Below are 57671 nucleotides of genomic sequence, written 5' to 3'. Positions count from 1 at the left end.
TTTTACCGAGTAGATTCTTGAACTTACCCTATAGATTCTTGAACTTGGCCCCCAACATAACCAAAAGCCAAACCACAACCCCCGCACCGATACTAATCAACAATACGAAGGCAAAAGAATTAATTCCCACCTTCAGGAAAGGCAAAGGCAAAGCAACTATTTGATTCGGCGGGTCTTGTTTAATCAAATAAGGAGAACTGCCAGCCACTACCCCGGCTACTCCCAAACCAAAGCCGACAGCTTGAATCGTTACCTCTAGTTTCGCATTCCGATAAGCTTCTTCGATCGCCACAATAGCTCTAATTGCCTCGGTTGCTTGGTCTAGCAAGCCGGAACCGTGTGTGAAGTAGCCTAAGTCGGCTTTGATTTGCTCTTGAAACTGGGGCGAGGTTTCTTTGCTGAATAATTCTAAAAAGCTTAAATCGCAATCACTATCATTGTAGTTGTTTCTTGCTTTTAAGTCAAAACTTATTTGATTTAATTTATCTTGGTAATTTTTGGCGTTAATGGCGATCGTATTTTGGCGAAATTCCAAATCCATCAGCAACCGGGCATAATTCACAGCCCGTGGTGGCATCTCGATAGTCTTGCGTTCCAGATATTCCAATTCCTCTGGCTTTAAGCCAGTACCTTTCAATTGGCGCTGCGGCGCTGTATCGCGCTGCAAATAGCGAAAAGTCTCGTTGATATCCTCGGTAATTTTTTCGTATTCTTGACGGATTTGATAATAGTAGGCGCGGCTTTCCTGATAAGCCTGAATAGTTTTATTGCGGTACAAGAACAAGTCCAAAAAATCGCTGTACCGCGAATCCCAAATTTCACCAGTTGTCGCACTACTGAAAAACCAAATCAGAATGTGATCGCCAGCATTGGGATAACTGGGATTGCCATATTCTAAAATCGGACTGCCAAATAATTCGCCTTCACGGTAAAATTCTGGCAAGTCTTGACCGGAAATGAAGTTTTTCAAACACTTTTGGGCTAAACTTTGCAAATACTGCGAATCTTCCTCGGCTTTCTGTTTTTGTTCTGGACTCAGCCAAGCTGTCAGCAGCAGAGTTTGACCGAAATAACTATTAACCGAATCCCGCAGTAAGCAGTTATCGGGATTCAAATCCTGGAAGATGCTAAGGTCAACATCAGGTGTTTTAGTACCATTAGTTTTTTCGGGAACGCGGATGTTTAATCCCAAAGCATAACTGTCACCAATTCGCAGCATTTGAGCAAATCCTGCGAGGGAAATCTGCTGGTTGTGATGCTGAATCTCCTTATCAAAGGGTAGAGATTCCCGGTTGTTGACCTCAGCTTTCACAATCAGGTTGACACGCCTTCCTTTCGGTTGATTTGTTTGGTTTTTGTATAAATTGCGATCGTTAAATTCCGCAGGGACTCTGAGTTTTTCTTGGAGGATTTCGTTGCACTTGTACCAGAGGTGTTCGGGATCGATCGCAGGATTTGAGGTTGGTGGTAGGGCTGTTTGTGGGGAATTGGCAGGGGGATTTGAGGTTGGTGGTAGGGCTTGTTGTGGGGAATTGGCAAGAGGATTTGAGCTTGATGCTAGGATATCCCAGACATGGAAAGCAAATAAATGAACATTGGGAGCATATACTGTACTAATTGGATTCATTACTGGTATCTGCACTATTTTCCTGGTCTTGTTTCAGTCTTTCTTTGTAAGCATTCATAATGCTTGCAGGTACGGCTTTAGTGAGATTTTCCAGGGGTTCTTGGGTAGTTGACAGGGGTTGAGGCGGATCGGAGATTTCTCGCCGACTAGCCATGATTAATTCGTCTCCCAATTCGCGTTGTATACACCAAGTTTTGATAGTATCGTTAATGGTAGATTCTTTGCCTGCTAACTTGGTTATTTCGGCGGCTAAATTCGGTAAATCTTCCCATGCTTCCGGTGAAAAGATTTCGGGAATTTCTCTCAGCAAATAGATAAAACTAGCGATATCTTTGTAATCTTTGTCAATTTCCACAGGACAATTCTCCGTTAATAAAATGTCAGTTATAGCAACCGCCAAGGTGGTTAGGATGGTTCCGGTCACTGACCGAAATATCCTAGTATCCCGTAGCGCAGAATGCAGCCCAAAATTTGGGATTGATGAAAGGTGGTTTATCTTCTGGCCAGTAGCTTGACCGTTTGTTGAATGCTGTCATCCATGTTTCATCTAATTTTAAGGATTCAACCCAAATTTTCAAATCCTGTTTGCTGACGGCGCGCATCCAGTTTTGGGCAGCATTGACAGCAACTGCAACTGACCTTTCATGGTGCAACTCCTGATAAAATTTTATCATAAAAATTGCCGTTGCCAAGTCATCGACGCTCCATAAGGTGCTGACAACATTCAAACTCCCAGCGTACAAGAAGCCGCTGGGTAAACCAATGTACTCATCGGTGATGGCGATGGAGTTGGTTAACCCGGTTTCGCAGGCGGAGAGTGTCACCAGCCTGCACTGCGATAGGTTTAATTCTGCGAAGATTTCTTGCAAAGTTAGGCATTTTTCGGGGATGGCTTTTCGGCCGTCGCGCATGATGACAGCGCGGTCATCTGCATTTTGATTGTTGGTTTGTTCGATGGAATCGGCTAGGGCGAGAAGGGATAGCAGTGGATTGTCAAAGTTAAATAGTCCGTGGCAGGCAAAATGGATGTAGCTGGCATTTGAGATGGTTTCTCGGTTTTTGGTGAAGGCGATTTTTGTGGCTTGTTTGTTGATCAGAATGTCGTGGGATGTGAATCTGGTTTTGATGGTTGCTACTTCCATATCCGCGTTGGATAAATCTTCGGTGGGATTCTGGATGGCAAATAATGGCTGGTGTTCGGGTGGGGGAGATGTGCGGGTTTTGATGCGGGTTTGTACGAGTTTCAGGAGTTGCAAACTGGGTGCGTATTTCACACCGTTGGGGAAGCAGTCTAACAAGTACCTCGTAGGGGCGGTGCCCCCGTGCCCGCCCTCTGATGTGAATTCTAAGGCGTGGAGGGGGAATAGGTGCAGGTAGCGGTGGGGAACTAAGATTAGTTGTTGGCAATCAGGGGGGATGTGGGCGATTATCTCGTTTAGCTGCAAGATTTCGGAGAGTTTTTGGAGTTTTGTGGATAGGGTGTGTTGCCAGATTCGGTTTTGTTTTTCGTCGCCTCGGTATTGTTCGAGATATTGTTTTTGCCAGGTTTCTAATTGGGCTATTTGAGTTGTGGTGTAGGTGACTAATTCTATGTTGTCGCGGGTGATGATGAATGCAGAACCTGCCCAGCTATCATCGGAGTTGGAGTTGTTTGTGGTGATGCTGGGATCTGATCCCCCCCGGCCCCCCTTCTTAAGGGGGGAGTTAGAGTTGGAGTTGGAGTTGTTGCCGATGTACCATTCTATGATGGCTGTTTTTGGATCTAATGTTTTCTGGAATTCGGCGATGTCTATGGGTTGGACTTTTTGAGTTAGTTTGAATTCTGGTTCTCGCTGTTTGAATGTTTCGAGGAATTGTTTTAGTTGCTGTAATGCTGTTGCTAAATTAGTTTGTTGTTGTTGAGATGATTCGGGACTCTGACTGCGGGTTTGTGTTGTCCGTTTTCCGCTGGAATTTCCGGTTTCTCCACCGTTTTCGGGGGGAAGAGATGGGGTTTGTGTTTCTAGGAGTTGTTGGGAGGCGGCGATTTGACGGCGCAGGTTTTGGAGTTGCTGTTTCTCGGTTTCGGTGGCGGTTTTGGGGTAGATTTCGCTGTTGGTGAAGAGTTCGACTAGGTAGCGGGATTTGCTGCGTTCGATTGTTTGCAGGGCTTTGTCATATTGTTGGTGATTGATGCAGGATTGCATCATTTTTTCGTAGACATCGAGATTTTCTTCGATGATTTCTCGTTTGCGGTTGTCGGAGGTTATCCACTCGCGGCTTTGTTCGACTGCTTCGATGGCTTTTTCGTAGCCGAATATGGCGGTTTCCCACAAGCTTTCTGCAAATCCTAAATTGCCTAGATTTCTGCCTGTTTCCCGACAGTCAATTGGCAAAGCGGTGGGAGTGCGAACTCCTAAAGCAGCTTGATAAAATGCGATCGCCTTTTCGATATTCTCACCCCGTTCTCCTTTGATTCTGTCACTGTAAGCAACTGCCAAATTATTTTGAGTGCTTGCCCAATCTTGGGGGAAAGTATCGCGGGTGAGAACTTGTAAAGCAGCTAGATAACAGGCGATCGCCTTTTCGATATTCTCACCCCGTTCTCCTTTGATTCTGCTGTAAGCAATTGCCAAATTATTTTGAGTCTTAGCCCAATCTTGGGGGAAAGTATCGCGGGTGAGAACTTGTAAAGCAGCTTCATAAAATACGATCGCACTTTCTATATTCTCTCCCCTGTCTCCCTGAATTCTGAAATAGTAAGCATTTGCCAAATTATTTTGAGTCCCAGCCCAATCTTGGGGAAAAGCTGCGCGGGTGCGAACTTGTAAAGCAGCTTCATAAAATGCGATCCCCCTTTCTATATTCTCACCCCTGTCTCCCTTGATTCTGTTTCTGTAAGCTTCTCCCAAATTATTTTGAGTCATTGCCCAATATTCTGGAAAAGCTGGGCGGGTGTAAACTTGTAAAGCAGCTTCATAAAATGTGATCGCCATTTCTATATTCTCACCCCTGTCTCCCTTGATTCTGTCACTGTAAGCATTTGCCAAATTATTTTTAGTATCTGCCCAATATTCTGGAAAAGCGGTGGGAGTGCGAACTTGTAAAGCAGCTAGATAACAGGCGATCGCCTTTTCGAGATTCTCGGCTCTGTCTTCCTTGATTCTCTGGCTGTAAGCAATTGCTAAATTATTTTGAGCCATTGCCCAATCTTGGGGCAAAGCTTCGCGGGTGTAAACTTGTAAAGCAGCTAGATAACAGGCGATCGCCTTTTCGAGATTCTCGGCTCTGTCTTCCTTGATTCTGTAACTGTAAGCTGCTGCTAAATTATTTTGAGTCGTTGCCCAATTTTGGGCATAAGTCTCTCTGTTAAAAACTTGCAGTGCCATCTCATAGCCTACAATGGCAATTTCCATGTTACTGCTTTTGCTACCCAGAGGAAACTGTTGAATTAAGTTACTGAAGTTAAAAATAGGAATAATAATATTTTCGGCTTGGCTTGACTCCATTTCTGCGAGAGTTTGAGTTGCCCACTCTCGCAAATATTGGGCAAATTCATCGTCTAATAATTCTAGATAGGCTTGCAAGATGGCGGTTTGTTCTTCGCTGTCCCAGGTGAGGAGAGATTCAATCAGGGTGAGATAGGCTTGGCGGCGTGGTTGGTTCATTTTTGACTACCCATGTTTGTATGATTTTACATTTTTTGCGGGGAAATCAAGGGTGTTTTTAACCGCAGATGTTGGCGGATGGACGCGGATAAACGCAGATGTAAGGGCCAATATATGCGGTAGCAGCCTGCGGAGATTCTGGCAGACGGAAGCGATCGAACTGACGATTAGGCCCCGATCCCCCCTAGCCCCCCTTAAAGAAGGGGGGGACAAGATTCCGATCGAAGTCCCCCTTCTTAAGGGGGATTTAGGGGGATCTAGCCTCCGCTATAAACGAGAGATAAAAAGAGTTTTAGTCTCCTACAAAAAACCCAGATTAACCCAACCCTTCAACTAACAGATTGCGAGCACTTTCCAACGCTGACTGCAACTTACTTGCATCGCGTCCCCCAGCTTGCGCCAAATTAGGCCGCCCGCCGCCTTTTCCGCCGCAAATTTGAGCAATTCCCCCGATAAACTTGCCAGCTTGCAATCCTTTTTTATTGACTTCTGGACTAAAAGCTGCCACCAAACTTACCTTGTCCGGTTCAGGAATTGATGCCAAAACAACCGCAGCATTTCCTAATTTTTGCTGCAATCTTTCCGCCGCAGTTTTCAGCGCTTCTGCATCCACATCACCCAATTGAGCTACAATGATTTTGAATTCACCTAGATCCTCAGCCGCACTCAGCAACTGGTCGGATTTTGCGATCGCCAATTCCGACTTCACAGCAGCCAAATGTTTCTGAGTATCCTTCAACTCATTCTGCAAATTAGTAATCCGGTTCGGCAATTCTTCAGGCTTCGCCTTAAATCGATCGCCCAAATCGCGCACCACCTTATCCCGCACGTTCAAATAGTCCAAAACAGCTTGACCGGAAACCGCTTCAATCCGGCGAGTTCCCGCCGCTACCCCGGCTTCGGAAACAATCTTAAACAGCCCGATTTCTGCGGTATTGCTGACGTGAGTCCCGCCGCACAATTCCATCGAAACGCCGGGAAAATCGATCACCCGCACTACGTCGCCGTACTTCTCGCCAAACATCGCAGTAGCGCCTTTTTCCCTCGCTTGGGCGATCGGCATTTCTGCAACCACCGCAGCGTGCGCTTCAGCAATCCAACTATTAACTAAATCCTCAATTTTCTGCAACTCTTCTGCTGTGACAGCGCGCGGAGAATTGAAATCAAACCGCAATCTCTCTGACGATACCAGCGAACCAGCTTGCGAAATCGAATCGTCCACAATTTTCCGCAAAGCTGATTGTAATAAGTGAGTTGCTGTGTGGTTTGCCTGAATTCGGCGGCGGCTGCTGTTGTCAATTTTCGCCGTAATACTATCGCCAACTCTCAGCGTTCCCCGTTCCACCAAGCCGAAATGCACGAAGAAATCCGATTCCTTCTTCACATCCTCAACTCTCACCAACAAACCATCACCATTATCTCCGCTTTTCAAATAACCTTTATCCCCAATTTGTCCGCCGGATTCTGCATAAAACGGCGTTTGGTTCAACACAACTTGTACCTCGGTACCCGCCGCAGCTTCTTCCACAGATTTGCCGTCAACCAAGATAACTTCCACCTCTGCTAAACTCGACAATTCAGCATAACCGACAAACTCAGTTCCTTGGATTGTTTCAGCCAACTTGTCCAAAGAACCCTGCACCGTCAAATCGATTGTTTGGCGAGCATCTTTAGCGCGAGTTTGCTGTTCCTTCATCGCCTTTTCAAATCCGTCCAAATCTACAGTAATTCCCTCTTCCTCAGCAATTTCTTGAGTCAGTTCTAAGGGGAAACCGTAGGTATCGTAAAGAGTGAAAGCATCTTGGCCGCTGATTTGTTGGTTTGCTTGCTGTTTTGTGCGATCGACAATTTCCTCCAGCAGCTTCTCTCCGCGTTCCAAAGTCTTGAGAAACTGCGCCTCTTCCCTTGCCAATTCCGCCTTAATTTGAGCTTCCCGCCGCCGCACGTTCGGATAAGCAGCTTCCGAAAGCGCGATCGCACTTTGGGCCACCCGCACCGTAAATTCGCCCTGAATTCCAATCAGCCGCCCGTGGCGCACCACCCGGCGAATCAACCGGCGCAAAATGTAACCCCGACCAACATTCGACGCGCGAATTTCGTCCGCAATCATGTGTACCACAGCCCGAACGTGATCGCCAATTACTTTCAGCGAAACCTTGACTTTTTCATCGCTATTGTGGTAATCAATCCCGGCAATTTCCGCCGCCGATTGAACGATCGGAAAAATCAAATCTGTTTCGTAATTATTGGGGACATTCTGGAGGATTTGCGCCATCCGTTCCAGTCCCATGCCAGTATCAATATTTTGATTTTGCAGCGGTGTTAAATTGCCCTCTGCATCTTTATTGTACTGCATGAAAACCAGGTTGTAGAATTCAATAAACCTGCTATCATCTTCGAGGTCAATATTGTCGCCTCTCTCTGGGTAGAAATCATAGTAAATCTCCGAACAAGGGCCGCAGGGGCCAGTCGGACCGGATTGCCAGAAATTGTCATCTTCTCCCATGCGCTGAATCCGATCGCCCGGAATGCCAATTTCATCGCGCCAAATCGCAAAAGCTTCGTCATCTTCACGGAAAACACTAACAACCAAATTCGACGCCGGTAAACCGAAAACTTCCGTGGAAAGTTCCCACGCCCAGGCGATCGCCTGTTTCTTGAAATAATCCCCGAAACTGAAATTGCCCAACATCTCAAAAAACGTGTGGTGGCGGGCGGTGCGGCCGACGTTTTCGATGTCGTTGGTGCGGATGCACTTTTGAGAAGTCGTCGCCCGCGGTGATTCGGCCGTGCGCTGTCCGAGAAATATCGGCTTGAATTGTAGCATTCCCGCGATCGTCAGCAACACCGTCGGATCTTCGGGCACCAAAGAAGCACTCGGCAAGATCTTATGTCCCCGCTGAGCATAAAAGTCGAGGAAGGTTTGGCGGATTTGGCTACCGCCGAGATACTTAGGAGAAATAGACATGACAAGAACTGTTAAGTATGTAAAGATGTAGCAACAATAGAATTTATAGGACTTACGCACGGCTGTCCAGAAACCCGGTTTTTAAACCCAAATACTTGCTTAAAATCCTCAATTTCCGTAGAAAAACCCGGTTTCTTTGTTCGGAGTGCGTGAGTCCTAACTGACATCTATGTGGATATTCATATCATTATACTTAGTAATGTAAAGACCTATCAAGTTTTGCAAATAGTGCTTTACTCCTCGGAAAGCTCGTGCTAACTTAATAATAGACACCGGGACAGGAAGAGAAAGGAGGTCGCTATATTTAGAAAGAAAATTCGAGGATATAGACATGGTGTCTCCGGTCTAGATTCCCAGGCGCAGCAGAAATTAACCGAACACAACTTGGAATAGTGGCGAACTGCCGATCGAGCAGTCAAGCCAAACCGCAGTCGAGTCAGACTTATTGTAGTTGCGGATTAAAAGTAAAGCTGCACAAGTTGTAAACCCTAGTAAGTCACAGTTCTCCACCGGAAACACATCTCGTTTGTTAGAAAAAACACAGTTCTCATATTATTGGGTCCGATCGCTGTCGATCGGACCCAACGCTTTTTTATAGGGCGATCGCAGGAGGACAGGTCCAAGGGGGAGATAGGGGCAGAGTTTGACTGTATAAGTGCTTTCTGCTCAAAGGCAACATCCCTCGGAGTCGATCGGCAAGCGAGCCGTGCAGCTTTTGACTTATATATTATATATAATGGGATGTGGACCAAGCCCGCCCGCTTTTTGCCCGGACTCAAGCGCTGTGGTATGAGGCAATGTCAAGATGCGATATCCTTGAGGATGTCAGTACAAGACATTAAAATCTAGCCCGCTGTGCTGTATAGCAGCAAAGTCTACGCTTCTGTGAGCTTGCTGCAAGGCAAGGATAGCAAACCGCCATTTTTGGTGACAAGACAAGGCTCAAAAATTTGAATCTCAGGATATTTAGAGTCTTGACTCTAAAAAATCCCATCCCCGACGCAGGGGTGAGAGATCAAAAAATAAAAGCCTGCCCACTCAAAAAAGCTAGTACCACCAACAAAGGTAGTAAATCACTAGCACAGTTCTTAAACTCACAATGTCCGGAGATTCTAGGTACAAGCATGGCCGAAATAACAAAAGAAGAAATGCGCGAACGGCTGGGAAATATCGACCAGATCCGGGATATAATTTTTGGAGCGCAGCTTAGAGAATACGACGATCGCTTTGATAAAATAGATTCCGACTTATCCATGATGCAGCAAGATATGCAAGCTCGCATCGAACAAGTTAAGACAGTTCTTTCAGGAGAAATGAGGGCTGCAGTTGATTCGTTAGAAAAGAAAGTTAAATCGCTCACCTCAAACACCCAAGAAGAAAGCGCAGACATCCGTCAGCAAGTCGATCGCATTAACCGCAAATTCTCCAGCAGCATGGAAGCCCTCGACGAGGCTATAGACAATCAAACCAGTGCGCTTCGCGACGAACTCTCCCAAACCAGAGAGCGACTATCTGAAGAAACGCGCACTTTGAAAACACAGGTTTTTGAAGAACTAGATCGTCGCTTTTCCATGCTCAGAGACGTTAAAGTTTCTAGAGACGACATGGCAGAAATTCTGTTTGAACTCGGCATGAGGCTCAAAGGAACAGAATTTGTCCCCGAACTTAAAGGCGTTGCTGATAATAAGTTAAATACCGAATTTCTGTTGCCGGAGCGCCACCATCACGGATAATAACGCATGGCTTTACCGAAAGAAAATCCGGCTGACGAAAATGAGTTAGAGGGTTTTGTTTCTCAACCTGACGAGTCTGCTGCCGATGCAGCAACCCAGCTAGAACCCTTGCTGAATCTGTTAGTAGATCTCAAAATTTTGGCGGCTTCCAACCAGCCAAATGCAGAGCCCGAAGATGACAGCAGCGGCCAAAATAATCAAGCTGGGGCCCTCGGCGGGTTGATGGATTTGTTAGGTATTTCTGAGCAAGCGCCAGAGGAAGTTGCAGCCAGTGTACCCCAAACTGGCGATCGACAACCGCAGTCTGGCGAGTCCCCCCCTGTTGCAGACGAGTTCAAAAGCTGGCTATTCCCTACTCACAAACTCAACACTTCAGAACAGGAAAAAGACTATTCCTCAGCTAAAACTATAGATGTTTCCGCGATCGCCCAGCCGGATTTGGAGGAGGAATCAAAGCCTGTCGAAGAATTGTCTAACTCGACAATGAAAGATTCTCTACAGTACGTACAGGCTCAAGAATCCCACAAGTTCGATCGGCATTTACAGGATGTTTCCGTTTCCGAAAGCGAGTCAAAATCAGCGGAAATTCCCCATAACCCCATAATTTCCACAGTCTCAGAGCCACCAGAAACTGGATATTTAGATGCTGCGGTGGCTTCGGCTATAGAAATCCCAAGCTTACTAGAACAGCCGACAGAAATATTAGGCGAAATTAAACAGGATTTAAATGAAGCCGACAGCGCGATGGAAACGCTGCAAAATCTGATTTTCGGCTCAAAAATATCAGATATCGAGCAAGTGAAAAATCTCCTGGCAGAAAATGACTTGCCGGGGGTGCGCCACCTGATGGCAAGCATCAACGAGAAATTAGGAAAATTGGAGCACCAAATCTACGAGCCCCAAGAGTTGATTGAGTTGATGTTGCCTTGGATCGCAGAAATTCTCAGCCGCAAAGTTGCCGATTCCAGAGAAGAAGTTGTTAAGGCGATCGTCCCAATTATTGACGAAGTGATTAGGGCAAAAACTCAGGAAAACAAGTCGGCAATGAGTGCGGCAATAGCTGAGCTGCTTCCCGACGCACTTGCTCAACAAATAGTGAATTCGCCAGCGGATATTGCTAAGGCGATCGCCCCAGAAATCGGTCTGGCAATTAAAGAGCAAATTCGCCTCGACCAAGAGTCGATCGCTCAAGCCCTCGCCCCGGAAATGGGCAAAGCGATTACAGCCCAAATTGAACTCGAACGCGACGCAATGGTGGATGCCCTCTATCCCGTAATTGGCAATACTATTGCCAGATACATGGCAGAAGCTATCAAGACAATCAATGAAAAAGTGTCAAATGCCCTCAGCGTCGAAGGAGTTCAGCGCAAAATTCGCTCCAAAGTACAAGGAGTCTCCGAAGCCGAATTAATCCTCAAAGAATCAGTACCCTTTACCATCCAAGCAGCATTCTTAATTCACAAAGCATCAGGCTTGGTTATTTCCGAAGCTCAAAACTCAGAAAGCTACCAGTTAGAATCAGAAATGGTAGCAGGAATGCTCACAGCTATTCGCAGCTTTGTTAACGAGTGCATCGTGCAGCCCGGAGAAGTTTCCGAACTCAACGAAATTGAATACGGCGACTCAAAAATTATGCTAGAAGTAGCGGGATATTGCTACATGGCAGTGGTGATCAAAGGAGAACCGTCACACTCGTTCATCAACAAACTGCGCCAAACAGTTACTAATCTCATCCTTCATTACGCTAAAGTAATTCACGAGTTTAACGGCGATCCCGGTACTATACCAGAGTCGCTGCACCCGTTGATACAAAGTTTATTCGAGCCGCTGCAAAGGGAAAAATCAACAAAACCCCCGATCGCCCTAGCGGGTATCGGTTTACTCGCCCTGAGCTTAATCTTAGTACCTTGGGGAATTTATCAGTACCGCCACAGCGTTGACCGCAGCCTTGCAGTAAATACCGCTTTAGCTTTAGCATCGACTCCTGAATTAGCGGTTTACCTCTTAAACGTCGAGGTTGAGGGCAACACTCTCAAGTTAACCGGAAAGTTGCCAAATCCACAATTGCGGGCAAAAGCTGCAAAAATAGCTGCATCAACTGCACCCAATCTGAAATTAGACAATAAAATTGTCGCTCTAGATGTACCTCCCGATCCAGTTTTGGCAGCGGCCGAGGTGCAGCGGATTACCGCTGTTTTGAACCGCTTGTCGGGCGTTTCTATTTCTAGTCGGTATGGCGATCGCAAAGTTACAGTAGAAGGCACAGTCATGGAGGGTGCAGACATCGAGAAAATAGCTCAGTCCCTGAAGCAAATTCCCGGCGTTGAGTCCGTCGTCAGCACTGTTAAACTAGATCCGCTCAAGATTGCAACCCGCATCTACTTCGGCCAAGGAAAGGCAACATTAGACTCAACATCTGGAGAAATCATCGCCAGTGTTAAAACTTTCATGGATCAATATCCTCAAAAACATATTAAGATAATTGGACACAGCGATCGAACTGGGGAACTTGTCACAAATCAACGGTTGTCGCTGCAGCGTGCCGCAGCAGTGCGAGATGCTTTAGTGCGACAAGGTGCTGACCCGAAACGCCTTCAAACGGTCGGCAGCCTCAATCCTCCAGCAGGCGTGGAACCCAATCAACCGCTACTTTTAAGCAGATGCGTGGTATTTGAACCAATAAATAAAACCATAAACAGCAAATAATTATGTCAGTTACTATATCTAAAAAAATGTGCATGATCGGGGACTTTGGCGTCGGCAAAACCAGCCTGATCCGCCGTTTTGTCGATCGGCAATTCAGCGACCAGTACCTCTCCACTGTGGGAGTAAAAATTTCCCGAAAAAGCGTAGAATTAGAAAGCGTAAAAGAGCGGAAAAATGTGACTGCACAGTTGCTAATTTGGGACTTAGAAGGGCATACAAAATTTAAAGGAATAGCACCGACTTACTTGCAGGGAGCTAGCGGCGTTTTAATCGTTGCCGATGTCACCCGCTCCGAAACAGTTGAGCGAACCTCCGAACACATTCAGCTTTTTTCTTCAGTCAATCCTAAAGGGTCAATTATCGTCGCTTTGAACAAAGTAGACTTGATTGACGAGGAAAAATTGGCGCTGCTAGTGGAAATATCCCATTCGATATGTCAAGACAAAGTAATAGCAGTTTGCACGACATCTGCTAAAACAGGCAAAGACGTTGACGAAATATTCTACAAACTAGCTTACACAATGGTAGAACAAGTATGAACCTCCTTTTGAGAAAGCTTTTGCTCCCGCGACAAACACAGTATTTGGTAGTAAATCACCATTTCATCATTCAGGAAACCTCCGCCAAAGTGCAGCATTATGCCGATACTCCCGACCACGCGATACCCGGTGCAGATGCTCGCATAAGTTTTCCCGAACTGATTGGGATTGAAAATACCCTCATGTTTATCATTATGGGACGGCTGCCGGGTTTTGAACTCAAAGGTATAGCTCGGTTTGCCGACCCGAACCGCCCTTTATACTTTGATATGTTGGCTATCAAATATGAAGAGGAACAAGAAGATGTGCCCAATAAATTGCTAATTTTGATTGAAGATACCACCGAAAAAATGGTGATGGAGCAATCGTTAATTCAGAGGGCAAATGAAGCTAATCTTTTGGTGAGCGCCTTAGCCGCTTCTAAAGATTATATAGATAAAGTTATTCGTTCGATGGGCGATGCTTTGTTGGTGACAACAACATTAGGAATTATCAAAACAGTCAATCAATCAGCCCAAGGGTTATTTGGGTACAGCGAAGCAGAATTGCTCGGCAACCCCCTCTCCATAATAGTAGTCGAAGAAAAGTTGCTTTACCAAGCTCGCCACCGCTATATTTTGTCTCAAAGAGAGCTGCTCAGAGAATTACAAATAGTCTGCACTACTAAAACAGGAGAAGAAATTTGGGTAGAATTTTCCTGTTCGGCAATTCAGACAGAATTACAGGGACTTTACGATTTCATCTATATCGGCAGGGACATCACAGAACGCAAACAACAAGAAATAGAAATTCGCCGCTCTTTGGCAAAAGAGCAAGAACTCAGACAGGTAAAATCTCGTTTTTTCTCAATGCTCGCTCACGAATTCGGCAATCCTTTACATACAATATTATTTGCTACTAAAATCCTCCAAGACTACGGCGACGAAATCACCCACGAGGAAACAAAACACTACCTCGAACACGTTAAATCAGCATCTAAACACATGGCTCAGCTATTAGATGACGTGCGGTTGCTCAGCAGCGTCGAAGCCGGAAAACTCGAATTCAATCCCGCACCAGTTGACTTACATAAACTTTGCAGCGAGTTAGTAGAATCAATTAAAATTAGTTACGGCAAAAATCATATAATTAACTTTATTTATAAAAAATTAAGTGTTTCCGCGAAAAAAACCGATCGCGAGTCGGAGGAAACGCAAGACTTGCCAGCACTCGATGCAAAATTGCTGCGGCACATCTTGACAAATTTGCTGTCAAATGCTATTAAGTATTCGCCGATCGGCAGCCATATTTATTTTGAATTAAATTGTCAGAATAATGAAGAAGCTATATTTAAAATTAAAGACGCAGGCATTGGCATTCCTCTCGAAGACCAAGAACAACTCTTTGAATCTTATTATCGAGCCAAAAATGTCGAAAAAATACCCGGTACAGGACTGGGTTTATCCATAGTCAAGCACTGTGTAGATTTGCACGGAGGTCAAATCGAATTTTCCAGCAAGATCGGGTTAGACACTACCTTTATAGTCAGAATTCCCTTTGAGAAACAGAGATAAATAGATAGATTTTAGATAATTCGATTCACAGGGCGCGTTCACTACAAAAAAACTCACATGGAAACCTTGTTGAAAAAACTGTTAGTTCCCCACCACTTGGAGTACCTAGCACTGGATAAAAACTTTTTAATCCAAGAAATCTCTCTGCAAGTGCAGCGATTTGCAGACTGTCCCGAAGAAGTAGTCGCCGGCAACGATGTCCGCATTCCCTTTCCAGAATTGGTGGGAACTGAAGAAATTTTAATCGAGATTTTTGAAAAACGCTTGCCAAACTTTGAATTAAAAGCGATGACGCGACTATTAGAAAATGGTTCGCGACTTTATTTTGATATGTATATCGTGGACTTCATTAATGACGAGAATTATCAGAGATTAATTATATTTTTTCAAGACGTAACCGACAGGATGGCTTTAGAACAAACTCTAGTGCAAGCTACCAATGAAATGGATATTTTATTGAGTACCTTAGCGGCCACTAATAATTATGTTGAAAAAATTATTACTTCAATGGCTGAAATTTTGTTGGTAACAACAGCCTCGGGAAAGATTAAAAAAGTCAATCAAGCGGCTCAAGATTTGTTCGGTTACAGCGAATCAGAATTAGTAGGCCAGCAAATAGACGCTCTTGCTGCTTTTGGCTCCTCTTTGCAAGCAGTTAGCCAAGAGGATCCTCAACAATTGCAAACTAACGCCGAAGTAATTTGCACGGCCAAAACCGGAGAAAAGCTAACAGTTGCCTTTTCCTGTACGGCGATTCCGACTGACATTAAAGGCATTTCTGGATCTTTGGCCACCGTTCAAGATTTCCTGTACATCGGCCGCGATGTGACAGACAAACAGCGCGCCCGCAAGCGAAAAACAGCTCAGTACCTCACCACTCGCATCCTGTCGGCATCCGAAACAATCAAAAAAGCTATAGCAGCAATTCTCCCCGTAATTTGCGACAGCTTGGGATGGGATACCGCCGAACTTTGGATGCCTGAATCTGCTGAAAAACTGCTGTCAGGAACTAAGAGAATAACTGAGGTTTCCGACCCCAATTTGCTGCGGTGCGTCGCCAGTTGGACAAAACGCTCAGCTTCTATCCCCAAATTTGTCGAATTTACCGAACAAATGACTTGTGCGTTTGGCGAAGGATTGCCCGGTTTCGTTTGGGCCAGCGGTTCCTCTCAGTGGATTGCAGATGTCACAAAAAGCGACAGTTGTCTGCGCCGAGAAATTGCTGCTGAAGAAGGACTGCACGGAGCTTTTGGTTTCCCAATTTTGGGCGGCTACGAGCCGGAAAATTCGGCAAAGTCTGTTTTGGGGGTGATAGTTTTATTCAGTCGCGAAGTGGAGTATTTTGATGAAGAATTGCTCCAGACAATGGCAACAATCGGTAGCCAAATCGGTCAATTTATCAAACGCAAGCAAGCTGAAATAGCTTTGCGGGAAAGCGAAGAACAACTGCGAGACTTATTTGAAAATGCTACTGACTTAATTCAAAGTATTGGAGCGGACGGTCATTTTTTGTATGTAAATCGGGCTTGGCGGGAAACTCTGGGCTACAGCGAAGCAGAAATTGCTCAAATGAGTGTTTTTGATATCATTCATCCGAACAGTTCCCGAGAGTTTCTGAATATATTGTCTCAAGCTATTACCCAAAAAACCGTAAATGAAAAGACATTGTATCCCGACTATATTCAAGCAATATTTATCACTAAACATTACGAACAAATTTGGCTGGAAGGCAGCATAAGCTGTAAGTTTGCGGCAGGTTCGCTAGTAGCGATTCGTGCTATCTTGCGAGACATTACTGCTCGAAAAATGGCGGAAGATGCCCTGGCAAAATCTGTGTCCCTGCTGCAAGCAACCTTTGATTCTACTGCTGACGGTATTTTAGCTACTGACAGAAGCGGAAAAATAGTCACTTTCAATCGAGAATTTGTGGAAATGTGGGGTATACCTAACGAAGTGATGGCACTGCGAGACGAGACCAGAATGAACGCTTTTGTTCTGAAGCAACTCAAAGACCCCCAAGCATTCCAAGAGAGAATTGAATCGCTTTACGAGCAGCCAGAAGCCGAAAGTTACGATTTGTTGGAATTTCAAGACGGCCGATTTTTTGAACGCTATTCGGAACCGCAGCGGCTTGGAGAGCAAATTATCGGCAGAGTCTGGAGTTACCACGATATTACGGAACGCAAGCAAGCAGAAGATGCCCTGCGGGAAGAGCAAGAAAAATCTGAAAAGCTGCTGTTAAATATCTTGCCTAAGGCAATAGCACAACGGCTCAAACAAAACGAAACTACTATTGCCGAATACTTTCCGGACGTGACTGTTTTGTTCGCCGACATTGTGGGGTTTACTGCTTTGTCTGCTGTCATGAATCCGATCGACCTCGTGGAGATCATGAATCTGATTTTTTCAGGATTCGACCTTTTGTGCGAACGGCACGGCTTAGAGAAAATCAAGACTATCGGTGACGCATACATGGCGGTTGGAGGGCTGCCTGAACCCAGGGCAGACCACGCAGAGGCGATCGCCCAAATGGCGCTAGATATGCAAGCAGAAATAGCCAGATTTAATGCTAGCCATAATAAATATTATAGCATCCGCATCGGGATTCACAGCGGCCCGGTTGTTGCCGGAGTAATTGGCATAAAAAAGTTTATTTACGATTTGTGGGGCGACACAGTAAATATTGCTTCCCGCATGGAATCTCACGGTTTGCCTTGGCGGATTCAAGCCAGCGAAACTACTTATAAATTGTTGGAAAATAAATATTTGTTTCAGGAGCGGGGAATTATTGAAGTTAAAGGTAAAGGGAAAATGAAAACTTATCTGCTCATGGGTAAAAAATAAGACCGATCGTCAGTCAATCGATTTTAGATTTTCGATTTTCGATTTTCGATTGACCCCACGGATAAATGGGGGGGGTTGAGGATTTTCGATTTTAGATTTTAGATTTTAGATTTTAGATTTTCGATTTTCGATTGACCCCACGGATAAATGGGGGGGGTTGAGGATTTTCGATTTTCGAAAAGGGATTGATTCCACGGATAAATCCCGGGGCTTGTACCACCTTTGAAATTCGCTTGTCAGCAGTCATCAGTCATCTGGCTGAGGGCTAAAAGTGTTGCTAAAGTAAATTTGCCATACTTTTTCGCCAAGACTGATGGAACTTGCTAATTTGTCGGCAAATTTACTATCGCCCTTAAAAGCTGTCGATCGCCACCCTGTGACGGTTGCGCCCTCGGCTTGCCTCGGCGATGCGATCGCCCTAATGCGTGGGGCGATCGACCCTTGTCCGCTGCCTAATTCACCCCATCACTCAAACGAAACGGTAAAAACATCGATTAGTTGCGTCTTAGTTGTCGATGAAAATCAGCTAGTGGGACTGCTAAGCCCGGAAGATGTGCTGAACTGGGCCACCGAATCCGGATGGCAAGGCATGAAAGTTGCCGACGCAATGACGCGGAATTTAATTGTCTTAAAAGAATCAGAATTTACAGATATTTTTACCGCATTTAAGCTATTTTCTCAACACTCGATCGATTGCTTGCCAATTGTGGATAAACGGGGTCAGGTCGTAGGTTTAGTTAGCGAAAAAAGGATTCGCCCAGCAATGTATAGCTTGATAGAGGCACTGCAGCAAGAAGCGGGAAAACTCCAGGAACAATGCGAATTGTTAGACGGCAATTGTGAACTAGAAAAACGAGTCAGCGATCGCAAAAATGCCGAAAATGCCCTGCGGCAGAGCGAGGCGCGCTACCGGGCAATTGTGGAAGACCAAAGCGAACTGATTTGCCGCTACCTCCCCGACGGTAAAATCACTTTTGTCAATCAAGCTTACTGCCGCTATTTCGGCGTGCAACCAGAAGACTTGCTCGGCAATAGCTTTATGCTGCCGAGCCCAGAACCCGATCGAGAAATTTTTCAAGATCAATATACTTCTGCGTCTCCCGACAAGCCTATTTTTACTGGCGAATACCGAGTAATTTTGCCGAGCGGGGAAATTGGCTGGCAGCAGTGGATCGATCGCGCTATATTCGACGAGAGCGGACAAATCGTCGAGTATCAAGCGGAGGGTCGGGATGTAACGCAGCTCAAACAAGCAGAAATCGCTTTGCGGCAGCTCAATGCAGAATTAGAACGGAGAGTCCAGCAGCGGACACAATGGTACGAACTGGCAGTATCGGCGGGCAAAGTGGGGGTTTGGGACTGGAATTTGGAAACCGACGAAATCTATATTGCTCCGTCTTTGAAAGCTTTGTTGGGCTATCAGGATCCAGAGATTCCCAACCGCATGGAAAATTGGGCGTCTCACGTTCATCCCGACGATCGAGTTGCCGTCTGGGAAGCAGTAAATGCTTATCTAGAGGGTGTGACAGAAAGTTATGAAGTTGAACACCGGATGCTGCGCAAAGACGGCAGTACCTGCTGGATACTTGCCCGCGGCAGCGCGATCCGATCGCCCGACGGCAAGGCTTGCCGGCTGAGTGGGACTGACACCGACATTACCGAGCGCAAATTGACCGAAGAAAAGCTCCAAAACTCCGAAGCCGAACTGCTGGCGCTGTTTAATGCCATGACGGATATCGTGCTGGTTTTCGACGCAGGGGGCCGCTACCTCAAAATTGCCCCCACTGCTCCCGAACTGCTGTACAAACCTGCTCCTGAAGTGCTGGGCAAAACCCTCGCCGAAATCTTCCCAGAAGCGGAAGCTAATTTTGCCCTGGGCCACATTCGCCAAACATTGGCATCCCGGCAAACCCACAGAGTTGAATACATGATGGAAATTGGCTGCAAGTTATTCTGGTTTGATGCCAGTATTTCGCCCCTGGACCTCGATCGGGTGATGTGGGTCGCCCGAGACATTACCGCTCGCAAACACGCAGAAGCTGCACTGCTTCGGAGCGAGGAAAAGTTTCGCAACTTATTTGACGATGCTCCGATCGCGATCGGTTTGACAAGCGTGCGCGACTACCGCACGATCGAGGTGAATGAAGCTCACCGCCAGATGTTGGGCTACAGCGATGCGGAGTTGGCGACGATGACTTTTACTGAACTCACGCATCCAGAAGATGTACAAGCAGATGTGGAGCAAGTCAAGCAGCTTGTAGAGGGCAATATTTCTCGCTTCCAAATGGAAAAACGCTTGATTAAGAAGAATGGCGAGCTGATGTGGGCTAACTTGACGGTGACGCTGATCCGCGACCGCGAGGGAATTCCTCTCTACAGCATGGCGGCGATCGAAGATATCAGCTATCGCAAGCGGGCAGAAATGGAATTGCAGCAGTTAAAAGAACGCCTGCAATTTTTACTGGCTTCTAATCCGGCGGTTATTTTTACTGCCGCACCTACGGGAGATTTTTGTACTACTTACATTAGCGACAACGTTAAGGCAATTGTTGGCTACGAACCCCAAGAAATGTTAGCTGATTCTAACTTTTGGCAGAGCCGGATTCACCCTGAAGATCTGCCACAATTTATAGTAAACGTTTCTGATTTGTCCGAGGGCAAAAATTGCATTTGCGAGTACCGCTTTCTGCACCGAGACGGACTTTACCGCTGGCTGCGGACAGAACTGAAACTATTGGTTGACAGCAGGGGCCTTCCGATCGAAATTATTGGTTACGCCGCCGATATCAGCAATTCTAAATACGCCGAAATCGCCCTGCAGCAGCAGTGCGAGCGAGAACGCCTCGTGGAGGCGATCGCCCGCCGCGTCCGCCAGTCTTTGCAATTAGAGGAAATTCTCAACACCACGGTTGCCGAACTCCAGCAAGTATTGTTAGCCGATCGAGTTTTGGTTTATCAACTTTTACCCAAAAACGGTGGGCGAGTCATTGCTGAAGCCGCGGCAGAAGGATGCAGCCAACTCGTGGATAGATGTTTTGGCGAAGAGGTTTTTCCGCCCCAAAGTTATCAGCTTTATTTGCAAGGGCGAATTTGTGCGATATCCGAACTAGATGACCCCTCCCTTACACCTTGTGTGGTGGAGTTTATGAAACAAATTCAAGTTAGGGCCAAGTTAGTTGTGCCGATTATTCAGCACAGCCAACTTTGGGGATTGCTGATGGCCCACCAATGCGAGAGCCCTCGTGAGTGGCTAGAATGGGAAATCAATTTATTTCAGCAGTTGGTGAATCAATTAGCGATCGCCATTCAGCAATCTCTACTCTACCAGCAACTGCAAGCTGAACTGAGCGAACGCAAACAAGCGGAAGCAAATTTGAAAAACTCCCTCAAAGAAAAAGAAATTTTGCTCAAAGAAATTCACCACCGCGTCAAAAACAACCTCTGCGTAGTTGCCAGTCTGTTAGAATTGCAATCTCACACAGTTGCCGACCCCCAATTAGCCAAAATGTTTGAAGAAAGTCAGAATCGCCTTTACTCTATGGGTCTGATTCACGAGAAACTGTACCGCTCGATTAACCTGGCGCAAATTAATTTTGGCGAATATCTCGAAGATTTGGTAAGTAACTTGTTTCACTCTTACAATATTAGCGACAACCGCATTCAGTTACAGGTATTAACTGAACCAATTTACCTGAACCTTGAAACTGCGACTCCCTGCGGTTTAATTGCCAATGAATTGGTTTCAAATACCCTCAAACACGCTTTTCCTGATGGCAGGACTGGTACAGTTAGTGTAGAATGCTATCAAACTGGCGATCGGGAAATCCACCTCTTCATTAAGGACAACGGCATTGGCTTTCCTCAAAACTTAGATTTTCGGAAAACTAACTCGATGGGATTTCAAGTTGTCTGCACTTTAACCGACCAGTTAGAAGGAACCATCGAACTGTCAAGACAAACCGGGACGGTCTTTCACTTGAAATTGAACGAGTTAAGCTACGCTCAAAGGTTTTAAACTTATGAATTTTGCCGCCAAAGCAATTAATATTTTGATTGTAGAAGACGAACTATTAATTGCTAAAAATTTATCCCACAAATTAGAAAGTTTGGGATATCAAATCGTGGGCATCGTTTCTTGCGGAGCCGATGCTATCCAGCGCGCAGGCGAAATGAAACCCGATGTAATTTTAATGGATATAGTCATCAAAGGCGACATGGACGGCATAGAAACAGCAGTAATAATTAATCAAGAATTCGATATCCCAATTATCTATACAACTGCCTATGCCGACGACGAAACTTTGCAGCGAGCGGAAAATACTGGTTCTTACGGCTACCTCCTCAAACCGTTTAAACAAAGAGAACTGCACGCCACCATCAAGATAGCGCTGAGCAAACATCAAGAAGCAGTAAAAATGCAAAAACTAATTGCCCTAGCATCAGCGAAAAGCGAAAACCGCTCGCGATTCTTTTCAATGGCATACCACGATTTAAACACTCCTTTAACTACTATACAGCTATCGGCTGAAATGCTAGAAGATAGCGAATTGCAGAGGGTTTCAGTAACTAATAAAAATGTCGCCCGCATTAAAAAAGCTGTCAGCAATATGAGTGGATTGCTGGAGGATATTTTAATGCTTAGCAAAGCAGAAAACGGAAAAATTTCCTTGGATTTAAATCGGATTAATGCGACGAATTTATGCACCTCTATTTTAGAAGAACTGCAACCTCTCGTCACCGACAAACACGTCATAACTTTCCGCACTAACACAGATCCGGTGTACGCTAATCTCGATGCAAAACTCTTGCACCACCTTCTGACTAATTTGCTTTCAAATGCTATTAAATATTCTCCAAACGGCGGCAATGTCAGTTTAGAATTAAGCTGCGAAAACCAGCAAATAATTTTTTGCGTTCGTGATGAGGGAATTGGAATCACAGCGGAAGATCGAGAAAAACTATTTCAGCAGTTTGAACGGGGTGCTAATGTAGGCAAGATTAAAGGCTCGGGTTTGGGACTCTGCATTGTCAAACAGATAGTTGACCTGCACGGCGGTACAATAAGTGTGGAAAGTGCGATCGGCAAAGGTACTACATTTATTGTCACGCTGCCTTTTTTAGCAATTAGTCATTAGTCAGTAGTCTGTAATCATCTTTCCTTCTTCCTTCTTCCTTCTTCCTTCTTCCTTCTGCGATAATCGATCTGGAGACAAAAGCTCGATCGCCCAATCTTTTTCTCCCGTCGCCCAATTTGCAAATCGCTCAGCCACAGCAGGTACAATAGCCAAAGGATTGCTGAGACCTGAAAAAACGTACAATCCAGGGCGAGAGCCAATGGGCCCCACTACGGGCAACTTATCAGCGCTAAAGGCCACAATACAATCGTGCCAAGTTGCAGGTAAATCAGCCAAAGCAGGCAAAACCTTGCCGATTCCTGCACGAATTGCTTTTTCGCTGGTTTCGCGCTCGACTTTAGCATTCAAATCGCTCAAAGTGCGAGACAATTGCCCGATCCGCAAACTCCCATCCTTAAATTGAATGGCACCCGAATCTAAAATCGGCGACAGCAACTCTTTACCCGGTTCATCCCAAAGAAAATCCACCTCAATCCTACTCGATTCAGCTTCCAATTCAAAACGTTTTAATAGCGCAGGCATTACCAAAGTCCTGAGTTTCAAATCCACAGGTGGAGTTGCCAAAATTTCCGCGCGAGTAAAATAAACTCCCACAGAAACACCAGCCAGCTTCAGCAAACTCCGACTCCAACCTCCAGCACAAACAACAGCATTTTCACAACGATAAATTCCCTGGGCAGTCTTGACTCCCGAAATCCGATTTCCCTCTTCTATAAACCCAATTACTTCCGCAAATTCTATCGTTCCTCCCAACCGCAGAAACCCTTGACAATAAGCTTTATTTGTGGATGTCGGCGAAATGTGACCGTGACGCACAGTCAGAGCTCCGGCGATCGCGCTTTTATTCAGCAAAGGTTCCAACTCGCCAGCTTCTGCAACACTCAAAAGCTGCGGAGCGATCGCAAAATGCGCGTAATTAGCCGCCGCTTTTTCGGCATCGGAACCCGCATCAATTGTTAGCAACAAATCCAACTCGCGAAACTCAGTATCAGCATCTAATTGGGCCGATAAATTGCGGTGGCGTTCGATACCTTCCCGACACAATAGACGAGTTAAATCAGTCGTGCCCGACCAATAAGCCAAGCCGCCGTAACTAAAACGAGTAGCATTTTGCAGGGTAGCATCTCGTTCCAAAAGCAGCACCGCAAAACCTTTTTTTGCCAGTTCGTAACCCAGTGACGCACCCGTAATGCCGCCGCCGACAACAATCCAATCGTAACTTTTCATGGGCAACTCAAAGGGAAGGAAAATATTATGCTTAGATTTTAGCTTAGGTTTTTTCGGAACCAGCCGAAAAGCCTCTACCTACAGGAAGAGGGTGCCTGCGATCGCCCTAACTGAAACTTCCACCCCTCGGGAGATGTTGGTGCAGGGAGATTTTTCGTTCAATAGTAGGAATTAGAGCCAGCAAAAAATTAGAAATACCAGAGAGGTTTTTATGAGTATCGACAAACCAGGCAAAGATATGGAGCGCACTGTTAATCCGGGCGATCGCATTGCCGACGAACCGCAAACCCTCGACGAAAAAGCCCAGCAACTGGCGGTAGACCACGTGCCAGACATCACGGGAGATGTTGTTACAGTTCCAACTTATGTGATGGTAGAAGAACCCGATGGGGAAAAGAAAGCCCTGCACCACGTCAAAGACGCCGACAAAATTTCTGACGTAATTCGGCAGGCCCGGGTTGACGAAAATGGCGAGCGGATTTGGGATTAAGTTCAATCCAATAAAAACGGCTTTGTTGTACAAAAGTTATCGGTAGAAATCATGGAAACAAATCCCAGAAATAGTACGCCCTATCCCAATCTTCCGCCGATACTCGAAAGTCACGATACAGAGTATCGCGACGCCGGCATTACGAGTTCAGTTGCAATTGCAGGCCATCCGCTCCACCCCGCGATCGTACTGTTTCCGATCGCCTTTTTAGTAGGAGCCGCCGGCACAGACATCGGTTATTGGCTGACAAGGGATCCGTTTTGGGCGAGAGCTTCGGTTTGGCTGATCGGTGTCGGTTTTGCTGCGGGGATTTTGGCCGCAATCACGGGCTTTTCAGAGTTTTTCAAAGTTAAAAGAGTGCGCGAGCGCAGTGCCGGTTGGTTGCACATGGGCGGGAATGTGGCGGTTATGGTACTTTCCCTGATTAACCTGGTGTTGCGACAAGGAAATCCGGCTGAGCCGATCGTCTATACAGGTTTAGCAATTTCGGTCGTCGTGGCCACCTTGCTGGGCATTACAGGCTGGTACGGCGGCGAACTAAGTTTTCGCCACAAAATCGGCGTCATCGGCCCTACCAGTCATAATTCCTAGGTTTCTGACCATTTGTAGTAGGGACTTGGGTCCCTATGAGCGTGGATAATTTAGGACTAAAGTCTTGACTACAAACTTAAAGATTGTCCCAGGCAATTCCGATAAGCATCCCTGCCAGCGATAATAGGAATAGCAATAATTTCGGGAACTTCATAGGAATGGAGTTCCTGAACTTTTGTTTTTAAAGCCTCAAATTTAGCCAAATCAGTTTTAATCAGCAACTGCTACTCTGACTCGGCCTGAATCTCGCCTTGCCAAGTATAAATAGAGCGAATTGGCGACAAACTCACACAAGCAGCCAGCTTGTGTTCAACTAGAGATTTAGCGAGATTCACCGCCTCCGCCTCCGATGCAGCAGTTACCAGCACCACCCCAAAATTAACAGTCATAACGATTTTAGATTGGAGATTAAATAATTGACTTCAACAGAAAACCTTGAGATTAGTCACTTGTAGGGAAACGGCCCAGGCTAAGTCCGGCGGGGATATCTGCCACTTTTAATAATTTTAGGACTTACGCACCGATGCCGAGAAACCGGGTTTTTTTAGCAAAATACTTGGTTCAAGCCCTAAATCTCGGTAAAAAAACCCGGTTTCTTTGTGTGCGAGTGCGTCCATTGATTTTAAAGCAGTGCGATCGCGACGCTGGCACTCGCCTATAATTCCGTAGTTACCCGATTTAATCGCCAAAAATTTCCCATTCCCCATTCGCCATTACCCATTTTAAATCTCCTTAACTTCCCAAGAATTGACTTGGCCGGGCCGAGCTAAGGAAAAGTAGCGCCTAGTAGATTCCGGCAAAATAGCTCCCGCCAACAAAGCATTATCTAAATTAGCTCCTATTAACGTCGCCTCGCTCAAATCTGCTGACATCAAATCAGCTTGACACAGCTTAGTCCAATTCAGATTTGCCCCTCTCAAACAACTTCCCCTCAACTTAGCCCCGGTTAAGTTTGCTCCCGCTAACTTCACCTCCCGCAACTGAGCCGCGCTGAAATTCGCCCCCGCCAAATTCGAGCCTTCCAAATTCGCTCCCATTAGTTTAGCTTCGCTCACATTGACGCCGCTCAAATCTGCACCGCAGAGATTCACCCCTGTCAACTGCGCTCGCCGCAGACTGACTCCGGTTAATTGAGCTCCAAAAAGTTTTGCACAATTGAGCTTTGCACCGTAAAGGTTTGCCCACTTAAAATTAGCTCCCGTCAGATTCGCGCCCAGCAAGTTAACTAATTGCAAGTCGGCGCTGCACAAATTGGCATTCCACAACACAGCACCGCGCAGGTTGGCGCCGGTTAAAGTTGCGCCGCTTAACTTTACTCTCGGCAATTTTGCTTTTACCAAAAAAGCCCCGCTCAAATTAGCTTTTGTCAAATCTGCGCCGGGGAGTTTGGCTTCGCCCATTTTGGCAAAACTCAGATTTGTTCTTTGCATCTGTGCGCCTTTGAGTGTTGCTTTGGTGAGAAACGCTCTGCTGAGGTTCGCCCCGGAAAGATTAGCTCGCGAAAGGTTGACTCCAATTAAGATTGCTCCGCTGAGGTTGGCCCCGCTGAGGTCGGCTCCAGTAAAGTCTCTTTGTCCTTTTTCGTAATTGTTGAGCAGTTCGCTAACTTCCATAGGGCGTGATACCTTTTCTGATTGGGGGGTGTCGATCGAGAAATCTTTACTATTAAGGTTTTTTCAGAAATTAGACTGTTTTAGAAATTAGACTGTTTCAGCGTTTGCCTCAAACGGTAGAAATCCCATTAACATCACTTTCTGTTTAAAGGCCATCTCTTAATAAAGATTTTATATCTTCCTCAGGGTAGCGATCGCGCTTTCGGTATTTTTGAATTAAAAGTTAATGTTTTTTGACATAGATAGTCATTCCTTAACGATCGACAATAATTAGCAACTTCAGGCGCAGCGTGCCCTTGAATCCTGCGGGAGGTTGCCAGGAACTCAAGGCCTTCTTGAGAGTCTCTACGGCGTCTGTTGCTTGCAGCGTCGAGGTTTGAGTGTCGATCGCCACTCGGGCAACGCGGCCGTCTTGTACCGACAACTCCCACAGCGCCTCGCCACTAACCCCTGTCGGGAGATTAACAGATTGCAGGTATTGACTCAAAGCGGCGATCGCCCCGGCATCCAACCCTTCGGCGCTAACTACTTGCAAGCGAGGAACCAAAGGCTTCTGGAGTGGCAACGGACTGTAACCTGCCTGCCGCACCCCAGCAGAAGCTGGCACCGGTGCCGGGCCGCGACTCGAGGTAAGGCTGTGAGTGCCGCCCCTAGTTCCCTCGCCCCCGGTCGAGGAGAAAATACCTTCATAGCTGACACCCTGCGGCAATTCTACAGGCACTTGCACGATCCGGCGAGATCCATCCGGTTCGACTCGCACTTCTTCGCTCACAGCCACAAAAGCCGTGTATTCCGACAGCAAGCGATAAGTCAGAGCAGTATTAGTCACAGCTTCCACCAGAGATTTAGTCTCGCCACCAAACATTTGATTCATTAAATCTTTAATGCGCGATCGACCCCAAAGTTGAGCTACCGCCGGATTGCCAAAATCCGTAGCGGTTGCGGAGACTGAAGTTGATTCCCGCTGCCGCCCGCCGCCGGATTGAGCAAAATTGACAGGTAAAATCTGCTCGTAAGCTGTGCCGCCGGCAAGAGTGCCGCGGATGCGAAGTTGACCGGGGGCTCGATCGGTCTTTTTGCCAAACAAAACCAGCGGCTCACTCGCAAACAAATCCGGCGCAGCGATCGGATAAATCTCCGGTTTTTCCCCCATTCCTTCCCAACTAATTTGAATATTCGTCAATACCGGACTATTAATTTGAGTAAAAAACTTTTCTACCGCAGATGCCGACGGTTCATCTTGACGAATTACTTGAGACGTGCCTCTTCCCACTTCTGCCAAACGGTTGAGCAAAAACCGATTCACCGAACTGCCGACACCAAAACTATAAAGTCGATTGCCCGGTTTTAGACTCCGCTGAACTAGAGCCAGCACTTCATTTTCATTACCAATGTAACCGTCAGTAATTAGTACCGTACTCCGCAGCCTTCCCCTTGCCGCTGCCGGAAAATTCATCACTGCTTGAATGCCGTTAAGCAGTTCAGTGCCACCGTTAGCCTGTAACTTGTCGATATAATTAATTGCCCTTTGTCGATTTTCTGCCGTATTCGCTAAAGGAGTTCTTGAAAGCGCTTGGGCAGTGTTGGCAAAATCAATAATAGTAAAAGTATCGTTGGGATTGAGCCCTTGAATGAAGCGGCGCATCAACTCCTGAGATTTTGCCAGCGGTTCGCCCTGCTGAGAGCCGGAAGTATCCATCAGAAACACGACATCTTTAGGTACAATTTGATTGGTTTTGTAATTTAATGCGGGAATCAGATAAGTAGCAAAATGACCGCCCCGCTTGTCGGATTGAGTCAAAATAGTTGCCCGAGTATTTTCGCCCGCCACTCGATAGCGCAGAATTAAATCTTTATTGGGAATTGTGTCAGAGTTAGCTAATTGGACTCGCACAATATTGCCGCTGCGGTCAGTTGTAATTTGATGGGAAGTAGAGCGGACATCGCCGATCGCCACTCCGGCATCTATTTCTACCGAAACAGCGATATTGTGACCCGAGATCGTTCCTGGAGGCAAAACAGGCGGGTTAATGCGATCGGCATCGGTATTAACCCCCCCCTGCTCCCCCCTTGCTAAGGAGTTGCCCTCGATGGCCTCCCTCGGCTCAGAACTATCGCCCCCCCTTGAATTGGGGGAGGTCAGATTTCCCGAAATATAGCGCGGCCCAACCACCATTGGAAACACAAATTCGTAATCGCCACCGGCAAACTTGAGACTTTCGGTGTAGCGAATCGTAACTTCAATTTTTTCTCCCGGTTTGATATTCGCCAGAGACTGAGTAAAAATATTGGATCGTTCTTGTTCCAACAAACCCGCACTCCGGCCTTGCTGTCTGGCTTGTTCGTAAATTTCCAAAGCTTCCTCCCGGAGTTTGATATCAGCTTTAATAGTGCGCTCGCCTATTTTAATTTCCATATCATCCACCGCCGCTTCGTCGGGCAAAGGAAATACATAAACAGCTTCTAAAGATTCCGGAAAAGGATTTTCAAACTTCTGAACAACTTCGACGCGGGAGATATTGCCAGCAATTTTGGCTTTAACTTCAGTCTGCTTGAGAGGAAAGACTTGTTCTCGGGCCGTATTTTGAGTTTTGACGAACAAACCGCCGACTGGACACCGATTTTGTGGCGATCGCGCCCCATTGCACTTAACATCGTTACTAGCGAGGATTTTTGGCGACAGAGACGAATAATTTTCCCCAGGAGCTTTTGCCTGCGCCGCATTTGGAGCCAGCCAGGCGCCACACTCGATCGCAGCGAGCAATGCGATACCAGCAGAAAGCAACCGTTGGGGGGATAGAACGCAGACAAACTTCATAGCTGTTTTTTTAGCAGACTTCAGGTGCTTTTTCTACCATGACTTTACCGTTGGCGAAACGTTCCTGAGTTAGCTTTTTGGGAAAAATGACAGAGCGCCTAGGGTCGATTTTAGATTTTAGATTTTAGATTTTAGATTTTAGATTAACTATAGCCATGCTAAATCATTTGTGAATTTCTTACTCCCGGACCGAACTCGCGGGGAGGGCTGGGGTGGGGTAAAAAATTTACAACTCCTGCAAGGATTGCTATAGCCGTTGCGGGCTGAGTCGATTTTAGATTTTAGCTTTTAGATTTTAGCTTTTAGATTTTAGATTGACTAGCCGTTGCGGGCTCATGGGGGACTCTGGAACTGTCGATTTGAGATTTGAGATTTGAGATTTGAGATGGGGGGCTGGAACTTTTGTCTAAGCCATGATTGCGAGCGGGCGATTGCTGTCGGCTTGCATCCGTATTGGGGTGAGGTCGGTTGGGGCGATCGTCCGCAAACCAAACCTAGAAGATTGTATGATAGTTAAATAATTAAATAACTCTAACCTCAACCTCTCAACTTCTAATAAATTGAAAAAGCCATGAATTTTATTAACCCCAAAACCGACTTTGCCTTTAAAAAAATATTCGGCTCTGCTGACAGCAAAGACATTTTGATTAGTTTCTTGAATGCCCTTCTCTACGAAGCACAGCCTGTTATCGAAGATTTAGAAATTATTGACCCTTATTTAGCTCCCAAAATCAAAGGAGTCAAAGATACTTACTTGGATGTCAAAGCTAAAATTAGTGGCAGCAAAACTGTAATCATTGAAATGCAGGTGTTGAATGTAGAATCATTTGAAAAGCGGATATTATACAATGCTACCAAAGCTTACTCAGTGCAATTGAAAAGCGGCGAAAACTACAACCTCTTAAATCCCGTGATTGCCTTGACGATTACAGATTTTCAAATGTTTGAGCATCTGGAAACAGTAATTTCGCGGTTTTGTATCAAAGAAAAAAACAACTTGGTCGATTATTTGGCGGACGAATTAGAATTTGTGTTTGTTGAATTGCCCAAATTTAACAAAACTTTACCAGAATTAGAGACTCTGACTGATAAGTGGATATATTTCATGAAAACCGCTCGGACGTTAAGGTCTGTGCCGGAAGAGTTGGGAAATGTACCGGAACTCCGCAAAGCTTTTACAATTGCCAATGAAGCAAATCTCGATCCGGGTGAATTGGACGATTTAGAAAGGCGAGAAATTTTTATTCAAGACCAGCGCGGTGCAATTACCAAAGCTACCAGAATCGGGATAGAACAAGGAATCAGACAAGGCATCGAACAAGGAAAGTTGGAGTTAGTGGTGCGGCTGTTGGAGCGCCGTGTCGGCCCCTTGTCGCCGGAGATTCAAACTCGCATCCGTCAGTTATCCGCTCAGCAATTAGAGAATCTAGGAGAGGCACTATTAGACTTTGCCAGTGTGTCAGATTTGACAACTTGGTTGCAAGCACATAACAATCGTCAATGATAGGCCAAATGGGTGTAGGGGCAATCCCCCGTGGTTGCCCTTCTGGATTACCTATGTCACATTTGAGTCTGACCTGACATTGAAGCATCTAAAGTCGAAAATCCTATGAGCAAATTTGTGTTTGTGACCGGCGGCGTGGTTTCCAGTATCGGCAAGGGAATTGTCGCTGCTTCCTTGGGTCGCCTATTGAAGTCGCGGGATTATTCGGTCTCGATTTTGAAGCTAGACCCCTATATTAACGTTGACCCCGGCACTCTCAGCCCGTTTCAGCACGGAGAAGTCTTCGTGACGCAAGACGGTGCCGAAACAGACCTGGATTTGGGACACTACGAGCGTTTTACCGATACTTCCATGTCTCGCCTCAACAGCGTCACCACGGGTTCCATTTATCAAGCGGTGATCAACAAAGAACGCCGCGGCGAGTATCAGGGCAGCACGGTGCAGGTGATTCCGCACATCACTAACGAGATTAAAGAGCGAATTCACCGAGTAGCAAAAAATACTAATCCCGATGTGGTAATTACGGAAATCGGCGGAACGGTGGGAGATATTGAATCTTTGCCGTTTTTGGAGGCAATTCGCCAGTTTCGCAAGGATGTCGGGCGGCAAAATGTTGTGTATATGCACGTGACGCTGATACCTTGGATTCCGGCGGCTGGGGAGATGAAAACTAAACCGACTCAGCATTCAGTGAAGGAATTGCGGTCGATCGGCATTCAACCAGATATTTTAGTCTGTCGGTGCGATCGTCCGCTGTCTTTTGGCATGAAACAAAAATTGTCGGAATTCTGCAACGTACCCGAAGAATGTGTCATCACCGCTCAAGATGCTAAAAGTATCTACGAAGTGCCGCTGATGATGGAACAGGAAGGTTTAGCGGAACAAAGCATCAATTTGCTGCAACTCGAACAGCGGCAACCCGATTTGACTCAGTGGCAAACCTTAGTCAAGCGGCTTTACAGTCCCAACCACAAGATTGATATTGCTTTGGTGGGCAAATACGTGCGGTTGAACGATGCTTATCTTTCGGTGGTCGAAGCTTTGCGGCACGCAGCAATCTCTATCGGCGGCGACCTCAATTTGCACTGGATTAACTCAGAAGATTTAGAATCGGGAAACCTCGAAAATTATCTCAAAAATATCAACGGCATTCTTGTACCCGGGGGTTTTGGGATTCGGGGAGTTGACGGCAAAATAGCAGCCATCGAATATGCCAAACACCATAAAATACCCTTTTTGGGATTGTGTTTGGGGATGCAGTGTGCTGTCATTGAATGGGCGCGCCACACCGCCCAACTAGCGGATGCTAACAGCGCTGAATTTGACCCAGATACCACAAATCCGGTAATTAATTTATTGCCAGAACAGCAAGATGTAGTCGATTTGGGCGGTACAATGCGACTGGGTTTGTATCCGTGCCGTGTCAACCCAGACACCCTCGCTTTCAAACTTTATCAGAAAGAAGTGATTTACGAGCGACACCGCCACCGGTACGAATTTAACAACGCCTACCGCAATCTTTTCTTAGAATCAGGTTATGCAGTCTCCGGGACATCTCCCGACGGCCGATTGGTAGAAATGATCGAATTGCCCAACCATCCATTTTTCATAGCCAGTCAATTTCACCCCGAATTCCAATCTCGACCTAGCACCCCCCACCCCTTGTTTCAGGGGTTTATCCAGGCGGCGAGCATCCAGGGAAAGCAAGATTTTTTAGAATCTGAGGGTCGCGACTTGGTGGCCGGGAAACTTGCAGGAAACTGATCTAATATTATGTCCGATCGATTAGTTCTGATATATTAGATGTCTGTAGGGGCGGGTGAGAGTACACAATATTCAAATCGGGCAGATAATCGATCGTACTCTCCCCCGCCCAACCCAACAATCCGATTTGATTCGGGCCGCACTTACCCGACTAGATATCGGGCAGCATTCTCAACGAGTGAAAAACCTCACCCCCTAGCTTTAGCATAGGGGTACGGGGGCTAGTACCCGAGGGCAAAAGGCAAAAGGCAGAAGGCAGAAGGTAAAAATGCTGATTTTTTTACTTAACTTTTTAGCTGGGATTTCAAGGGTGATACCAGTTAAAAAAAAAATGCAACTTTAGGCAAGTTCCAAACCCCGATAGTCATCAGTCATGCCCAATCTAAAATCTCAAATCTCAAATCTCAAATGCTATAAGTTGTCAAACTATCCTAAAATACCAGGAAACACAGGTTTGAGGAGGCTTTGTGGCTTATTGGAGCAAATTTACTTATGAGAAAAGTACATATATAATTGACCTTGACACGATTAGTGCTTTTTCTAGCGAACTCGATAACAAGCGTCTCACCTTTTGGCTGCCTAATAGCAGTCAGCCGATTATCCTCAATCCCCAAGGCAATTATGACGCTTACAACCAAGTTCTCGAGTACATCAAAAAAACCATAGATCGCAATTCTAGAGGCTGGTGGATTAAAATTAATTATGACCGCAAAGAATTTGCGATCGATATGAGTCGAATTAGCTCATTTGCTTGCGAAGGGAACGGCCGGCTAAGCTTTTTCTTGCCTGACAGCGCAACTAATATTATTATCCTCCGCCAACGCAACCCGGAAACTTATCACGAAATTCAGGAATACATTAAAAATACGACTGGACAATCTTTGGAATGAAGAAGTCATTAGTCATTAGTCATTAGTCATTAGTCATTAGTCATTAGTTTAGTCCTGGGCGCACCGAGGCTCAGAAACCGGGTTTTTTTCCGAAAAAACTTGGTTCGTACTCGAAGACTAGTAAAAAACCCGGTTTCTTTGGTATGTGTGCGTCCAGGACTGTAGTTAGAAAAATGAACAATGAAGGATGAAGGGAGACTATTTTTATTTTTAGTAACTCCTAACATTCATTTTAATTTTTTTTGTGGTAAGGTGCTGAGGTGGCGACCTAAGTTTAGATACAGCATTTTTTAGGTAAGTGATGTACATAGCTTTCGATAGAGGACACGGCAGTGCCGTTTCCCTACAGCTTGCGCTTGACGGGTGTACTTCATAAACGTGGAATCTGCTGTATGAAAAAAGCGCAGTCAAATGCGCTGCCTTTTAAAAATTTAACTATTTAGCAAGCTGCCAAGCTAATTTTGCGGCGCCTACCATGCCTGCTTGATTGCCCAATTCAGCAACCAATAACTGCAAATCTTCGCGAGAACTTGGCAGTACCCGCCGCTCAATTTCTTCTCGAACCTGCGGTAAGAAAAATTCTGCACCTGCACTAATTCCACCGCCGATAATAATAGCTTCCGGCGTCAAAATATAAATTATGCTTGCCAAACCGATACCGAGATAGCGCCCGTATTTTTGCCAGAATTCTAAAGCTTTGGCATCTCCAGACTTAGCTAGATTTGCTAATTCTAGCGGTTCCAAACCCGTTTCTCGGCGAATTGCTTGCACCGAAACATACTGTTCTAAAGAACCGCGATTGCCGCTGTTGCACTCGGGGCCGTCTGGATTTATAGCAATCAATCCTAGTTCTCCGGCCGCGCCTCGATGGCCTGTAAATAGTTTGCCGTCTAGGATAACTGCACCGCCGACTCCTGTACCTAAAGTTAGTAAGATTAGGTCTTTAAAGTGCCTTCCTGCGCCCAACCAAGCTTCTCCCAATCCGGCACAGTTGGCATCATTTGCTAATATGGTCGGCAGTCCGGTTTTAGCTTCCAACCAGTCAGCGAGGGGGACATTTTGCCAGTTTTTGAGGTTAATTGCTACTCTGGCTATGCGGCCGGGGGCGTCTGCGGGGCCTGGAGTGCCGATGCCGATCGCACTTACAGCATTTTCGACCGGATTCAGTTGTAAAATAGCATCCGCCATTGTGCCTAAAACGGCTTCTGGCGTTGCGGGTTGAGGGGTTGGGACTGTTAAGGATTGGTGACAAATGCCGTCTTCGCTAAATCTGCCGAGTTTAATTGCGGTTCCGCCTAAGTCGATGCCGATTACTTGTGTCATGCGAGGTGGGTTTTGGATGCCAGGATTTGGGATTAATCTTAATAGTATAAACATATTGTAGGGTGTCCATGGCGCACCTTACCAATTAAGTTTGTAGTGAGGACTTCAGTCCTAAAATTCCTCTTTTAACTGTATGATAATTAGCGAGGTAAACTGCGCTTAATTCTTAATATTATCATAGCCATCGCCATACCTAGCCCAAAGGCTGGATAGAAGCAAGTTCACCTATTCAATTTCTCCTAACTTACGTTGCGCTAGGTCTCGGTTGTGCAAAGCATCGCGGTAGTCTGGTTTGAGAGCAATTGCCTGGTTATAAGATGCGATCGCCTCGGAAAATCGTCCTAAATTATACTCCTGATTCCCTCTCTCGCACCAGGCTTTCGCCTCTACAGCATTAACTTCAGATTCTTCCTCCGCACCCTCAGCGCCGCTGCGGTTTTCTTCCCCAGAAAAACCCAAACCATCCCCAACAAACACCGCCTCAATTACCCTCCCCTTCCCAGCATCATCCTCAACCTCCGCCAGCGGAAACCGTGTCAATATCTCCCGCCCAATTTCCCCCGCCACCTCTGACAATTCCCCGCTGCCAATCCTACCTAACAATACCAGCCGCTGCGCCAATTCTTGAAGCGATGCCACCGCATCCGTAGCAGGGGTGTCATCATGTTCGCCCTCTAACAATCTTTTCCCAAACCGTCGCAACCAAGCCGCCAATTCACCATCTTTAAGGCGTTTTGCGATTAAGAATCCCGCTACATCCCCTCGACTCCAACCGACATTCACCCCTTCCAGGATTTCCATGAATTTCGACTCGTATTCCGCGTCAGTTAGGGTGGGGCGGATGGCGGTATTTGCCGGCGGCGGGGTGGGTGGGGTTGGGTATCCGAATATTCGCTGAAATAGTCGTTTGAAGAATTGCCAAATTTTGTTTAGCATTTGTGAGATTAAAAGGGTGGGGTATTTTCTATTTTATAGCAATTATCAAAAGTAGGATTACATATGGATTGTCCGCGATATCTGTAGGAACCCGGCACTGCCGTGTCCGGGCTTGCGACGCACAGCGAACAATCATTAATCTACTTTAAAAGCGGATAATACAGTTCTCCAGTTGAGTTGATATAACCGGCCCTATCGCCCGCTAAATTCCCCGTTCCCATAAATACGTCAACTCTCCCCGCACCTTTGATTGCACCGCCAGTATCCTGATCCAAAACGTACCGATTCACGGCATTTTGTTCGAGTTGTCCCGCCGCATTCGGATAAGGGAGTTTTGTACTAATTAATGCTAGTGCGCCGGGGGGCATTAAGGCTTTATCGGTGGCGATCGACCTTTCGGCAGTTACTGGCACTCCAATGCTGCCCGTGGGCAGTGCTCCGTTGGTTTCCCGGAAGAATACAAAGCTTTGATTTTTCGGCAAATACTTGTCCATATCTGCGGGAAATTTGGTGAAATATTCCGTTAGTTTCGGCAAATTTAACTCTTCTAAAGTAAACTTTCCGTCTTTAACTAATTCTCGCCCGACCCCTGTATAACTGTGACTGGTTTTGCCGGCGAAACCGACTGTCATGACGCCGCCATCTGTTAGCTGCAATCTTGCAGAACCTTGGACGTGCACGAGAAATGCTTGGAATCGATCGCGCAACCAAACTAATTCTAATCCTCGCAGCAATCCTTTGCTTCCCTGCAAAGCATTTGCGCCTTCCAAATCTAATCTTGTCGGGTGAGGTTTCGGCCAAGATGCCAGGTTTGGCGGCATCCGGTACAGGGGATAACGGTATTCGGAATTAGGCGTGCGAGATGCTGGGTAAGTCGGCTCGAAATAACCCGTAAATGCTACTGTTCCTTTGCCGTCTTTACCCGTGGATTTGTAAAATACAAACTCGCGCTTGACAGATTCCTGAAGCTGTGCGGGGGTTGTGGAACTGACAACTAATTGGCGGAATCGATCGAGGGAACGGCGGACTCGATCGCGCGTAACTTCTGCTACTGGATAGCGGCTGTAAGCAGTGGCGGCGGCGGATGTATCGAGATAGCGGAGGCTGTTGTCGATCGACTTTAACAGCAATTGGCGATCGCCCGGTTTGCCATTTTCGCCCCAGATTTGAGCGTCAAAGGCGAGATTCTCCGACTCGCCAGCTTGCAATTGATTTAGACTAATTGGTTCCAGCGGCGCCACTGCAACGGCGGGCACCGAAAAAGCGATCGCCAAAACGCAACAGGCGATCGCTAATAGCTGATAGCGAAAAATCTTGCTCAATTTCCAATCTTCCCTACTCAATTGATAATTTTCTTTATTCATCGTATCGTTCGACGCTAGAAGTAAATATCGGTTCTACGCGAATTGCAATCACGCTGGTAGGCCGAACTACCATGTATTCGCCTTGAATATTTTTGATCGGGACGTTAAGAAATTCTCTTGAATCTTGTTTCGGCACCAGTGTACTGCTGTACCACTTTTGAAAATCTGCCAGGGTTGCGAAACGTACTTCTTCGCGATGGCCGCCATCAAGCAGCAGGTGCACGGAATATTCGCTTGGTGTTCTAGGCATATCTGTATTTTAGATTTTTGATTTTAAGCTTTTGGAACGATTCCATATTTTACCTCTTCCTCGCCCCATTTCCTCATCGAGTAGGTTGGGTTGAGCCAGAGGGGGAGGGGGAGAGTGGGAGAGTAGGAGACGGGGGAGGGGGGAGAGTGGGAGAGGGGGAGACGGGCGAGACGGGCGAGGGTGAAAATCTCAATCTCAAATCTAAAATCTAAAATCTAAAATCGATTGACGGCGACCCCCATCTGTGGCTACGGTGTGAAAATAAGGCTGCTTTCCTCAAAGAGGAAGCAGCCCACGTCGCTCAAAAACCTAGTTGCACTGCCCATTGCTGCGCCAACAGAAATAGACAGCTACCGCCAAACTGAGTAAGCAGTATGGAGGCTAATTGAGAATTTTAACATTCTCTGTAGCCGCCCTGCTCTGTGTTAACGTGCGGGGCGGCTGGGTTTTTGGGTTTTCTTGGAAAACCAAAAACCAGGAGACCATAATTATGTCACAGGAATTCGTGCCTGACGATAACTTTTCCGTTAGCGAAGCTCTCGAAGAGGATCGTCCAAATGACGCCTCAGCAGTATCGGAACAGGAAGTCGTGCCGATAACGGTCGTCGGTTCCCGCGCCGCCGTGTTAGAAACCATCCACACCTTGTACCGACTGGGATTTGCCTCTGTCGGGGATTGGAGTCCGCCGCAGCGGGGTGCAAAGCCGGGACCAGTGATTAGCGTCCTCATTCGCCGTCACCGAAAAGCTTAAGAATTCGCCTGTTACATCCACGTCGGGCGCGGAAGGCACTTTGAGCCGTGGGAACCTTAATTTGTAAGGCTTGTGCAGAAACTCGGTTTCTGCACAAGGCCTATCAACTGGCGATAGGCCTTGATTTTAAAAAAAATCATGCTATGTATATTTTATAGAAACTTTCATCTATCTGTGGAATGAACTTATCCATTATTGGCGATCACAATTACATTTTGGGGATAGCAGCCCTGCTGAAATCCATAGAACTCAATGTTACTGAAGATCCGAAGTTGCCTGTCAAGGTTACTGTGGTGTCAACAGGTATTAATACGCAGCAAAGGGAAAAATTGCAAAAGTGCTGCAAATACGAGATAGAATGGGAAGAAGTTAAGCCGAATTACGGGGGATTGCTGTCTTTGTCGGGTTCTAAGCTGACTTACGCGAGATTGGAACCGGAAAAATACACAAAGGCTAAAGACAGACTGATTTGGCTCGACAGCGACATGATAGTTCTGGGCAGCTTAGATCCTCTGTGGAACTTAGACTTTGAAGGAATGCCCCTAGCTGCAGCGCTCAATATTTGGGGAAATCCCAACAACCCGGCCGATAAAAAGCCTTATTTCAATGCAGGTCTCTTAGTTTTTAATCTGAAGCTTTGGGAGGAGGAAAAACTGTCTGAAAAAATGATCGAAAACGCTCGGATCAACCTTTGGTGCGATTGCGACCAAGGGACATCAAATTCGGTTTTAGGGGGAAGGTGGAAGCTATTAGAGCAGATATGGAACAACCCCAATACGGACGAGGATATGTCAACTAGAGTGATGCACTTTATATCCCATCCGAAACCTTGGGACAGCCCCCAACCTCATAAATTATGGCTGGAGATGTTGTCTCAGACACCGTTTAAGGACGACCTGTCCCTAATTAAAAATAAGGCCGATTGGCTTGTGAAGGTAAAGACACAATACAAACGATGGGAACCGTGGGTGAGGGAACCGATAACAAAAGTTAAGAGCTATCTCAAAAATAAACAAAGGTAATACCTTTTGAGGTTTGAGATTAAAAAATAGGGAAAGACTGATAATTAATTACGGGTGCATCTCAGTTTGGCAAATACATCAAGTGGAAAGTTGACCATTAAGATAAGCACAGCGCCGAGAAAGGAATTAGGCAACACTCTCGATATTCCACTGCCCTCCCGATAATTTCACGCTGAAGCCAATTCGTTTAATCGTTGATTCCACTGTTCCAGAACCGATCGAACTTAAAGATTCTTCTTTATCGTATCGGTAGTTAACTATTCGGTTGCGATGGAAATCTAAATAATTGCAAAAGGTTTTAAATCCTTTTCTTGTCAACTCCTTAAATAAATCGCTCGCTTGATTAACTTGACCTGACCACAACAAATTTTCTGATTGCTTTAATCGTTTTGCTGAACCTCCTGCTTGGTAGAGATTTTCTTTCAGATGATACCAATCTAAGATTTCTTGCCTTTGTTCAGGCACTCCTATTTCTTGAAATAAGTTCCAAATTCCGGGATTAGCATCTCAATTGCAATACAGATGATGTAGCAATTTTTGGCTATTACTCCAATCAATTAAATCTTGATTATTTTGAAAAAAGGCTCCGCAATAAACATTATCTAAACACAGGGCTTTATAATCTTTCCAATAACATGGCTCACCCTTTTTTTCGTTGCGTAGCCTGACTTTACCTCCATCTAAAGTAATTTTTTGGACTCCTTTTTTAGATGTAGGCAATTCAAATTCTTGTCGTTTTACTAATCTCTGTAACGTACTATGAGCAACTGGGATTCCTGTGAATGTTTCTAAATCTTGTTCTCCTTTTTGATAAGACTCATTGGCACTGATTATCAGAGCACACTTTTCCATCAGGGGACTAAGTTGACTATAAGGTTTTAACCAGAAATATTCCGCCTGATTATTTGTAATCCTGAGCGACCCAACTACAAATTTTACTGTTCGCGTTCTTCCGGTTTTAATTCCTGATGCTGTTGAAAAAAAAAGCTACCTAGTTCTGGCAACACTTCGGATAATAATTTTTGAAGGAGAATTTTTCGATACTTTCAAAATTTGACAGTTCGGTTGAATCTGTATTTCTGTAAAGAATTTTTGCTACCTCTTTTAAGTGTGCTTTTAGGCGCTTTTGGTCTGAGGGTGTCATTTTTTTCAATCATTTTTTTTCACAGTTTTACTAGCTTTTTCATTTTCGCCCTTTTTTCAGAGATTTGCTTTCATTGAGATGCACCCTTAATTACTATCGGGTTTGGGATCGCGGGCCTGCCGTTGCATTATTTTTTGAAACAGGTGTAACTTGAGGCAGGAGGCCTATTTCCCGATCATTGCTTGAGTGGCAACGACTGATGCCTCTCAACCACATTCATCTTTGGTGGAACAGGCATCCTGCCTGTTTCCGAAGTATTTTGGTGAAAAAACCAGATTTCTGCCTAATTCCTGCTGTGGTGGAACAGACATTCTGCGCGTTTGCCCATAAAAAGATTTATCTGGGGTAGAAGAGGCTGTGCGATCGCCTCACAAGCCTTGTACATCGGGTTAAGCCAGCAGCGACGGAACGCTGATAGCATTTTACCAGAGGATTTGTATTATACAACACCATCTTACCAACAACAATTAAAATAGTTTGGACTTGATGATATCTTCCACCATTTTTCGCTCGAACTCTTCGCGGGGGGGCTTCCCCTAGCTGCGAAAGTTGAGAGGTTTCAGCCTCCGACTTGTGGGAATTGGTGCAAAATATCAAATTAATCCTCAACCTTGTCCAATTACCAATTACGAACCTATGCCCCGTCGCCAAGACTTAAAAAAGATTCTTCTCATTGGTTCCGGCCCAATTGTTATCGGTCAAGCGTGCGAATTTGACTATTCAGGGACACAAGCTTGCAAAGCTTTGCGAGAAGAAGGTTTTGAAGTAGTGTTGGTGAATTCCAACCCGGCAACGATTATGACCGATCCGGAAACTGCCGATCGCATTTACATCGAACCTCTAACGCCGGCCATCCTCGAACAAATCATCGCTAAAGAAAGACCTCAAGCAATTTTACCGACTATGGGCGGCCAAACGGCGCTAAATTTAGCAGTGGCAGTCGCTAAAAATGGCGTTTTAGAAAAGTATAACGTCGAGTTGATTGGCGCTAAGTTGCCAGCAATTGAAATGGCAGAAGACAGGCTATTATTTAAGGAAGCGATGGCGCGAATTGGCGTCGCCGTTTGCCCTTCTGGAATTGCCAACACTCTCGACGAAGCCAAAGCAATTGGCCACCAAATCGGCAGTTATCCGTTAATTATTCGTCCTGCTTTTACAATGGGTGGAACGGGAGGCGGCATTTCTTACAATCAAGAAGAGTTTGAAGAGATGGCACAAAGCGGGATTGACGCCAGTCCGGTATCGCAAATTTTGATCGAACAATCTTTGATTGGTTGGAAAGAGTACGAACTGGAAGTGATGCGGGATTTGGCAGATAATGTGGTGATTATTTGTTCGATCGAGAATCTCGACCCGATGGGCGTCCACACAGGCGATTCTATCACCGTCGCCCCGGCGCAAACTCTCACAGATAAAGAATATCAGCGCCTGCGGGATGCTTCGATTAAAATTATCCGCGAAATCGGAGTTGAAACCGGCGGTTCCAACATTCAATTTGCTGTCAATCCAGTCAACGGAGATTTTATCGTTATTGAAATGAACCCTCGGGTTTCCCGTTCCTCCGCCTTGGCCTCGAAAGCAACTGGTTTCCCCATTGCAAAAATGGCGGCAAAATTAGCCGTAGGTTACAGCCTAGACGAAATTTCCAACGATATCACCAAGAAAACTCCGGCGTCTTTTGAGCCGACAATTGACTACGTGGTGACGAAGATTCCGCGATTTGCCTTTGAAAAGTTCCCCGGTTCCGAACCGACTCTGACAACGCAAATGAAGTCAGTTGGCGAGGTAATGGCGATCGGGCGCAGCTTCAACGAATCTTTCCAAAAAGCGCTGCGGGGATTGGAAACCGGCCGCGCGGGTTTCGGGTGCGACAAACCGGAAAAGTTGCCGAGTTTGGAACAAATTCGCGCCGGATTGCGGACGCCAAATCCCGAACGCATTTTTACAGTCCGCCACGCGATGATGATGGGAATGTCGGTGGAAGATATCTTTGAGTTTACAGCAATTGACCCTTGGTTTTTGGATAAAATGCAGGAATTGCTGGAAACTGAGAAGTTCTTGAAACGAACCAAGTTGCAAGACTTGACAAAAGACACGATGTTTGAAGTAAAGCAGTTGGGATTTAGCGATCGCCAAATTGCTTACGCCACCAAAACATCCGAAGATCAAGTCCGCGCTTACCGCAAACAGTTAGGCGTAGTGCCGATTTACAAAACAGTCGATACCTGTGCCGCTGAATTTGAAGCGTTTACACCGTATTATTATTCCACCTACGAAGTGGGAGCGGCAATTTGGGACTTGGGCGATGAAGAAAAGAAGGTTTCGCCTGTGAGCCACAGTCTCGCGCCGGAGTCGGAAGTTTTGCCTTCTACCAAGCGAAAAGTGATGATTTTAGGCGGCGGGCCGAACCGGATCGGACAGGGTATTGAGTTTGATTACTGCTGCTGTCACGCTTCCTATTCTCTAGGAGAAGACGGGTTTGAGACAATTATGGTCAACTCGAACCCGGAGACGGTTTCGACAGATTACGATACGAGCGATCGCCTGTATTTTGAACCGCTGACAAAAGAAGATGTTCTCAACATCATCGAAGCCGAAAATCCCGAGGGAATAATCATTCAGTTTGGCGGACAAACGCCGCTTAAATTGGCGGTTCCTTTACAAAAGGCTCTCTTAAATCACCCCGACGTACAAACAAAAATCTGGGGAACTTCGCCGGATTCCATTGATACTGCTGAAGACAGGGAGCGATTTGAAAAGATTCTGCGGGAGTTGGATATTCAGCAAGCTGTTAACGGGTTGGCGCGCAGTTTTGAGGATGCTTTAATAGTAGCTCAACGGATCGGTTATCCGGTCGTGGTGCGACCGAGTTACGTGTTGGGCGGGCGAGCAATGGAAATTGTTTATTCCGATACGGAATTGGAACGTTACATGACCTATGCGGTCCTGGTAGAACCAGAGCATCCGATTTTAATTGATAAGTTTTTGGAGAATGCGATCGAGGTGGATGTAGATGCGATCGCCGATGTTACTGGGAATGTGACGATCGGCGGTATTATGGAACACATCGAGGAAGCGGGAATCCACTCCGGCGACTCTGCTTGTTCTATCCCTTACCAAACGCTTTCTGCCTCCGCTTTGGCAACAATCCGCCGCTGGACTGTAGACTTAGCAAAATCTCTGAAAGTGATCGGGTTGATGAACATTCAATTTGCCGTTCAAGGGGAAGAAGTTTTCATTTTGGAAGCTAACCCGCGCGCTTCTCGGACAGTACCTTTCGTGTCCAAGGCGATCGGAGTTCCCTTAGCAAAAATGGCGTCGCGAGTCATGGCCGGCAAAACTCTAAAAGCTTTGGGTTTTACTGAAGAGATTATACCCACTCATGTTTCGGTGAAAGAGGCAGTATTGCCCTTTGCTAAGTTCCCGGGCGCTGATACCTTGTTAGGGCCAGAAATGCGATCGACTGGCGAAGTAATGGGAATTGACACCGATTTTGGCAAAGCATTTGCCAAAGCTCAACTCGGCGCCGGACAACTGATGCCGCTGTCGGGAACCCTGCTGGTTTCGATGCGCGATCGGGACAAACTAGCAGTTGTACCAGTTGTCAAGGAATTCTTAGAAATGGGTTTCAAAGTAGTCGCAACCCACGGGACACGCAAAGTTTTGCGAGAGCAAGGTTTAGAGGTAGATTTGGAATTGAAACTGCACGAAGGGCGGCCGAATTTGTTGGATTCGATCAAGAATGAGAAAATTCAACTAATTATCACCACACCTTCTGGCGAAGAATCCCGAGCCGACGGCATCTTTATCCGCCGCACAGCTTTGACTTACAAAATCCCGATTATTACGACAATAGCCGGTGCCAAAGCGACAGCAGCGGGAATTCGATCGCTCAAATCCCACCCGATGGAAGTAAAAGCAATTCAAGACTATTACCCGCAAACGTAGACTGGGAAACACCCTATAGCAATCCTAAATGATTCAGATAAATTTGTAGGGGTAGTGCCCCCGTGCCTACCCCCTATCTATCGGGCAACCACGGGGGGATTGCCCCTACAATAATTATGCAAATGATTTAGGATTGCTATATGTTTAGGGTGTGCAGGGCGCACTATTAGTGTCAACTTAAGTTTTAGTCGGCCAGTCCTCTCGCTCACCCGCCAGTCAGCCAGGGAATTAATTCCCTGTCTTAAAGCTAAAGTCCTCTCAAAGAGGACTGAAGAACTCATTAGTCCTCATAGCGAGGACTTTCGCTTGGAGGTTCTTGTTTCAGCCCCTGCTGGAAAGAGGGTTTAACGTGTTTGTTGACACCAATGACCAAGAATTTCAAAGGTGGTACCAGCCCCCGGATTTATCCGTGGAATCAATCCCTTTTCGAAAATCGAAAATCCTCAAGAAAGAGCATTTATCCGTGGGGTCAATCTAAAATCTAAAATCTAAAATCTAAAATCGATTGACCGCGCACCTTATCCTCAACATAAGGTGCGCGCCACCAAAACCTAATCTGCATCGGAATCTAAAACTCCGCTAGATAGCATCAACCTCGGCCAAACCAACAAGAAAAACCCCATCCAAGCCAATAAAGGAATCGCGACTAAAACAGTTATCCAAACAGTTTTTAACAAAAACCAAGTACCAGAAATTAGGCTCGTACCAGTCAAAAGAATAGACCAAGGCTGACACCACCAAGGTTTGTAATTCCAAGGACTAATAGCTTTTTTTTCAGAAACAGATTTCATATTTATTTTCAGTGATTTTTTATAGATAATAGTCGGGCTAGGTGGCTCAACGGAACTTACACATTCATCACCTCTTTTGCTGTCAGCGTTAATTCGGGAAAAGTCCGCGACACAATTCCTTCGCTGCCTTTAAACGCGCTTCTTTGATAGTTGCCCTCTGCATCTAAAAGGTGGACAAATACAGTTGGAACTTTGGGATTTCCCAGAAATTCCCTGCTACCAATTGCTAAATAATCGACTATCCAATATTCTACAATTCCCAAACGCCGATACTCGTCCAATTTGTCTATATAATCGTCCTCCCAATTTGTTGATGTTACTTCCACTGCCAGTTTAATTGGTTCTCGTAAGGCAGAATAAGCAGAACGGTTCGACCGCCACAAATCGCGATCTATTACGCTGACATCCGGTCTCCGCCCTTGTTCGATGCCGGCTTTACTTACAGTTCTGATAACGGCGGTATTTTTGACTACATAATTTAAACTTAGTCGCCGGATTTCATCCTTGAAGCCAAATAACATGAAATTAGCAACATCATCATGATTTCTTGTGGAATTAATCTGTACAATTACTCCGTTTACCAGTTCATAGAGTCCATTTTCTGGACATTCTACAAGGAATTGCTCAAAGGTTAATGTCTGTGTGACTGTTGCAATCATAAGATTTATCCTTATTATGCAGTAATACTATTAGTCTATATTACCACAGGTCGGAAAGAATTTGTTTTTTTGACCAAGAATTTCAAAGGTGGTACCCGCCACGTGATTTATCCGTGGAATCAATCCCTTTTCGAAAATCGAAAATCCTCAAGAAAGAGCATTTATCTCGCGCAAGTCAATCTAAAATCTAAAATCTAAAATCTAAAATCGATTGACGGCAGACATCCAATTCTCAAATCTAAAATATAGAATCAAAAATCTCAAATCGATTGACGTAAATGGTAAAATGCGATCGCCCTAGCAATTTGCACTTAAATTTGTTACAGACTTGATAGAGTAAAGTAACAAACCTAGAAATCGAGCCACTCCCAGGTCAACCCAGAACCATGAGACTAGACGAAGCCGTAGAATTTGCCGAAAACCCAGAGCCGCGCTGTCCCTGCGTCCTCCTGCTGGACACCTCCGGCTCCATGCAAGGCGCACCCATAGATGCGTTGAATGAGGGGCTGGAAATCTTTAGGAATGACCTCATTAAAGACGAACTAGCTAAAAAGCGAGTCGAAGTGGCGATTATTTCCTTTGACAATCATATCAAAGTCGTGCAAGACTTCGTGACCGCCGACCAGTTCGAGACGCCACTGCTGACAGCTCAAGGACAAACCCACATGGGCGCAGGCATTCAGCTAGCATTAGATACCATTGCCGCCCGCAAATCCGAATACCGCAACAACGGCATTACCTATTACCGCCCGTGGGTATTTATGATTACCGACGGCGAACCTCAAGGCGAATCTGACGATGTTGTGGAAATAGCAGCACAGCGGATTAAAGAGGAAGAAACTAATAAGCGCGTGGCATTTTTTGCAGTCGGAGTGGAAGGTGCTAATATCACTCGTCTAGCGCAAATTGTCGAGCGCACGCCTGTAAAATTGAGAGGATTAGACTTTAGAGAGATGTTTATCTGGCTGTCGGCTAGTATGCAGAGAGTTTCTCACTCAAAAATTGACGAACAAGTAGCACTGCCGCCGCCCGGATGGGGAACTGTTTAGTCATTAGTCATTGGTCATTGGTCATTAGTATGTGACAAGCGGGAATGTGTGGTGTACATCGCCCTACCAAATTACTAAGGTGTGGTGTGCATCGCCCTACCTTATTAGGGATAAATAAACCAGCCCTAACTTTGCATAGTTGTGAATTTACTAAGTTTTGAATTAAAGAGTTATTAATGCAGAATTCATCCTTTAATTGGCAAGTTGTAGCGGCATCGGTGATAGGTACGAGCCACGAAAAACGATCGCAGCCCTGTCAAGATGCCCACTGCTGGCGCATCTTGCCTAACGGTGTTTTAGCTGCAGCAGTTGCCGACGGCGCGGGTTCGGCAGCACTCGCAGAAGTTGGGGCGAAAATTGCTGTGGAAGCGGTTGTTGAAACGATTTGCCAGCAACAGGAAAGGCTGCCTCAGAATGACGACGAATGGCAGGTATTCTTGACAGCATCACTGCAAGTCGCGCGGGCGCAGGTGGAAGCAGAGGCGGCTGTGCGGGAAGTGGCTGCGAGAGATTTAGCCTGCACTTTAATTGCGGTTGTTGCTACGCCGGAATTAATCGCAGTTGCTCAAATCGGCGACGGGGCGGCGGTAGCAGGTGACAGTGCAGGAAATGCGATCGCTCTGACTGTACCTCCCTGCGGCGAATACATCAACGAAACTATCTTTTTGATTTCGCCGAATGCAATTGAAACAGCGCAATTTCAGGTACTGCGGGAAAAACTGCGGCACTTAGCGGTGTTTTCCGACGGCTTGCAAATGCTTGCTCTCAAAATCCCGGAAGGCACGCCGCACGGGCCGTTTTTTGCGCCTTTGTTTCGGTTTTCTGGCGAGTGGAAAGAAGAGGAAGATGCGAAACAGCAGTTAGAGTCATTTTTGCGATCGCCCCGGGTTTCCCAACGCACAGATGATGACTTAACATTATTGTTAGCAACTTTTTCGAGCAATGTTCAATCTGTTTAAATCCACTTAAAAAAGCCGGATATAGAACTATGACTGCTCCACGAATTAGAATTAGTGCAACAGGATTATTGCGAGAAACATTTGCTGGTACGGGAGCCATATACGCTTCCCTGTTGACTATCAACTGTCCCAGTTTGATATTTTTCCTGATGACTACTTTTGATATAGGTGAAGCACGTGTTCCTTTGAATATTATCTACTGGTTCGTGGCAGTTCCTTTCTTGTCGGGAGCTACTACTTTCTACACTTACCGAAATTTGACAAAAAATCAAGTAACTGTGAGGGAGGCTTTCCAGCAAGCAAAAAGAAGATTGCTACCACTTATTGGGGTTTATTTCCTGTTGGTGGTGCTGATGGTGATTTTGACAGGCATTATGCTATTTCTGTGGCCTTTTGGATTTGCAGGTTTAATTGTACTACTACTAATAACAATTCGTGGAGTTACTTATATGTCATTTCGCTTAACATTTTCATTTTATGCTACCGTCATTGATAACTCTTCGGTTATGGAGAGTCTGGACAGCAGTTGTGAATTAACTGAAGGGCGCTGGTGGTTCTTATTTCGAGCGAGTTTTCTGATAACTATTGTATTTTTTGTGCCAACAATATTAATTTCTGGATTAATTGGTTTAACATTGGGTAACGTACTACTAGCTCAGCTTGCAGGTAATCTAGTCGGATTTTTAGCCGCACCGTTGATGAATGTTTATGGGGTTTTATTGTACCTGCGCCTGCGGCAATCGGCAGCAACTATTCAATAGACCTCTCACAAAATAAAGTCAAGGGCTGTTAGGATACCTACACCACAAAAATTGTTAGCGCTGCCTCGCGCTTGGTGAAAATTTGGCGCAGTTCTATAATAAAATCGAGGTGTCAACAATTCTGCTTTAGTTTGTACAGTAGGTCGTCATTTGCAAGCACAAGAGATTAAGGATAAGCTCAACTCCCTAATTAGCGACGCAGATCTAATAGATCCGAGTTTAGCGAGAAGATTGGATGAAATCAATCGCTGGGTGAAAGATGTTAAACCCGGTTCGCTAACTGCTAAAAAATTTGTGATGGCTTTTTTGCTGCAGCTTATCCGAGATTCTCAGGTTTGGCTGGCCGTTCAATCTCTACCTTCCGAAAGAGAACAGCAAGCCGCTTTTGAGTTAATGACTCCGGGGGAAAGGTATTGGTACAGCTATCTATTTCCTAAATGGCTGAGCGAAAACGATCGCAAATTTTACATCTGGAAACAAAAACTGAAATCCGGTAAATTCGATCCGGCTGACGATCTCGTCATTCGAGCGATCGCAGCCCGAATTGTCGATCGTCAAGGCACTGTTTTGTATCGATATGTGGCCGATCTTTCTATGGCAACCGATTCGATCGTTAGCAACCGCCAACAGCAGCCCCTCTGCATTCAAGTCACTACTCTTTCTGATGAGTTTTCAGAACAAAAATATCAAAATTGGCAACAAACTCTTCAAGGTTGGGGGATTGACAGAGGATTATTTTTAAGTTATGATAAAAAAGATGCAAATTTCCTGAATCAGTTAGTTAACATTGCATTATATAATAGTGATAATTTGCCCGCAGGTCGTTACCTCAAGTTCCCGTAAATCAAGCAGATATGCTGCTGAGAATAGTTCGACTGCTCCCTACTCGGTGAAAAAGAAATTTTGACTTGCCTCACATATTGCACAATTCTCGCCCAGACCAAAAACCTAGCCCAGACAGCTTCCCGCACAAGGGAAGACGATCGCAAGATTCTTCCTCCCCTTTTCTGGTTCCGTCCGGGGTCTGCCAGGCGGCGACAACAGGCATAGGTGTCAATTTAATGTCAAACTTGGTATCGGTCGGCTGTTTGAGTATGAGTCCCTCGATCCCCCCGGCGCCTCCATTCTAAAAGGGGGGACAGGAGTCTGGTTAAAGTCCCCCGACTATCAGGGGGATTTAGGGGGATCGAGACTCGGCTATAAACGAGAGATACAAAGGTTTTTAGGCGATTGTTGGCACGATGAAGGGCAAGAGGTGCTGCGTAAGTCCTGGCTAAGCAACGGGAAGATTTACCACAGCAATCAATCTTCTAAATAACTCGCAATTCGCTCTAAATTGAATTGAGATTTGATTGAATCGCGGTGAAATTGTTGGAAATAAAATCAAATTACATCAAAATCAAATACTATGACAGTACAAGGTACGAGCACCGTTGAAAATAATTTGCAAAAAGTCTGGGAAGAACTGGAAGCAGCCCGAATTATGCAGGATGAATGGATGAATTACGGGGTAGATTTTGTGGATTTGTATGTGGAAGATGCTGGCGGTGATTGGTTGGAAAAGTGGGGGAAATGTGAAGAAGAATTAGAGCTAATAAAAATTAAAAAGGTAGATATTGAAGCAGTCAAAGCAGCGATCGACATTTCCAGCTTTCAGGAGACAAAACTGCTGGAAATCGTCTTGAATTGCCGTTACTATACCAGCGATTTCTCCGACCGCCCGGAGGAGTCTCCCGCTTGGCAAGAGGTTAAGTACAAACGGCTGTCACTCCTAGGCGGAGCGATTTTCGGTGCTGTGGTTACCGATTACCTCTACCGCGAATATCCAGAACTCGCTCCAGATGCTATCTCAACCTTAAAAGCTCGTTTAGCAGATCCGAAAAAACTGGCGGAATTTGCACAAAGTTTGAAATTAAACGAACTCGGTGGGCGCGTCATAAATCGGAAAGAAACAGAAGAAAGCGAGTACAATATATTGCTTTCGGAAAAAATTGAGGCTTTGTTTGGCGCGATTTACTTGGAGTTCGACCGCGATTTTTTCAGTGTGGGAAACTGGCTGATTCACCACTTGATAGAACCAACTGTTAGCCAGCACCTGGATTTAACTCAGCGGCGACTAATAGGTTGGGAAAACGAGGTAAAACGACGGGAAATGCTGGGTGCGGATATTCTAGAGGCGATCGCGATCGACTATTTGTACAACCGCTTTCCAGAACGCAACGCCAGCCAGCTAACTCGCTGGAAAAATATGTTAGTGGCTAAAAAGGTTTTTCCCAAAGACTTTAAGGCAAAATTAGGCAGTCATTACCTGGAATTGGAGAGCAATTTTTCCCGTACCCGCGACTGGTTGGTGGATAACTTTATTAAAAGCGCAGTTGACGAACTGCTAGAGGAAACCCACACTCAACCAGAATATCTGATTGACAGTGCCAACCCTGAATCGCTGCCAGAATTGGTCAGCCGGATTACAGACAAAAAGTGGAAAAATGAATTTGTGAGAGTTGTCAGCATTTTGCAACCTGCTGATGAACTTTTGCTGCTGATGCAAGAAAAATTAGACAGTATGGCGGCTAAAGATGAAACTTTGCAGCAGTTGCTAATCTGGGCAAATCACAAGTCTCAGTTAGTGCAAAGGAATTTCAAGCCGGCGGAAGTTCGCGCTTTTTATGTGGCGTTAGTTTGCGTGCTCGATTTGGCTTTGACTCGCGTCCTCGATCCGAGTCGGAAGTTTGATAGATCGAAAGTTCGCAAGTTGCGGAATTGTTTGGCAAAGGCTAGAAAAAATGTAGAATTTGCGGATGTTAACGAGTGTCTGAAATTGGCTTTTGATAATGATGTGGCGGGTATCTTGCTGGGCGTCTTGGCGCTGGATGTTGAACCAGAACTTAAACAACTGCTGGCACAATTTCAGACTCAGATGCCTGATTTGCAAAGCTGGAAAAAGTGGCGCAAAGAATTCGGTCGCTGTTGGCTGGCAAAATTCAAAACTGCGATCGGCTACAATCGAGACTTTCGCCCCCAACAGCAAACTTTGCTGAAACAGTATTACTATGCTCAAAGCTTGCTGGTGGAATGCCTCAACAGCGATAATTGTCAGGTGACACCGGCCGTCAGACAAAAAATTGAGGATAAAATGTTGTTATTGTCGGTGGATTTGAAGCTGGTTCACATCTAATTTTGATAGCGCGGACGGGCGGGATGCCCATCCCACCAACAGACGGACGGGCGGGACGCCCATCCCATCAATGGATGGACGGGCGGGACGCCTATCCCACTAACAGAAACAGGGCTTACCCACTCCCACCCAAGAAACTGGGTTTTTTACCGAATCTGCGGGCTGCAACGCGTCTTTTGGTGAAAAACCCGGTCTCTCCTCACCGGTGCCTAAGTCATAACAAAGGTAAGATTTAATGGGCAAGTCAAGTTTATTGAGTCATGGCTTCCAAATCCTGTATCCCCTAACGGAATTCTATGCAGTTGCAGCGCCAATTTAGCGGACAACTGATTGCGATCGACACCAAAACCGCGATCGCCAGCGGGGGTGAAGGCCGCATCTACCCGATCGCCCAAGACTCGTCCCTGGTAGCCAAAATCTACCACAGACCGACAGACGAAGACGGCGACAAACTCACAGTCATGTTCAGTATGCCGCCGGATGCGCCGATCGCGGAACCCGGACACGCTTCGATTGCTTGGCCGATCGATTTGCTGCATACTGTGGGCGGGCGAGAAAAAATCGTCGGTTTTGTGATGCCGCGCGTCAACAAAGTCAGGCCGATACACACTTTTTACACTCCGAAAACCAGGCGCGAACAAAAACCGCTATTTAACTATCTTTACCTCCACCGTACCGCCAGAAATCTCGCCTCGGCTGTAAACGCCCTCCACATCAGGGGTTACGTCATCGGGGACGTGAACGAGTCGAACATTCTCGTGACGGATACGGCGTTGGTAACGCTGGTAGACACGGATTCGTTTCAAGTCCGCGATCCTTATACGGGTTACGTTTATCGGTGTCCGGTGGGGAAACCCGAGTTTACGCCGCCGGAGTTGCAGGGCCAGACTTTCCGCGATATCGATCGATCTCCCGAGCACGATTTGTTCGGTTTAGCTGTATTAATTTTTCAATTGCTGATGGAAGGTACGCATCCGTTTTCGGGAGTTTATCTCGGTAGCGATGAACCGCCGTCTTTGGAGGCGAGAATTCGATCGGGCCATTTCCCCACAGGTACGAAGCGGATTCCCTACCGCCCGATGCCGGCTGCGCCTCCTTTTGAGATGCTGCATCCGCGGCTGCAGCAGATGTTTGTCCGCTGTTTTGAGGAAGGACACGGCAATCCTGCGGCGCGCCCGGATGCGAAAACTTGGGTGAGTGCGATTCGGGAAGCGGAAGATGCTTTGGTAACTTGCAGCAAAAACACTCAGCACAAATACGGAAATCATCTAAATCGGTGCCCTTGGTGCGATCGGGCAAAACTCCTGAAAGGGCGCGATCCGTTTCCGTCGCGGCAAGCTGTCAGCCACGGATTGCACTTGCAGCCCGCGAAAATCAAGCGTCAAAAGCCCCAACAGCGGCCTGTCGTGAGGGAGCCGGCAGGGGGTCGGATACAGCCGGCCACGGGGCTGCCGCGCCCCCTCGGCCAGTACGCAGTGCCGTTGCTACCGATGCCGATGTCTCGGAGTCGGACTCCTGCGCCTCAGGTTCCGGCGGGCAAGTTGGAACGCCTTTTTCAGGATGCTGCTTGGGGAGGTGTTTGGGGCAGTTTGTGTTTGGCGGCGATTGGGGGGATTTATTCGGTAATAGCTGAGGGCGGCGGCGCTATTTTGGGGGCGATTTTTGTTGGTACGATTTGGGGCTGTTTTTTTGGGATGATGTGGGGCATTTTTACTTTGCCGCCAAATCAGATTTGGCGGAAGTGGGGCGCTGTTTTGGTGGGGGCGGCTTGGGGGGCTTTTTTGTTGGCGGCGATCGGGGGTGCGGTGTTTGGGGCGATGAATAGCACTCCGGGAGTCGGGGAGAGGATTTTGGCTGGGGCGGTGGTTGGTGCTGTCTGGGGCTGTGTTTGGGCGAGTTTTCGGCCTCCTCTGGCGGTGCCGGTGGGGAGGGTGTGGGGCCGGCCGGGAGGGTATTTGGGGGCGGTCTGGGGCTCGTTTGTGGGGACTCTGGCGGGTGTTTTTTTGGGGGCTGGGCTGGTGGTTTGGCAGCAGTACAGCGGCGAGATGCGGCCGCTGGATGAGTTTGCTCGTTTGTTGCTGGGTGTGGCGATCGTGGCGGCTGGTGTGGGTGCTATTGGGGGTGTGGTTTCTGGGGGTTTGTTGGGTGTGTGCGGGTTTTCGCCGAAGCTGCCGATTTCGTTTCAGCCTTCGGGGGTGAGGGGTGCGGCTTTGGGGGCGATTTGGGGCAGTTTTTTGGGGACTTTTACCGGGGCTGTGTGGGGCGCGGTGGTGTCTGCGATGTTTCCGGCTGTTAGCGCTGGGGTGCCGGTGGAGTTGGGACCTGTGGCGGGGGCGATCGTGGGGGCCGGTTTGGGGGCGATTTGGGGCGTGGTTTCGGGTACTGTTTGGGGGGCTTTGGGCAAGTGGTGAAGGAAGAAGCAACGATTTGACAACTCTGGGCCCTAGAAGGGGAGAGATTCTTGTATCATTCAGTCCACTTAATAAGTACAGCTTCCTGTACTTACCGCAAGATGGTTCTGTCCTCAAGCTTTCGACTCATTGCAGAGTCTTCCGCGTGCCCCACGGTAAATTCAAAACCCAAAATACTGGTTTCTAGGCGTACTTGTTGCTCGAAGTTTTTACCCGCACAAGCTTTTGGGCGCCCAAGCCCATAACTTCAGTTTTCAAGGTGCGTTGCCTTCAGGCGACTGGGTTTTTAATGTGGTGGAATACCCTAGTCACCTTGCAATATTATCACGACCAAGAATAAAAGTCGTCCTAAAAGGACGAGGCTTTAGACGCTGTAATTTTCGGTAAATTCGCAACTGCAGATATTTCTGTGCAACCTATTAGCCAAGCGCATGAACAAAGCGTGGGAGTTCCAGCGTTTGATGTTTCGGGGTCGCACATTGAGCCGAACTTCTACTTGAATCTAACTTAGTCTTAACTTAAAATTAACCTGATTCCCTAGTAAGTCTAGCCGCTAACCGGAGTTAGATTAAGTCAGCCTGCCACGCCTGGGAATGCGTGCGCGTGAAGAGCCCGTTCTAGTAGGAGTACAGGCAATGAGTTCTATCTTTTTCAGCCCCAACGATTGGCAAACAGTCACCTTTAGGCTGACAACTGCACTGCTGGTAGGCTTCGCGATCGGCATGAACCGCCAGCAGCCAGGTAGACCAGCCGGTTTAAGAACCTTTATGATTGTGAGTCTAGGCGCAGCTATATTTGTAATGATTCCTTTGCAGATGGATGGCGACAGCACCTTTTCCTCTTCCAATGCTTTGAGCCGAACTATCCAAGGAGTTGCCACAGGGGTAGGCTTTCTCGGAGGCGGAATCATTCTGCAACAAACTCAATACCCAGTGGGTAAAGCTGAAGTCAAAGGATTAACTTCTGCCGCCACTATTTGGTTGGCTGCGGGATTGGGTGCAGCGGCAGGCTGCGGTTTGTGGGTGATGAGTTTGATAGGCACGCTGTTTGCACTTTTGGTTTTGAGCGGTGTCAAACGGCTTAAGAAGTCTGCCTTGATTCGTGCTTATGCTAAGAGCAAACCAAAAATACGAGTCAAAGATGCAGCCTCAGTGCACGATCGGCAGCCCGAATAACTGAGCTTGCCTTTCAAAAAATACAAGATATACTCACCACGGTTAAAGACAATGTTGAGTAGCTGAGTACCTGCGGCGCGCCCGGATGGGAGGTGTTTGGGGCTGTTTGTGTTTGGCGGCGATCGGGGGGATTTATTCGGTAATGGCTGAGGGCGGCGGCGCTATTTTGGGGGCGATTTTTGTTGGTACGATTTGGGGCTGTTTTTTTGGGACTTTTGCGGGGGCTGTGTGGGGTGCGGTGCTGTCTGCGATGTTTCCGGCTGTTAGCGCTGTGGCGGGGGCGATCGTGGGGGGTGGTTTCGGGTTCTGTTTGGGGGGCTTTGGGGAAGTGGCGATCGGGTTGATGTCTGTTTTTGGGTGGAAAATGCGCCTGTGCCTAGGTGTAAAAATCGAGGTGTTAAATTTTGGGGCTATAATGTAGACCCTGTAAGGGTTAGAGGCACTTTAACCAATAAGATGGCAGACGCGATCGCTGAAATCTATGCAGGATAAGGGTTTGAGGGCTGTCTGAAAATAGGGGTATTGACAAGTCGAATGTCCAAATGGTAGTTTTGTGTTAGCTAGACGCAAGTGAACTTTGAAAACTAAATACAGCAAGACTTCTGGAACGGGCGATCGCAATTAACCTAACTCCCTATTAGGGATTGAAACGTTGGAACCAGAAAAGCTAGAAAAAGTAGCCGAGAATCGCAATTAACCTAACTCCCTATTAGGGATTGAAACAGCTTTATAAAAAGCATCAAGTTTATCTTCTAGTTATCGCAATTAACCTAACTCCCTATTAGGGATTGAAACGATTCCTATTGGTGGCAATACCATCCCTGGCTGATATCGCAATTAACCTAACTCCCTATTAGGGATTGAAACTTGAAGTAGAAAAAATTTGCAAAAAACTTAAGCATCGCAATTAACCTAACTCCCTATTAGGGATTGAAACAAAGCAGAAAGCTCCTAATGAAGGTAAATTCTTAATCGCAATTAACCTAACTCCCTATTAGGGATTGAAACATCTATATCTTTCTTCTCTAAAACTCTACTACAGAATCGCAATTAACCTAACTCCCTATTAGGGATTGAAACAACTTGGGATGATTTGATTGCCAGTGACGGTGGATCGCAATTAACCTAACTCCCTATTAGGGATTGAAACTGACTATCTGGCTCCCCGTACCCCTTTAGGGTAAATCGCAATTAACCTAACTCCCTATTAGGGATTGAAACACTTCTTTCTAGAATAGCCATAGTTTTTAAGTAATATAATCGCAATTAACCTAACTCCCTATTAGGGATTGAAACAAATCGAGTCTTTGCTCTTTCTTATCCCACTTAATCGCAATTAACCTAACTCCCTATTAGGGATTGAAACGTACCAAATTTTACTTTAGCTCCAACGACAAAATTATCGCAATTAACCTAACTCCCTATTAGGGATTGAAACATAATCTCAACAGCTATAACTATTGTAGAAGGAGATCGCAATTAACCTAACTCCCTATTAGGGATTGAAACAAAAATCTATAATCCTCACACGCTTTCTCCAAATCGCAATTAACCTAACTCCCTATTAGGGATTGAAACGAGCATATCTTCTGCCATTGATAGCTGACCCTTAATCGCAATTAACCTAACTCCCTATTAGGGATTGAAACCCTTTCTGAGTAGTCGGGATCTTTAAATTCGCAATCGCAATTAACCTAACTCCCTATTAGGGATTGAAACAAAACTCAGTTCGCCATCGTAGAAAGGCAGTTGATATCGCAATTAACCTAACTCCCTATTAGGGATTGAAACACTAAGGAAGATGAAGACGGGGACGAGTATGAAAGATCGCAATTAACCTAACTCCCTATTAGGGATTGAAACCACAGAAGAACAACTAAAGATATTAGAAGAAAGTCATCGCAATTAACCTAACTCCCTATTAGGGATTGAAACCTTACTAGCATTTCCTTTACCAGTAAGCTTGAACTTCAATCGCAATTAACCTAACTCCCTATTAGGGATTGAAACGTTGAATGACTCTTGTTGATTCTAGAACATCTAATATCGCAATTAACCTAACTCCCTATTAGGGATTGAAACGGGGGCGGTTGGTTCTTCCGTGGTGCTCCGGTGAATCGCAATTAACCTAACTCCCTATTAGGGATTGAAACTTGTGCGTTGACGGGGTTGCCGTCTTTCAGGATTTCCATCGCAATTAACCTAACTCCCTATTAGGGATTGAAACCAGCCCTGTCAAGGTGCGGGAAGCTAGTCGTTCAGTTAATGTCAATAAGCGGCCTGAATTTTCAAGAATCTTTAGGA

Annotated in this window: 38 protein-coding genes, 2 pseudogenes and 1 CRISPR repeat array; of the genes and pseudogenes, 24 read left to right on the top strand and 16 right to left on the bottom strand. The window is 46.2% G+C overall.

Features of this window, described 5'->3' with window-relative positions; all coding sequences use genetic code 11:
• Positions 1-28: 28 nt before the first annotated feature.
• The 4 genes from QUB56_RS05600 to alaS all read right to left on the bottom strand — a co-directional run bounded on the left by QUB56_RS05600 (position 29) and on the right by alaS (position 8242).
• A complete protein-coding gene (locus tag QUB56_RS05600) occupies positions 29-1627 on the bottom strand; it encodes a hypothetical protein (protein WP_332953905.1) in 1599 nt (532 codons plus the stop codon).
• Positions 1614-2051, bottom strand: coding sequence for a hypothetical protein (locus QUB56_RS05595; RefSeq protein ID WP_332953903.1), 438 nt, complete (start codon positions 2049-2051; stop codon positions 1614-1616). The genes QUB56_RS05600 and QUB56_RS05595 overlap by 14 nt, the downstream gene beginning before the upstream one ends.
• A gap of 13 nt (positions 2052-2064) precedes the next feature.
• Complete coding sequence (locus QUB56_RS05590) at positions 2065-5274, bottom strand: CHAT domain-containing protein (protein ID WP_332953901.1); 3210 nt, start codon at positions 5272-5274, stop codon at positions 2065-2067.
• Between the two features lie 316 nt (positions 5275-5590).
• Entirely contained in the window at positions 5591-8242 is a 2652-nt protein-coding gene (gene alaS / locus QUB56_RS05585) for an alanine--tRNA ligase (protein ID WP_332953899.1), read from the bottom strand.
• 1124 nt (positions 8243-9366) lie between these two features.
• Here alaS and QUB56_RS05580 point away from each other — a divergent pair.
• The 7 genes from QUB56_RS05580 to QUB56_RS05550 all read left to right on the top strand — a co-directional run bounded on the left by QUB56_RS05580 (position 9367) and on the right by QUB56_RS05550 (position 22752).
• On the top strand, positions 9367-9975 hold the full coding sequence (locus QUB56_RS05580) for a hypothetical protein (protein ID WP_332953898.1): 609 nt from the start codon (positions 9367-9369) through the stop codon (positions 9973-9975).
• A gap of 6 nt (positions 9976-9981) precedes the next feature.
• Positions 9982-12681 carry an OmpA family protein gene (locus QUB56_RS05575; RefSeq protein ID WP_332953897.1) on the top strand — a complete coding sequence of 900 codons (2700 nt, stop codon included), beginning with the start codon at positions 9982-9984 and terminating at the stop codon, positions 12679-12681.
• A 2-nt stretch (positions 12682-12683) separates the two neighbouring features.
• A complete protein-coding gene (locus tag QUB56_RS05570) occupies positions 12684-13220 on the top strand; it encodes a Rab family GTPase (protein WP_332953895.1) in 537 nt (178 codons plus the stop codon).
• Positions 13217-14773 carry a PAS domain-containing sensor histidine kinase gene (locus QUB56_RS05565; RefSeq protein WP_332953893.1) on the top strand — a complete coding sequence of 519 codons (1557 nt, stop codon included), beginning with the start codon at positions 13217-13219 and terminating at the stop codon, positions 14771-14773. Before QUB56_RS05570 ends, QUB56_RS05565 begins: the two co-directional genes overlap by 4 nt.
• Positions 14774-14830: 57 nt before the next feature.
• A complete protein-coding gene (locus QUB56_RS05560; RefSeq protein WP_332953892.1) occupies positions 14831-17617 on the top strand; it encodes an adenylate/guanylate cyclase domain-containing protein in 2787 nt (928 codons plus the stop codon).
• A gap of 313 nt (positions 17618-17930) precedes the next feature.
• A complete protein-coding gene (locus QUB56_RS05555; protein ID WP_332953890.1) occupies positions 17931-21632 on the top strand; it encodes a PAS domain S-box protein in 3702 nt (1233 codons plus the stop codon).
• Between the two features lie 4 nt (positions 21633-21636).
• Positions 21637-22752, top strand: a complete 1116-nt coding sequence (locus QUB56_RS05550; RefSeq protein ID WP_332953889.1) for an ATP-binding protein — start codon at positions 21637-21639, stop codon at positions 22750-22752.
• Here the strand turns inward: QUB56_RS05550 and QUB56_RS05545 are convergent, their stop codons facing one another.
• Positions 22753-23979: an FAD-binding oxidoreductase gene (locus QUB56_RS05545; protein ID WP_332953887.1), complete on the bottom strand. Its 1227-nt coding sequence runs from the start codon at positions 23977-23979 to the stop codon at positions 22753-22755.
• Between the two features lie 211 nt (positions 23980-24190).
• Here QUB56_RS05545 and QUB56_RS05540 point away from each other — a divergent pair, with 211 nt between their 5' ends.
• Positions 24191-24469 carry a hypothetical protein gene (locus tag QUB56_RS05540; protein ID WP_332953885.1) on the top strand — a complete coding sequence of 93 codons (279 nt, stop codon included), beginning with the start codon at positions 24191-24193 and terminating at the stop codon, positions 24467-24469.
• 51 nt (positions 24470-24520) lie between these two features.
• A complete protein-coding gene (locus tag QUB56_RS05535; RefSeq protein WP_332953884.1) occupies positions 24521-25060 on the top strand; it encodes a DUF2231 domain-containing protein in 540 nt (179 codons plus the stop codon).
• Between the two features lie 68 nt (positions 25061-25128).
• On the opposite strand, the pseudogene cutA reads toward QUB56_RS05535, so the two are convergent.
• The 4 genes and pseudogenes from cutA to QUB56_RS05515 all read right to left on the bottom strand — a co-directional run bounded on the left by cutA (position 25129) and on the right by QUB56_RS05515 (position 29491).
• A pseudogene (cutA, locus tag QUB56_RS05530) lies at positions 25129-25449 on the bottom strand (divalent-cation tolerance protein CutA).
• A gap of 117 nt (positions 25450-25566) precedes the next feature.
• Positions 25567-25767, bottom strand: a complete 201-nt coding sequence (locus QUB56_RS05525) for a hypothetical protein (RefSeq protein WP_332953883.1) — start codon at positions 25765-25767, stop codon at positions 25567-25569.
• Between the two features lie 15 nt (positions 25768-25782).
• Complete coding sequence (locus QUB56_RS05520) at positions 25783-26673, bottom strand: pentapeptide repeat-containing protein (protein ID WP_332953882.1); 891 nt, start codon at positions 26671-26673, stop codon at positions 25783-25785.
• Between the two features lie 253 nt (positions 26674-26926).
• Positions 26927-29491: a VIT domain-containing protein gene (locus tag QUB56_RS05515; protein WP_332953880.1), complete on the bottom strand. Its 2565-nt coding sequence runs from the start codon at positions 29489-29491 to the stop codon at positions 26927-26929.
• Positions 29492-30062: 571 nt separating this feature from the next.
• On the opposite strand from QUB56_RS05515, the gene QUB56_RS05510 reads away from it, so the two are divergent.
• The 3 genes from QUB56_RS05510 (at position 30063) to QUB56_RS05500 (ending at position 33649) form a co-directional block, all read left to right on the top strand.
• The gene (locus QUB56_RS05510; protein ID WP_332953878.1) at positions 30063-30995 is read left to right on the top strand and encodes an Rpn family recombination-promoting nuclease/putative transposase; all 933 of its coding nucleotides are present in this window, start codon (positions 30063-30065) and stop codon (positions 30993-30995) included.
• 105 nt (positions 30996-31100) lie between these two features.
• The gene (locus QUB56_RS05505) at positions 31101-32759 is read left to right on the top strand and encodes a CTP synthase (RefSeq protein WP_332953875.1); all 1659 of its coding nucleotides are present in this window, start codon (positions 31101-31103) and stop codon (positions 32757-32759) included.
• Positions 32760-33226: 467 nt separating this feature from the next.
• The gene (locus tag QUB56_RS05500) at positions 33227-33649 is read left to right on the top strand and encodes a hypothetical protein (protein ID WP_332953872.1); all 423 of its coding nucleotides are present in this window, start codon (positions 33227-33229) and stop codon (positions 33647-33649) included.
• Between the two features lie 435 nt (positions 33650-34084).
• Here QUB56_RS05500 and QUB56_RS05495 read toward each other — a convergent pair whose 3' ends face one another.
• The 4 genes from QUB56_RS05495 to QUB56_RS05480 all read right to left on the bottom strand — a co-directional run bounded on the left by QUB56_RS05495 (position 34085) and on the right by QUB56_RS05480 (position 37522).
• Positions 34085-34972: an ROK family protein gene (locus tag QUB56_RS05495; protein WP_332953871.1), complete on the bottom strand. Its 888-nt coding sequence runs from the start codon at positions 34970-34972 to the stop codon at positions 34085-34087.
• Between the two features lie 225 nt (positions 34973-35197).
• The gene (locus tag QUB56_RS05490) at positions 35198-35908 is read right to left on the bottom strand and encodes a tetratricopeptide repeat protein (protein ID WP_332953869.1); all 711 of its coding nucleotides are present in this window, start codon (positions 35906-35908) and stop codon (positions 35198-35200) included.
• Positions 35909-36048: 140 nt separating this feature from the next.
• Entirely contained in the window at positions 36049-37272 is a 1224-nt protein-coding gene (locus QUB56_RS05485) for a murein transglycosylase A (RefSeq protein ID WP_332953867.1), read from the bottom strand.
• Positions 37265-37522, bottom strand: coding sequence for a hypothetical protein (locus QUB56_RS05480; protein WP_332953866.1), 258 nt, complete (start codon positions 37520-37522; stop codon positions 37265-37267). Before QUB56_RS05480 ends, QUB56_RS05485 begins: the two co-directional genes overlap by 8 nt.
• 225 nt (positions 37523-37747) lie before the next feature.
• Between QUB56_RS05480 and QUB56_RS05475 the strand changes: the two genes are divergently transcribed.
• The 3 genes from QUB56_RS05475 (at position 37748) to QUB56_RS05465 (ending at position 39295) form a co-directional block, all read left to right on the top strand.
• Positions 37748-37891, top strand: a complete 144-nt coding sequence (locus QUB56_RS05475) for a hypothetical protein (RefSeq protein ID WP_332953865.1) — start codon at positions 37748-37750, stop codon at positions 37889-37891.
• Positions 37892-38012: 121 nt separating this feature from the next.
• Positions 38013-38273, top strand: coding sequence for a hypothetical protein (locus QUB56_RS05470; RefSeq protein ID WP_332953864.1), 261 nt, complete (start codon positions 38013-38015; stop codon positions 38271-38273).
• A gap of 179 nt (positions 38274-38452) precedes the next feature.
• A complete protein-coding gene (locus QUB56_RS05465) occupies positions 38453-39295 on the top strand; it encodes a glycosyltransferase (RefSeq protein WP_332953861.1) in 843 nt (280 codons plus the stop codon).
• Positions 39296-39421: 126 nt separating this feature from the next.
• Here QUB56_RS05465 and QUB56_RS05460 read toward each other — a convergent pair.
• Positions 39422-40439: pseudogene (locus tag QUB56_RS05460) on the bottom strand (ISKra4 family transposase).
• 636 nt (positions 40440-41075) lie between these two features.
• On the opposite strand from QUB56_RS05460, the gene carB reads away from it, so the two are divergent.
• A complete protein-coding gene (gene carB / locus QUB56_RS05455; RefSeq protein ID WP_332953860.1) occupies positions 41076-44387 on the top strand; it encodes a carbamoyl-phosphate synthase large subunit in 3312 nt (1103 codons plus the stop codon).
• A gap of 551 nt (positions 44388-44938) precedes the next feature.
• Here carB and QUB56_RS05450 read toward each other — a convergent pair.
• Both QUB56_RS05450 and QUB56_RS05445 read right to left on the bottom strand, forming a co-directional pair.
• On the bottom strand, positions 44939-45178 hold the full coding sequence (locus QUB56_RS05450) for a DUF6737 family protein (protein WP_332953859.1): 240 nt from the start codon (positions 45176-45178) through the stop codon (positions 44939-44941).
• Positions 45179-45234: 56 nt separating this feature from the next.
• Positions 45235-45837, bottom strand: coding sequence for a Uma2 family endonuclease (locus tag QUB56_RS05445; protein WP_332953858.1), 603 nt, complete (start codon positions 45835-45837; stop codon positions 45235-45237).
• Positions 45838-46223: 386 nt separating this feature from the next.
• On the opposite strand from QUB56_RS05445, the gene QUB56_RS05440 reads away from it, so the two are divergent.
• From QUB56_RS05440 to QUB56_RS05405, 8 genes are all read left to right on the top strand, one after another.
• A complete protein-coding gene (locus QUB56_RS05440; RefSeq protein ID WP_332953856.1) occupies positions 46224-46886 on the top strand; it encodes a VWA domain-containing protein in 663 nt (220 codons plus the stop codon).
• A 176-nt stretch (positions 46887-47062) separates the two neighbouring features.
• Positions 47063-47845 carry a PP2C family serine/threonine-protein phosphatase gene (locus QUB56_RS05435; RefSeq protein WP_332953853.1) on the top strand — a complete coding sequence of 261 codons (783 nt, stop codon included), beginning with the start codon at positions 47063-47065 and terminating at the stop codon, positions 47843-47845.
• Between the two features lie 29 nt (positions 47846-47874).
• Entirely contained in the window at positions 47875-48606 is a 732-nt protein-coding gene (locus QUB56_RS05430; RefSeq protein ID WP_332953851.1) for a glycerophosphoryl diester phosphodiesterase membrane domain-containing protein, read from the top strand.
• Between the two features lie 150 nt (positions 48607-48756).
• On the top strand, positions 48757-49449 hold the full coding sequence (locus QUB56_RS05425; protein WP_332953850.1) for a hypothetical protein: 693 nt from the start codon (positions 48757-48759) through the stop codon (positions 49447-49449).
• A gap of 565 nt (positions 49450-50014) precedes the next feature.
• Positions 50015-51781 carry an NACHT C-terminal helical domain 2-containing protein gene (locus tag QUB56_RS05420; protein ID WP_332953847.1) on the top strand — a complete coding sequence of 589 codons (1767 nt, stop codon included), beginning with the start codon at positions 50015-50017 and terminating at the stop codon, positions 51779-51781.
• Between the two features lie 296 nt (positions 51782-52077).
• Positions 52078-54192: a DNA-binding protein gene (locus QUB56_RS05415; protein ID WP_332953846.1), complete on the top strand. Its 2115-nt coding sequence runs from the start codon at positions 52078-52080 to the stop codon at positions 54190-54192.
• 635 nt (positions 54193-54827) lie between these two features.
• Positions 54828-55367, top strand: a complete 540-nt coding sequence (locus tag QUB56_RS05410) for an MgtC/SapB family protein (protein WP_332953845.1) — start codon at positions 54828-54830, stop codon at positions 55365-55367.
• An 85-nt stretch (positions 55368-55452) separates the two neighbouring features.
• Complete coding sequence (locus QUB56_RS05405) at positions 55453-55788, top strand: hypothetical protein (RefSeq protein WP_332953844.1); 336 nt, start codon at positions 55453-55455, stop codon at positions 55786-55788.
• Between the two features lie 193 nt (positions 55789-55981).
• Positions 55982-57594: a CRISPR direct-repeat array (repeat unit 37 nt; unit sequence ATCGCAATTAACCTAACTCCCTATTAGGGATTGAAAC).
• Between the last annotated feature and the right edge of the window lie 77 nt (positions 57595-57671).

The organism is Microcoleus sp. AR_TQ3_B6 (assembly GCF_036702785.1).
GTDB lineage: Bacteria > Cyanobacteriota > Cyanobacteriia > Cyanobacteriales > Microcoleaceae > Microcoleus.
The sequence above is the reverse complement of the archived record's forward strand: the minus strand, read 5'-3'. Positions and strand labels throughout refer to the sequence as shown.

Bases quoted from the DNA above. Each gene is read 5' to 3' on its own strand.
- QUB56_RS05600 (WP_332953905.1), bottom strand. From the start codon at position 1,627: ATGAATCCAATTAGTACAGTATATGCTCCCAATGTTCATTTATTTGCT.
- QUB56_RS05590 (WP_332953901.1), bottom strand. From the start codon at position 5,274: ATGAACCAACCACGCCGCCAAGCCTATCTCACCCTGATTGAATCTCTC.
- alaS (WP_332953899.1), bottom strand. From the start codon at position 8,242: ATGTCTATTTCTCCTAAGTATCTCGGCGGTAGCCAAATCCGCCAAACC.
- QUB56_RS05580 (WP_332953898.1), top strand. From the start codon at position 9,367: ATGGCCGAAATAACAAAAGAAGAAATGCGCGAACGGCTGGGAAATATC.
- QUB56_RS05575 (WP_332953897.1), top strand. From the start codon at position 9,982: ATGGCTTTACCGAAAGAAAATCCGGCTGACGAAAATGAGTTAGAGGGT.
- QUB56_RS05570 (WP_332953895.1), top strand. From the start codon at position 12,684: ATGTCAGTTACTATATCTAAAAAAATGTGCATGATCGGGGACTTTGGC.
- QUB56_RS05565 (WP_332953893.1), top strand. From the start codon at position 13,217: ATGAACCTCCTTTTGAGAAAGCTTTTGCTCCCGCGACAAACACAGTAT.
- QUB56_RS05560 (WP_332953892.1), top strand. From the start codon at position 14,831: ATGGAAACCTTGTTGAAAAAACTGTTAGTTCCCCACCACTTGGAGTAC.
- QUB56_RS05555 (WP_332953890.1), top strand. From the start codon at position 17,931: ATGGAACTTGCTAATTTGTCGGCAAATTTACTATCGCCCTTAAAAGCT.
- QUB56_RS05550 (WP_332953889.1), top strand. From the start codon at position 21,637: ATGAATTTTGCCGCCAAAGCAATTAATATTTTGATTGTAGAAGACGAA.
- QUB56_RS05545 (WP_332953887.1), bottom strand. From the start codon at position 23,979: ATGAAAAGTTACGATTGGATTGTTGTCGGCGGCGGCATTACGGGTGCG.
- QUB56_RS05540 (WP_332953885.1), top strand. From the start codon at position 24,191: ATGAGTATCGACAAACCAGGCAAAGATATGGAGCGCACTGTTAATCCG.
- QUB56_RS05535 (WP_332953884.1), top strand. From the start codon at position 24,521: ATGGAAACAAATCCCAGAAATAGTACGCCCTATCCCAATCTTCCGCCG.
- QUB56_RS05525 (WP_332953883.1), bottom strand. From the start codon at position 25,767: ATGGGGAATGGGAAATTTTTGGCGATTAAATCGGGTAACTACGGAATT.
- QUB56_RS05520 (WP_332953882.1), bottom strand. From the start codon at position 26,673: ATGGAAGTTAGCGAACTGCTCAACAATTACGAAAAAGGACAAAGAGAC.
- QUB56_RS05515 (WP_332953880.1), bottom strand. From the start codon at position 29,491: ATGAAGTTTGTCTGCGTTCTATCCCCCCAACGGTTGCTTTCTGCTGGT.
- QUB56_RS05510 (WP_332953878.1), top strand. From the start codon at position 30,063: ATGAATTTTATTAACCCCAAAACCGACTTTGCCTTTAAAAAAATATTC.
- QUB56_RS05505 (WP_332953875.1), top strand. From the start codon at position 31,101: ATGAGCAAATTTGTGTTTGTGACCGGCGGCGTGGTTTCCAGTATCGGC.
- QUB56_RS05495 (WP_332953871.1), bottom strand. From the start codon at position 34,972: ATGACACAAGTAATCGGCATCGACTTAGGCGGAACCGCAATTAAACTC.
- QUB56_RS05490 (WP_332953869.1), bottom strand. From the start codon at position 35,908: ATGCTAAACAAAATTTGGCAATTCTTCAAACGACTATTTCAGCGAATA.
- QUB56_RS05485 (WP_332953867.1), bottom strand. From the start codon at position 37,272: ATGAATAAAGAAAATTATCAATTGAGTAGGGAAGATTGGAAATTGAGC.
- QUB56_RS05480 (WP_332953866.1), bottom strand. From the start codon at position 37,522: ATGCCTAGAACACCAAGCGAATATTCCGTGCACCTGCTGCTTGATGGC.
- QUB56_RS05470 (WP_332953864.1), top strand. From the start codon at position 38,013: ATGTCACAGGAATTCGTGCCTGACGATAACTTTTCCGTTAGCGAAGCT.
- QUB56_RS05465 (WP_332953861.1), top strand. From the start codon at position 38,453: ATGAACTTATCCATTATTGGCGATCACAATTACATTTTGGGGATAGCA.
- carB (WP_332953860.1), top strand. From the start codon at position 41,076: ATGCCCCGTCGCCAAGACTTAAAAAAGATTCTTCTCATTGGTTCCGGC.
- QUB56_RS05450 (WP_332953859.1), bottom strand. From the start codon at position 45,178: ATGAAATCTGTTTCTGAAAAAAAAGCTATTAGTCCTTGGAATTACAAA.
- QUB56_RS05445 (WP_332953858.1), bottom strand. From the start codon at position 45,837: ATGATTGCAACAGTCACACAGACATTAACCTTTGAGCAATTCCTTGTA.
- QUB56_RS05440 (WP_332953856.1), top strand. From the start codon at position 46,224: ATGAGACTAGACGAAGCCGTAGAATTTGCCGAAAACCCAGAGCCGCGC.
- QUB56_RS05435 (WP_332953853.1), top strand. From the start codon at position 47,063: ATGCAGAATTCATCCTTTAATTGGCAAGTTGTAGCGGCATCGGTGATA.
- QUB56_RS05430 (WP_332953851.1), top strand. From the start codon at position 47,875: ATGACTGCTCCACGAATTAGAATTAGTGCAACAGGATTATTGCGAGAA.
- QUB56_RS05420 (WP_332953847.1), top strand. From the start codon at position 50,015: ATGACAGTACAAGGTACGAGCACCGTTGAAAATAATTTGCAAAAAGTC.
- QUB56_RS05415 (WP_332953846.1), top strand. From the start codon at position 52,078: ATGCAGTTGCAGCGCCAATTTAGCGGACAACTGATTGCGATCGACACC.
- QUB56_RS05410 (WP_332953845.1), top strand. From the start codon at position 54,828: ATGAGTTCTATCTTTTTCAGCCCCAACGATTGGCAAACAGTCACCTTT.
- QUB56_RS05405 (WP_332953844.1), top strand. From the start codon at position 55,453: ATGGGAGGTGTTTGGGGCTGTTTGTGTTTGGCGGCGATCGGGGGGATT.